General features: G+C 43.7%; 49 protein-coding genes and 1 pseudogene (1 of these 50 running past the window's edge). 20 read left to right on the top strand and 30 right to left on the bottom strand.

The genetic code is table 11. From position 1 onward, the window contains the following. From cysS to F6K51_RS38315, 3 genes are all read right to left on the bottom strand, one after another. Window positions 1-1,066: the 5' portion of a cysteine--tRNA ligase gene (cysS, locus tag F6K51_RS05810; protein ID WP_293018826.1), read on the bottom strand. It extends 410 nt beyond the left edge of the window; the window shows 1,066 of its 1,476 coding nt (coding positions 1-1,066); its start codon is at window positions 1,064-1,066; its stop codon lies beyond the left edge, outside the window. Window positions 1,067-1,351: 285 nt separating this feature from the next. Next, window positions 1,352-1,693, bottom strand: coding sequence for a transposase (locus tag F6K51_RS38320; protein WP_365939911.1), 342 nt, complete (start codon window positions 1,691-1,693; stop codon window positions 1,352-1,354). Continuing rightward, window positions 1,668-1,871 carry a helix-turn-helix domain-containing protein gene (locus F6K51_RS38315; protein ID WP_365939912.1) on the bottom strand — a complete coding sequence of 68 codons (204 nt, stop codon included), beginning with the start codon at window positions 1,869-1,871 and terminating at the stop codon, window positions 1,668-1,670. Before F6K51_RS38315 ends, F6K51_RS38320 begins: the two co-directional genes overlap by 26 nt. 328 nt (window positions 1,872-2,199) lie before the next feature. Here F6K51_RS38315 and F6K51_RS05800 point away from each other — a divergent pair, with 328 nt between their 5' ends. The 3 genes from F6K51_RS05800 to F6K51_RS05790 all read left to right on the top strand — a co-directional run bounded on the left by F6K51_RS05800 (window position 2,200) and on the right by F6K51_RS05790 (window position 4,698). After that, window positions 2,200-3,348, top strand: coding sequence for a GTP-binding protein (locus tag F6K51_RS05800; protein ID WP_293018825.1), 1,149 nt, complete (start codon window positions 2,200-2,202; stop codon window positions 3,346-3,348). A gap of 518 nt (window positions 3,349-3,866) precedes the next feature. Next, window positions 3,867-4,250: a DUF2887 domain-containing protein gene (locus tag F6K51_RS05795; RefSeq protein WP_293018824.1), complete on the top strand. Its 384-nt coding sequence runs from the start codon at window positions 3,867-3,869 to the stop codon at window positions 4,248-4,250. Then, the gene (locus tag F6K51_RS05790; protein ID WP_293018823.1) at window positions 4,204-4,698 is read left to right on the top strand and encodes a DUF4351 domain-containing protein; all 495 of its coding nucleotides are present in this window, start codon (window positions 4,204-4,206) and stop codon (window positions 4,696-4,698) included. The genes F6K51_RS05795 and F6K51_RS05790 overlap by 47 nt, the downstream gene beginning before the upstream one ends. Before the next feature lie 318 nt (window positions 4,699-5,016). Here the strand turns inward: F6K51_RS05790 and tsf are convergent, their stop codons facing one another. The 3 genes from tsf to alr all read right to left on the bottom strand — a co-directional run bounded on the left by tsf (window position 5,017) and on the right by alr (window position 8,294). Continuing rightward, window positions 5,017-5,673 carry a translation elongation factor Ts gene (gene tsf, locus F6K51_RS05785; protein WP_293018822.1) on the bottom strand — a complete coding sequence of 219 codons (657 nt, stop codon included), beginning with the start codon at window positions 5,671-5,673 and terminating at the stop codon, window positions 5,017-5,019. A 158-nt stretch (window positions 5,674-5,831) separates the two neighbouring features. Then, the gene (gene rpsB, locus F6K51_RS05780) at window positions 5,832-6,662 is read right to left on the bottom strand and encodes a 30S ribosomal protein S2 (protein ID WP_293018820.1); all 831 of its coding nucleotides are present in this window, start codon (window positions 6,660-6,662) and stop codon (window positions 5,832-5,834) included. A gap of 405 nt (window positions 6,663-7,067) precedes the next feature. Then, complete coding sequence (gene alr / locus F6K51_RS05775) at window positions 7,068-8,294, bottom strand: alanine racemase (protein WP_293018818.1); 1,227 nt, start codon at window positions 8,292-8,294, stop codon at window positions 7,068-7,070. Window positions 8,295-8,589: 295 nt separating this feature from the next. On the opposite strand from alr, the gene F6K51_RS05770 reads away from it, so the two are divergent. After that, on the top strand, window positions 8,590-9,102 hold the full coding sequence (locus tag F6K51_RS05770; protein WP_293018816.1) for an inorganic diphosphatase: 513 nt from the start codon (window positions 8,590-8,592) through the stop codon (window positions 9,100-9,102). Window positions 9,103-9,249: 147 nt separating this feature from the next. Here F6K51_RS05770 and F6K51_RS05765 read toward each other — a convergent pair whose 3' ends face one another. Further along, complete coding sequence (locus tag F6K51_RS05765; protein ID WP_293018815.1) at window positions 9,250-9,393, bottom strand: hypothetical protein; 144 nt, start codon at window positions 9,391-9,393, stop codon at window positions 9,250-9,252. Window positions 9,394-10,410: 1,017 nt separating this feature from the next. Between F6K51_RS05765 and F6K51_RS05760 the strand changes: the two genes are divergently transcribed. From F6K51_RS05760 to F6K51_RS05750, 3 genes are all read left to right on the top strand, one after another. Further along, window positions 10,411-11,313, top strand: a complete 903-nt coding sequence (locus F6K51_RS05760) for an MBL fold metallo-hydrolase (RefSeq protein WP_293018813.1) — start codon at window positions 10,411-10,413, stop codon at window positions 11,311-11,313. Between the two features lie 834 nt (window positions 11,314-12,147). Next, window positions 12,148-12,294 carry a hypothetical protein gene (locus F6K51_RS05755; protein WP_293018810.1) on the top strand — a complete coding sequence of 49 codons (147 nt, stop codon included), beginning with the start codon at window positions 12,148-12,150 and terminating at the stop codon, window positions 12,292-12,294. A gap of 230 nt (window positions 12,295-12,524) precedes the next feature. After that, window positions 12,525-12,803, top strand: a complete 279-nt coding sequence (locus F6K51_RS05750) for a hypothetical protein (protein ID WP_293018809.1) — start codon at window positions 12,525-12,527, stop codon at window positions 12,801-12,803. Window positions 12,804-12,975: 172 nt separating this feature from the next. On the opposite strand, the gene F6K51_RS05745 is transcribed toward F6K51_RS05750, so the two are convergent. After that, complete coding sequence (locus tag F6K51_RS05745; RefSeq protein ID WP_293018808.1) at window positions 12,976-14,019, bottom strand: hemolysin family protein; 1,044 nt, start codon at window positions 14,017-14,019, stop codon at window positions 12,976-12,978. Between the two features lie 96 nt (window positions 14,020-14,115). Continuing rightward, window positions 14,116-14,712, bottom strand: a complete 597-nt coding sequence (locus F6K51_RS05740; protein WP_293018807.1) for a glyoxalase-like domain protein — start codon at window positions 14,710-14,712, stop codon at window positions 14,116-14,118. A 345-nt stretch (window positions 14,713-15,057) separates the two neighbouring features. Here F6K51_RS05740 and F6K51_RS05735 point away from each other — a divergent pair, with 345 nt between their 5' ends. Both F6K51_RS05735 and F6K51_RS05730 read left to right on the top strand, forming a co-directional pair. Beyond that, the gene (locus tag F6K51_RS05735; protein ID WP_293018805.1) at window positions 15,058-15,723 is read left to right on the top strand and encodes a sigma-70 family RNA polymerase sigma factor; all 666 of its coding nucleotides are present in this window, start codon (window positions 15,058-15,060) and stop codon (window positions 15,721-15,723) included. An 87-nt stretch (window positions 15,724-15,810) separates the two neighbouring features. Further along, window positions 15,811-16,866 carry a tetratricopeptide repeat protein gene (locus tag F6K51_RS05730; protein WP_293018804.1) on the top strand — a complete coding sequence of 352 codons (1,056 nt, stop codon included), beginning with the start codon at window positions 15,811-15,813 and terminating at the stop codon, window positions 16,864-16,866. On the opposite strand, the gene F6K51_RS05725 is transcribed toward F6K51_RS05730, so the two are convergent. Continuing rightward, on the bottom strand, window positions 16,863-17,384 hold the full coding sequence (locus F6K51_RS05725) for a 2TM domain-containing protein (RefSeq protein WP_365939910.1): 522 nt from the start codon (window positions 17,382-17,384) through the stop codon (window positions 16,863-16,865). The two genes, F6K51_RS05730 and F6K51_RS05725, sit on opposite strands and share 4 nt — an antisense overlap. A 31-nt stretch (window positions 17,385-17,415) precedes the next feature. Here F6K51_RS05725 and F6K51_RS05720 point away from each other — a divergent pair, with 31 nt between their 5' ends. Both F6K51_RS05720 and F6K51_RS05715 read left to right on the top strand, forming a co-directional pair. Further along, window positions 17,416-17,556, top strand: coding sequence for a hypothetical protein (locus F6K51_RS05720; protein ID WP_293018802.1), 141 nt, complete (start codon window positions 17,416-17,418; stop codon window positions 17,554-17,556). A gap of 281 nt (window positions 17,557-17,837) precedes the next feature. Continuing rightward, window positions 17,838-18,965, top strand: a complete 1,128-nt coding sequence (locus F6K51_RS05715) for a site-2 protease family protein (protein ID WP_293018800.1) — start codon at window positions 17,838-17,840, stop codon at window positions 18,963-18,965. An 81-nt stretch (window positions 18,966-19,046) separates the two neighbouring features. Here the strand turns inward: F6K51_RS05715 and F6K51_RS05710 are convergent, their stop codons facing one another. Together F6K51_RS05710 and F6K51_RS05705 are read right to left on the bottom strand one after the other, a co-directional pair. Beyond that, window positions 19,047-20,483 (bottom strand): URC4/urg3 family protein, encoded by a 1,437-nt coding sequence (locus F6K51_RS05710; RefSeq protein WP_293018861.1) that lies wholly within the window; start codon window positions 20,481-20,483, stop codon window positions 19,047-19,049. 64 nt (window positions 20,484-20,547) lie between these two features. Continuing rightward, window positions 20,548-21,816, bottom strand: a complete 1,269-nt coding sequence (locus tag F6K51_RS05705; RefSeq protein ID WP_293018798.1) for a GTP cyclohydrolase II — start codon at window positions 21,814-21,816, stop codon at window positions 20,548-20,550. Window positions 21,817-22,009: 193 nt separating this feature from the next. Between F6K51_RS05705 and F6K51_RS05700 the strand changes: the two genes are divergently transcribed. Further along, window positions 22,010-23,575 carry a PQQ-dependent sugar dehydrogenase gene (locus F6K51_RS05700; protein ID WP_293018795.1) on the top strand — a complete coding sequence of 522 codons (1,566 nt, stop codon included), beginning with the start codon at window positions 22,010-22,012 and terminating at the stop codon, window positions 23,573-23,575. Window positions 23,576-23,753: 178 nt separating this feature from the next. On the opposite strand, the gene F6K51_RS05695 is transcribed toward F6K51_RS05700, so the two are convergent. Continuing rightward, complete coding sequence (locus F6K51_RS05695) at window positions 23,754-25,760, bottom strand: galactose-1-epimerase (RefSeq protein ID WP_293018793.1); 2,007 nt, start codon at window positions 25,758-25,760, stop codon at window positions 23,754-23,756. 461 nt (window positions 25,761-26,221) lie between these two features. Between F6K51_RS05695 and F6K51_RS05690 the strand changes: the two genes are divergently transcribed. Both F6K51_RS05690 and F6K51_RS05685 read left to right on the top strand, forming a co-directional pair. Continuing rightward, window positions 26,222-26,347, top strand: coding sequence for a hypothetical protein (locus F6K51_RS05690; RefSeq protein ID WP_293018791.1), 126 nt, complete (start codon window positions 26,222-26,224; stop codon window positions 26,345-26,347). Window positions 26,348-26,357: 10 nt separating this feature from the next. Beyond that, window positions 26,358-27,713: pseudogene (locus F6K51_RS05685) on the top strand (TldD/PmbA family protein); the annotation flags it as partial. A 174-nt stretch (window positions 27,714-27,887) separates the two neighbouring features. On the opposite strand, the gene F6K51_RS05680 reads toward F6K51_RS05685, so the two are convergent. Then, complete coding sequence (locus F6K51_RS05680; RefSeq protein WP_293018790.1) at window positions 27,888-28,229, bottom strand: XisI protein; 342 nt, start codon at window positions 28,227-28,229, stop codon at window positions 27,888-27,890. Continuing rightward, window positions 28,217-28,633 carry a XisH family protein gene (locus tag F6K51_RS05675; protein ID WP_293018789.1) on the bottom strand — a complete coding sequence of 139 codons (417 nt, stop codon included), beginning with the start codon at window positions 28,631-28,633 and terminating at the stop codon, window positions 28,217-28,219. Before F6K51_RS05675 ends, F6K51_RS05680 begins: the two co-directional genes overlap by 13 nt. A 333-nt stretch (window positions 28,634-28,966) precedes the next feature. Here F6K51_RS05675 and F6K51_RS05670 point away from each other — a divergent pair, with 333 nt between their 5' ends. Both F6K51_RS05670 and F6K51_RS05665 read left to right on the top strand, forming a co-directional pair. Then, window positions 28,967-30,712 carry a hypothetical protein gene (locus tag F6K51_RS05670; RefSeq protein WP_293018787.1) on the top strand — a complete coding sequence of 582 codons (1,746 nt, stop codon included), beginning with the start codon at window positions 28,967-28,969 and terminating at the stop codon, window positions 30,710-30,712. 143 nt (window positions 30,713-30,855) lie between these two features. Further along, window positions 30,856-31,224 (top strand): translation initiation factor, encoded by a 369-nt coding sequence (locus tag F6K51_RS05665; protein ID WP_293018785.1) that lies wholly within the window; start codon window positions 30,856-30,858, stop codon window positions 31,222-31,224. Between the two features lie 94 nt (window positions 31,225-31,318). Here the strand turns inward: F6K51_RS05665 and F6K51_RS05660 are convergent, their stop codons facing one another. From F6K51_RS05660 to F6K51_RS05610, 11 genes are all read right to left on the bottom strand, one after another. Beyond that, complete coding sequence (locus F6K51_RS05660; protein WP_075897741.1) at window positions 31,319-31,825, bottom strand: hypothetical protein; 507 nt, start codon at window positions 31,823-31,825, stop codon at window positions 31,319-31,321. A gap of 185 nt (window positions 31,826-32,010) precedes the next feature. Continuing rightward, window positions 32,011-32,664 carry a nucleotidyltransferase family protein gene (locus F6K51_RS05655; protein WP_293018782.1) on the bottom strand — a complete coding sequence of 218 codons (654 nt, stop codon included), beginning with the start codon at window positions 32,662-32,664 and terminating at the stop codon, window positions 32,011-32,013. A 40-nt stretch (window positions 32,665-32,704) separates the two neighbouring features. After that, window positions 32,705-33,862 (bottom strand): XdhC/CoxI family protein, encoded by a 1,158-nt coding sequence (locus F6K51_RS05650; RefSeq protein WP_293018780.1) that lies wholly within the window; start codon window positions 33,860-33,862, stop codon window positions 32,705-32,707. 274 nt (window positions 33,863-34,136) lie between these two features. Further along, a complete protein-coding gene (locus F6K51_RS05645; protein ID WP_293018778.1) occupies window positions 34,137-34,811 on the bottom strand; it encodes a transaldolase family protein in 675 nt (224 codons plus the stop codon). 290 nt (window positions 34,812-35,101) lie between these two features. Further along, entirely contained in the window at window positions 35,102-36,286 is a 1,185-nt protein-coding gene (locus F6K51_RS05640; RefSeq protein ID WP_293018776.1) for a nuclear transport factor 2 family protein, read from the bottom strand. Between the two features lie 455 nt (window positions 36,287-36,741). After that, window positions 36,742-38,871, bottom strand: coding sequence for a xanthine dehydrogenase family protein molybdopterin-binding subunit (locus F6K51_RS05635; protein ID WP_293018774.1), 2,130 nt, complete (start codon window positions 38,869-38,871; stop codon window positions 36,742-36,744). Further along, a complete protein-coding gene (locus tag F6K51_RS05630) occupies window positions 38,868-39,863 on the bottom strand; it encodes a xanthine dehydrogenase family protein subunit M (RefSeq protein ID WP_293018768.1) in 996 nt (331 codons plus the stop codon). Before F6K51_RS05630 ends, F6K51_RS05635 begins: the two co-directional genes overlap by 4 nt. Then, window positions 39,860-40,429, bottom strand: coding sequence for a 2Fe-2S iron-sulfur cluster-binding protein (locus tag F6K51_RS05625; RefSeq protein WP_075898750.1), 570 nt, complete (start codon window positions 40,427-40,429; stop codon window positions 39,860-39,862). Before F6K51_RS05625 ends, F6K51_RS05630 begins: the two co-directional genes overlap by 4 nt. Window positions 40,430-40,845: 416 nt before the next feature. Next, the gene (locus F6K51_RS05620) at window positions 40,846-42,459 is read right to left on the bottom strand and encodes an NAD(P)H-quinone oxidoreductase subunit 4 (RefSeq protein ID WP_293018761.1); all 1,614 of its coding nucleotides are present in this window, start codon (window positions 42,457-42,459) and stop codon (window positions 40,846-40,848) included. 255 nt (window positions 42,460-42,714) lie between these two features. Beyond that, a complete protein-coding gene (thrB, locus tag F6K51_RS05615) occupies window positions 42,715-43,701 on the bottom strand; it encodes a homoserine kinase (protein ID WP_293018760.1) in 987 nt (328 codons plus the stop codon). 761 nt (window positions 43,702-44,462) lie between these two features. Then, window positions 44,463-46,259: a serine/threonine-protein kinase gene (locus F6K51_RS05610; RefSeq protein WP_293018759.1), complete on the bottom strand. Its 1,797-nt coding sequence runs from the start codon at window positions 46,257-46,259 to the stop codon at window positions 44,463-44,465. A gap of 192 nt (window positions 46,260-46,451) precedes the next feature. Here F6K51_RS05610 and F6K51_RS05605 point away from each other — a divergent pair, with 192 nt between their 5' ends. From F6K51_RS05605 to F6K51_RS05595, 3 genes are all read left to right on the top strand, one after another. Then, window positions 46,452-49,634, top strand: a complete 3,183-nt coding sequence (locus tag F6K51_RS05605) for a WGR domain-containing protein (RefSeq protein ID WP_293018757.1) — start codon at window positions 46,452-46,454, stop codon at window positions 49,632-49,634. Window positions 49,635-49,985: 351 nt separating this feature from the next. Next, window positions 49,986-51,626, top strand: coding sequence for an SWIM zinc finger family protein (locus tag F6K51_RS05600; RefSeq protein WP_293018755.1), 1,641 nt, complete (start codon window positions 49,986-49,988; stop codon window positions 51,624-51,626). Window positions 51,627-52,069: 443 nt separating this feature from the next. Then, window positions 52,070-53,482 carry a reverse transcriptase domain-containing protein gene (locus tag F6K51_RS05595; protein ID WP_293018753.1) on the top strand — a complete coding sequence of 471 codons (1,413 nt, stop codon included), beginning with the start codon at window positions 52,070-52,072 and terminating at the stop codon, window positions 53,480-53,482. A gap of 180 nt (window positions 53,483-53,662) precedes the next feature. Here the strand turns inward: F6K51_RS05595 and F6K51_RS05590 are convergent, their stop codons facing one another. The 4 genes from F6K51_RS05590 to F6K51_RS05575 all read right to left on the bottom strand — a co-directional run bounded on the left by F6K51_RS05590 (window position 53,663) and on the right by F6K51_RS05575 (window position 56,682). Continuing rightward, entirely contained in the window at window positions 53,663-54,379 is a 717-nt protein-coding gene (locus F6K51_RS05590) for a hypothetical protein (RefSeq protein WP_293018751.1), read from the bottom strand. A 91-nt stretch (window positions 54,380-54,470) separates the two neighbouring features. Beyond that, window positions 54,471-54,800 (bottom strand): hypothetical protein, encoded by a 330-nt coding sequence (locus tag F6K51_RS05585; protein ID WP_293018749.1) that lies wholly within the window; start codon window positions 54,798-54,800, stop codon window positions 54,471-54,473. Between the two features lie 9 nt (window positions 54,801-54,809). Next, window positions 54,810-55,490, bottom strand: coding sequence for an actin-binding WH2 domain-containing protein (locus tag F6K51_RS05580; protein WP_075897757.1), 681 nt, complete (start codon window positions 55,488-55,490; stop codon window positions 54,810-54,812). A 328-nt stretch (window positions 55,491-55,818) separates the two neighbouring features. Beyond that, window positions 55,819-56,682 (bottom strand): methyltransferase domain-containing protein, encoded by an 864-nt coding sequence (locus F6K51_RS05575; RefSeq protein WP_293018860.1) that lies wholly within the window; start codon window positions 56,680-56,682, stop codon window positions 55,819-55,821. 180 nt (window positions 56,683-56,862) lie between these two features. On the opposite strand from F6K51_RS05575, the gene F6K51_RS05570 reads away from it, so the two are divergent. Further along, the coding region (locus tag F6K51_RS05570; RefSeq protein WP_293018746.1) for a potassium transporter TrkG at window positions 56,863-57,671 on the top strand (809 nt) is incomplete at its 3' end.

The raw sequence follows: 57,671 nt of genomic DNA, 5'->3' as shown, positions 1-57,671 counted from the left end.
GTAGGGGGTTTGAGGGTGTGGGTGTGGGGGACTGGTTATCCCACCCTAATTGCTTACCATAGTTATGTCCAAAAAGCAAGCCCTCTTTGAGAGTTTGCCAGCCATTGGTAGCAGATGCGATCGCATCATCCGTAAAATCTACTGGCTTACGGTATTGCGCCATTAACACAAATAAGCGCACTGCCATCGGGTCAACGGGACGGTCGAGTAAGTCTCGGATAGTAGTAAAGTTGCCTAGAGACTTAGACATTTTCTCTCCATCCACCTTAACCATACCATTGTGTAACCAATAACGGGCTAGGCTTTTACCAGTTACAGCTTCCGATTGAGCAATTTCATTTTCGTGGTGGGGGAAAACTAAGTCAGAGCCACCAGTATGAATATCAATGGTTTCCCCGAGCATATCTCGCACCATCGCCGAGCATTCAATATGCCAACCTGGACGACCTGCTCCCCAAGGGGATTCCCAGGAGGGTTCCTCTGGCTTAGCGCTTTTCCAAAGCGCAAAATCAAAGGGGTCTTTCTTCTTAGGCTCAGTGGAGTCTGCTACATCTACCCGTCCACTGGCTCCTGCTTGCAAATCCTCTAACTTGCGCCCAGAGAGTTTGCCGTAGTCATCAAACCGACGCACTGAATAGTACACATCCCCATCCGCTTCGTAAGCATAGCCCTTTTGTTCCAACTCACACACCAGTCGCTTGATTCCATCTAAGGTATGAGTCGCGCGGGGGTAAGCATTAGCCTCTTGGACATTCAGCCTTGCCATATCTTCAAAATAGGCATCAATGAAGCGTTCAGATACTGCCTCCATAGAGGTGCCTTCCCTTCGCGCTCGGTTCAGGATTTTATCATCAATATCTGTAAAATTTTGGACATAATTCACATCATAGCCCCGCCATTGTAAGTAGCGACGAGCAGTATCCCAGACAATACAAGTTCTAGCATGACCCAAGTGGCAAAAGTCATACGCCGTAATGCCGCAGCAGTACATCCGGACTTTACCAGTTTCCAATGGCTCAAAGGATTCCTTGCGGCGGGTTAAGGTATTGTAAAGGTGTAGGGTCATGACAAAGAAAAGATAAAATCACCAACAGTGGGCTATAGATATACTATTGACATCCTCCCTGGTTATATCAAAGATTATAACCAGGGATTCCTAAGACTCACGACTTAGGTTTCTGTTTCCTTCTCCCCTTGGGGGAGTTTTTCGCACCAGCCTTCCGAGATTTACTCTCTTTCGCCGTAGGCGACGCTACGCGAACGGGTCTTACGGTCGCGTAGCAGACTGACACGGCAAGTCCTGCCGCCAAAATGTTAATTGATGCATTTATATCACGATTAGCCCGAAGGGCTACGCTACGCGAACGTGGTGAGCATTGCAGGATGGGCAATCCCATTCCCGAATATTCAAAGGTAAACACTCAAAACGATTTAGGCACACAGAACACAGTTTGCTACTAGGAAACCACTTATCAATGGCAATGGCTTCTCGATTATACCATTGAGACTTGTACTTAATCTGACGAATTATTTCCGCCCAGTTGGCCTCACTGATAACTTGAGCTAGTTTGTGATTTTTGACCAGATTTTTCACAGCCAAATCTTCAAACGCAATCAATTGGTTTTCTCTGACCAGTTGAGTAGTTAGCTTGTGGGGAAAATCTCGTCTAGCGTCTTTGATTTGTGCATGCACCCTGGCAACCTTTAAGAGGAACAGAACTAACGTCATTCAAAAAGAACAAGTCATCCTTTTTTTTCCATTCTGTCAACATTAAGGAAGTTTCCTTGTAGCTTATCCGTCGGGAGCGTTTGTACCAACCTGAAGTCCTAGCATCTAAAGCTTTGTTGTAAACAAGTCTTACACATCCTATAGTTCTCCTCAGCAGAGTTTACTGTTCAGGGGTTGGATAGAAACGCTAACGGTAAGCTTTTTCGACCATTATTTACTCTTTAATATACATTCACATTTTAATCTATTCTGTGTAAATTGTCAAGTGGAGGTGCGACCCGTGGCGAATTTAATTACGGGTCAAGCGCACCTAGCAATTCATGAGGGGCTGTGTGGGTCACCTGCGTCCGCACTTTACACGCCCCGTCTCCCGTTATACCCGTAGGGTTAGCGGGAGATGAATTGCTGTTTCAGATAAAATACGATATCTTGGTAGATCTTGATTCTGAACTGTTTTCACAAGTTGCCTTATGCAAACTTTACCGACTGATTCCCCATCTGGTCAAGGGATGGAAGCTCCGAAACAAGGCTTACCCGTTACCATTATTACCGGTTTCCTGGGTAGCGGGAAAACCACCCTCCTTAACCATATCTTAAGTAATCAAGAAGGCGTCAAAACAGCAGTCCTTGTTAATGAGTTTGGTGAAATTGGTATTGATAATGAGCTGATTATCAATACTGATGATAATATGATCGCCCTGAATAATGGCTGTATCTGCTGCACCATTAATGATGATTTAATTGAAGCAGTTTACAACGTATTGGAGCATCCAGAAAAGCTGGATTATTTAGTGGTGGAAACCACCGGATTAGCTGACCCCTTACCAGTGGCGCTAAGCTTTTTGGGCACAGAATTGCGAGATATGACTCGTCTTGATTCTATTGTCACTATGGTAGATTCAGAAAACTTTAGTATCGATCTATTTAATAGTGACGTTGCAACTAATCAGATTGTTTATGGGGATATTATTATCCTCAACAAGACTGACTTGGTAGATCAAGCCAATGTAGACCAATTGGAAAGCAGGCTCAGAGATATGAAAACTGATGCTAGGATTTTGAAAACTACTAAAGCCCAAGTGCCAATTCCTTTAATTCTCAGTGTTGGTCTCTTTGAGTCCGATAAGTATTTCGACAGCAAAAGATCAGATCATGATCATCACCACCATGATCATGACCATCATCACCACCATGACCATGATTGTTGTGATGATGATCATGATCATGACCATCATCACCACCATGATCATGACCATGACCATGACCATGATCACGCTCATCACCATCACTCCGATCACCTAGAAATTGACGGATTCACGTCTCTTTCTTTCGAGAGTGACAAGCCCCTAGGGCTTCGGAAGTTTCAGGATTTCCTAGACAATAAGTTACCCTCTAATGTGTTCCGCGCTAAGGGAATTCTCTGGTTTGATCAAAGTCCTCACCGTCACAATCCCATCAACGACGAGCCAAGAGCCTATTTCGTTTGGGATTTGATTATCTGCGCTCAATTTTCACCAATCTTGACCACCAGTTCCCAGCTTTTCTTAACTCTCTCCATTTTTTGTCCTGTACTTAGCTCCTGTCCCAGCTTTCCCAGCTTGGCAACTTTTTGTAAATAATTCTTGTATTTTTTTTGCTGTTCTGCTATTGCTCCGATCAGTACAGAATTACGTCGCAAATCCAAGGGCGGCAAGTAGTTGAATTTCTCTAAAAACTTTTGTCACGCCCACTCTGGCGGCTGTTCTTTCTGGAAAGCTACCTTAAGTAATCTGGTTAACAGATACTTGTCAACGTTTAGACTGTACCCAAGAAGAGATAGAAAAAGCTGTCTGGGAGAGAAGACAATATCAGGCACAAGTTAAGCGTCTAGAACTGAGGCGATCGCAGAGCTCGTAGGGTGGGCAAGGGGAAACTTTACCAATAGATTCATCAAATACCCCCTTTTCCCTTTGCCCACCAAATTACTCCGCAAGACTTACTGATAGTTCAACTGCTGAGGCGGACTCGATATCAGAAGAGCACTTTATATATGGGCGCACACCTTTGCCATTATAAAAAAATAATATCAAAAAATAACACCAACCGATGATAATATTGGCCAGATAACCCAAATACCAGTTCCTTCCAATGCTAACCAATGCGCACTGACAGCCTATTTTATAAAGTGTTCCAAACCCTCCCTGGTACTTTCTTTGAACTCCTGGAAGAAAACTCTCAACTAGCACAAAACTATAATTTTAAGGCCGTCGAACTCAAAGAACTCGCCAAACGCACCGACGGCGTATTTCTCCCCAAACGGGACGGTGACCCTATTTATTTCGTAGAAGTCCAATTTCAGAAAGATGAGGACTTGTACTACCGCCTCATGCAAGAAGTGTTTGTCTACTTAGGACAAAATCGCTGGCAGCATGGTTGGCAAGCGGTAGTATTTTGGGCTAAGCGCAGCTTGGATACAGGGATTCCGAGATGTTACGATGGCGAAGTCCAAACAGGATATCTGCGCTCACAAAACCCTCGATGAAACTCCAGACACCTCAGACTCAATCGGATTGGGACTGATACGCCTGGTAGTGGAACCAGAGACCAATGTCCAACACAGAGTACAGCAACTAGAAAGATGTGCGAGGGCTCTACCAGTAGCACAGCAGAGAAATGCGATAGAATTAGTAGAACAAGCCTTAGTGTATAAATTTCCTGAACGTCCTTGGAGGGAATTAGAAGCGATGTTTGGACTTACTGAATGGAAACAGACCAGATTTTATCAGGAAGTGAATGCTGAAGGTCGCATCACTGAGGCACAGATTTTGGTCATGCGTCTGCTGAAAAAACGATTCCCAGAAATGACCGAGGAAATAAACAACTTAGTTCAAGGTTTGTCTCTGTCAAATTTGGAAGGGTTAACAGATATTATTTTTGAGTTGAATAGTTGGGAAGATTTCTTGAGTTGGTTGTCACGGGTAGACCAATAATGCTCACATGGAGTTGATACCACTCATACTCTAGAAATGCTGTGAAAAAAAATCCCAACTTTACAATGCCTTGAACACCTGGTTAGGTCAACTCTGCCCTTGGAGCCATCAGGGCCATCTGACGACTTGCCTGTGAAAGCGTTGTGATTGGTTCCATACGGGGGCATTGAACCCCCGGGTGGAACCGCGCATTCCTCTCACACCAAATCAAAGATTATGGTGTGAGGCTCCTGCTAAACTAGCTGATCTTCCCTATCTCCGAAATAAGTGAAGCGTGTTGATCAAGCTCAAGGGTGAAGCTCAAAGGTAAGCTTCGGTTTAAGAACCCATTTGGGCAGCAACTTCTTCAGCAAAGTTGCTTTCTTCCTTTTCTATACCTTCACCCAAGACATAGCGAGTGAAGCGACGCACTTGGATGTTTTCACCCAACTGGGCAACACATTGCTTGACTAATTCTTCCACTGTGATGCTTTGATCACGAATGTAAGGTTGATCCATCAACGAGAGTTCTTTAAGGCGTTTTTCAATCCTACCCTGAACAATTTTCTCTTTGATGTTTTCTGGCTTTTTGCCTAGGTCATCCCTACCCATTTCAATGTCTTTTTCTTTTTGAACAATCTCTTGAGGGATGTCATCGACCTTCACGTATTCAACGTTAGGGCAAGCTGCTACTTGCATGGCGACGTTCTTGACTAGGGCTTGGAACTCGTCGCGGCGGGCAACAAAATCGGTCTCGCAGTTAATTTCTACGAGTACACCGACTCGACCACCAGTGTGGATGTAGCTGCCGATAATTCCTTCTGCTGCCACACGACCGGATTTTTTCTCAGCTGAGGTAATGCCTTTTTTACGCAGCCATTCTATAGCTTTGGTCATGTCTCCGTCGCTTTCTACGAGAGCTTTTTTGCAATCCATCATGCCAGCGCCGGTTTTTTCCCGTAGCTCTTTGACCAGTTTTGCTGTAATTTCCGCCATGTTGTTTTTGTTCCTACTGTTAGTGAAACTGATTACACCGTGATATCTTCCCACACTACTCGATCCGTGAGTATGGGCTTACCAGCCCACGCTGAAAGCTAGTTGATTTTTATCAAAGGATAAATTCAGGGTGGGGCTTCAAGTTCGAAGATAACTAACTATTCTTCCTCAGTCTCCTGGTTATCTCCTTGATCTACGGATTCAATTTGCTCACTTTGTTCAGTCTCTTGAATTTCTTCCTCGTCTGGGAACTCCTCTAATCCCTCTTCAAATTCTTCGTATTCGTATTCCTCTGCGGTGTCTAGCTCACCATGACGGCCTTCGTAAATGGCATCAGCCAGTTTACCTATGATTAGCTTAATCGACCGGATCGCATCGTCATTAGCTGGAATCGGAATATCGGCTAAATCAGGGTCGCAGTTTGTATCTAATAGTGATACTATCGGTAGACTTAGCTTTTCACATTCCAAAATAGCGTTGTACTCACGCTTTTGGTCTATGATTATGACAATGTCGGGAACCTTACGCATCATTTTGATGCCACCTAGATACTTCTGAAGCTTGCCTAGTTCCCGACGCAGCATAGAGCCTTCTTTTTTTGGCAGTAAGTCAAGGGCACCACTGGTTTCCCGACGCTCTAAATCTTTCAGTCGCTCCACCCTGGTCTTAATTGTTTCCCAGTTGGTGAGCATACCACCTAGCCAGCGCTGGTTAACATAGTAGGCACCACAACGGCTTGCCTCTTGGGCAATAATTCCAGCAGCTTGGCGCTTAGTACCGACAAACAGAAATCTCTTGCCCTGCTCTGATGAGGTCCGGATATAGTGATAAGCGTCCTCCATCAGCTGAGCTGTCTGTACCAAGTCAATGATGTGGACACCATTGCGAGCAGTGTAAATGTAAGGATCCATCTTGGGGTTCCATCGGCGAGTCTGGTGACCAAAGTGAACCCCTGACTCTAGCATTTCAGCTAAAGAAACTACAGGCATAATTTTTTAACTCCTAATTCGGGTTTAACCTCCATCCAGGTGGATTTCCCTTTAGAAACACCCGAAACCCTGGATGTGCGATCTTTATAAAACCCTTTTAGGGTAACACATTCTGAATCCCTAATGGCAAAGGGATTAGATGGATGAATTTTCTTACAAAAACATTAAAACTGTTAATTGGTAAGCTATCAGCTATCAGCTATCAGCTATCAGCTATCAGCTATCAGCTATCAGCTATCAGCTATCAGCTTACGCGCACGCTACACCGAACAGCGATCAGCCATTGGCCGTAGGCCAGGCTACTTGAGGTGCTTTTGAATAAAATAAGCACCTCAAGCAGCGTGAGCTTTAGCTCACGGCTGTTCCCTTAGCGTGGCCAACGGCTGACCGCTGACCGCTGACCGCTTACCCTACTACTACACGGGGTAGTCGGTGCTTAAAACCACAAATAATTTCCCAGGAAATGGTGCCTAAAGCCATAGCCCAGTGATCTGCTGAGATTTGCTCTTCCCCATCCTGTCCAATTAAGGTAACAATTTCCCCAACTTGTATATTAGGAATATCACTAACATCGAGCATGAGCTGATCCATTGTAATTGCGCCAATCTGAGGAACTTGCTGCCCTTGGATGATGACATTGATGCGATTGGAAAGATTTCGGGGAACACCGTCAGCATAGCCAATACCGACTACTGCTAGACGCATCTGTCGATTTGAAATAAATTGATGGCCATAGCTGATACCAGTTCCAGGCGGAATAGTTTTAATTTGGGTGATCCGGGCTTTTACCTGCATCACTGGCTTGAGGTGAATAACATTTTGAAGATGCTCTGCTGGGTAGAGACCATAGACGGCTAATCCTACACGCACCCAATCGTAGTGCAATGCTGAGTCGGTTAAGGTAGCAGCGGAATTGGCCAAGTGTAATCGGGGTGGAGTTATGCCACCAGCCTTTAATTGTGCGATCGCGTTTTTAAACCTTTCATGCTGCTGTCTCATCACTGTGGGGTCAGGACTATCAGCAGTAGCTAGATGGGAATAGACACTAGCTATTTCCAAGTTAGGTAATTGTTGGACTAAGCGTACAAACTCGATAGCATCTTGCCAAGGCATTCCCAACCGGGACATTCCTGTATCTAGTTTCAGATGCACTGGCAGGGTTTGGTTTAGACCACTCAAGGTTTCCGAAAACACTAACGCTTGTTGAGGATTACACAAAGTTGGTTCCAATTGCCAGTGAGCGATCGCTTTGACTTGTTCTGGGGTATTAGTCGCTCCCAACAAGAGTATAGTGGCCTTAATTCCCCCTTGCCTGAGTTGAATGCCCTCTGAGACAGTAGCAACACATAACCCCCCAGCACCAGCCTCTATCGCTGTGCGGGCAACGGTTAGAGCACCATGGCCATAGGCATCGGCTTTGACCACTGCCATTAGTTGGGTAGGATGGCGCAAAAGCTGCTGTATTTGCCGTAAATTGTGATGAAGAGCAACTTTATCAATTTCGGCCCAGGCTCGTTGGCGTAATCCAGGATAAAACGGGTCAGTTAGGCAGTCAGTATCATCCCCTAGGATTTGTGTGACAGATTCCGACTGTAATGGTGTTATACCAATCCTCTGCTGAAGCTCTCCCATCGGAATTCACTCCTCAATTACTCACACATTACACACACATTACACACTATAGGCCGAATGGCGCTTTGAAAAGTTGCGGTGAGATGTCACAATGTTGCACGGGGCTAGTAGTTCAATATAGTTGGCATTGAACGGCACCCTGCTCAGGATAATCTGATCGGTTGGCTATTCTACCTACCTAAAAAATCCTGAACTATGGGATTTATTTAGGTAAGTATTAAAGCAGCTATTAAGATGTCTTAAGCACTAAAGATGAGATAACCCACATCTGCTGTTTTTTTGAAACATATAGTTCATGGATTTATCAAAGATTCCTGCTCAACCTAAACCAGGTCTGATCAACGTTTTAATTGAAATTCCCGCAGGTAGTAAAAATAAGTATGAGTTTGACAAGGATCTAGAAGCCTTTGCCCTTGACCGGGTACTTTATGCATCCGTACAGTACCCCTATGACTACGGCTTTGTCCCTAACACTCTAGCAGATGATGGTGATCCTCTTGATGGTATGGTGATAATGGATCAACCTACCTTCCCTGGTTGTGTGATTACCGCTAGACCAATCGGGATGCTGGAAATGCTCGATGGAGGTGATCGGGATGAAAAAATTCTGTGTGTTCCTGACAAGGATCCTCGCTACGCTGAAGTAAAAACTCTCCAAGATATAGCGCCCCATCGGTTGGAAGAAATTGCTGAATTTTTCAGGACATACAAAAATCTGGAAAAGAAAGTCACTAAAATTTTAGGATGGAAAGATCTTGATCAGGTAATGCCTTTGGTGGAAGAGTCGATCAAAAACTATAAGCAGTAGGGACTGATCAAGTGGGGACTCATCTGAGCGATGAGTTCCACTATAATTAATTTTTTTTTCTTAGGCTAATGGTTGATGCTAGAAAGCTGGCAAAGCGATTAGCCATTCTCTGTTTTAAGGGCAAGCATAACAAAAAATACCCCAACCCTAATCAAGTAGGGTCAGGGAGTGATACCAACAGAAGGTGACATACTCCCACACTGACTCTTTGAGTTCAGTGTGGGCTTCTTGCCAACTCCACCCAACGGTTAGGATACTTGGCCAAAGGCCACGCGGGGCGCGTAAGGCCAAAGGCCACGCGGGGCGCGTTCGGCAAGCTTTATTAACGACACGGTCAGAAGTTACCGCAAGAATAGGGTTTGAAGTTACCGTAAGACAGGGTCGCCTTTATGGTCGGCAGGCTATGGGTAAAAGGGTTAAGGCTATTGTTATAAGGCGACCCTGTCTAAGGCGCGCGTCTCTGGCCTTTATGGTTAGTCGGTTATGCGTAAAGGGTTAAAACTTTATGATTAAGGCTGCCCTATTCTAAGGTTTCGTCTCCGGGATGCCCCGACCCGCCGGAACATACAATGAGTTTGAGTTTTTTCTTAGGCACGTAGGTGGCGGTTAGCTCTTCATTTGTCTTCCCTACTAGATTTAGTATACACGGTCTTCGATCCTGTCCGCAATTGATCTGACACTCATGGCGTAGCATTGAGATGTGAGATCAATTGCGGATGAAGCTAAAAGATATTACCTTTTTAGGTGAGGAGATAATCAGGTCAGGATGGGATGGGGTGAGCAGTTATACTTGGTATGGGCATACACTGAGCGTTTGGTTTAGCTGTCGAGGTTAAGCTATAAGTAAATGGGCTGACTTCCGATAGCTGAACGCGCACGCGTGCGCGTAGCGCATAAGCTGACCACTCAAAGGATAACTGATGCTTTACCAGTTCCCATTCTGATTGATTGATTGAATTAATTTGATGGGTTTGTGACATAGGTCACAAACTGTTTGTTCCTAAATCCGTTAAAATTAACCAACACTTAATATACAGTTAAGAGACAGCATAACTGTATTTTAACTTGTTTCGGGGGGCTGAACGGTTCCAAATTAGAGATATGACTAAATTACTGGGGCTGTTGTGGTTGCTTTACCCCATCTAATTACTCTTGATGTATGCAATTTGATGTATGCAATCCACCCACTTTAACAAAAATTAGTGGTTAACCACAGATGGTTACTTAATATTAACCGAGTATCCTCTAGTGGGAATCTACCAATGGGAATAATTCCTAACTTAGGCTCACTTAATTCATAGATTCAAGATGCAAAATCTAGTAGCACCCACACTAGGCAACTATAAGGCTACACCCAGCCTAAACAATGGCACTGGAAGGGATATGAGCGTCCGATTTTGGGGCGTTAGGGGTCAAATTTCTGCTCCTGGGACAGATACCATGCGCTATGGTGGCAATACATCTTGTGTAGAGATGCGTGTTGGTAGAAAACGCTTAATTTTTGATGGTGGCAGTGGTTTACGGGTGCTGGGAAATCATTGGCTTAAGCAAATGCCCATAGAAGCTCACATTTTTTTTTCCCATAGCAATTGGGACAGCATTCAAGGGTTTCCCTTTTTTACTCCTGCGTTTATTCCTGGTAACTGTTTTCATATCTATGGAGCAGCAGCACCTGATGGGGCATCCATCGAACAGTGTCTAGGTCAGCAAATGATTGCTCCAAATTTTCCAGTGCCCCTTCAGGTCATGCAGTCAGATCTGAAATTTCACGGGCTGAGGTCAGGTCATACAGTAACCCTAGATGATGTAACAGTGGAGGCTGTCCTTCTTAATGACTCACATCAAGCAATGGGCTATCGGGTAAACTGGCAAGGATATGCTGTTGTGTACGCCACTACTCACTCCCATGGTTGGGGTGGCATTGATGAAAATCTACGATACCTATGCCGTCAGGCAGATTTGCTAATTTTGGATGCTCCCTTTCCCCTCACAGGAGATGATCTGCCTAATTATTCACCTTTGATTTGGCAAGATCAGCGTTGGCAAACTGGGATAGCAACGGCAAAGGTGGCAGGTGTTAAGCACATAGTTATGTCTCGTTATCATCCTGACTATAATGATGATTATCTCGACACACTAGAAAAGCAACTCCAGTCTTTCTATCCTAATCACTTACTGGCTCGCGAGGGGATGGTTTTGTCTGTGTGTTGAAGGGTAATGGTTATTAGGTATGACTATAGTGCTGGAATTTTAGCGGAATTTATGGAATTATATTGCTAACTATAAGGTTTTTGCCTTAACAGCTGTTGGGAAAACATGAGCAAATTGGTCCCAATAGAAGTAGATAGTGTTGATATTCCCCAGAGTGTGTTCCCGTAGCGGCTGTTCGGTGAGCATCCCGTTTATCCCACTGGCGAGGCGCGATGAAGCGAACGCGCCCCGCGTGGCCTACGGCCTCAGCTTCCGCTAAAAGCGAACGCACTCTGGGGAATGCTGTTGGTTATTACTCCCTTTCGGGGTAATGATACTGAACGCAATGGTTCACCCTGGTGGTTGTTGGTTACTGGAAATCCGTCTAGTTAAGTTTTCTATTAGATTAGCGCAATAGTTTAATATATATCGCTATAGTTTAGCAGTCGTCCTGTCAGGTAAATATATTTCGCAATAATTTTAAAGTATTTTTTAAAGATGTCAATTTCATCAGCTTCATCAGCTGGCTTGGGCTAAGTGATTGGGGAAAACGCTACCCCTGTCAGGCAATCCCTATGCCCAAAAAAAAAGAGAGCCACGTTTTTGACTCTCTCGATCATCAGGGTGCATCTACTAATTAAAATTTATCACAAATGGTGAGGGGTGTGACCCCTCATCGCAAATATCAGCCAAATGGCTGATACCAATGGACTAAATACCTGTGGGATATTACCTGTCCCATATTACCTGTCCCATATACAGTATCTTGCCCTTTTGGCTTATTTTTGGCTCAATTCCACCGGATCAGCCCAAAACTGGTGTCATAAGGGCCATTCGATCGGACAGAAATCCAGATTGCTAATAATTCAAGGTAATGTGGCATTTGTCAAGGGGATGGAGAGCAAATTGACAGGAGCGATCGCGCGGGTAGCAGAGATGATCTCAAGCTTGTGCCAGTGGGAAGATAACCAAAAACTGAGGTCGATAGTGATCGGTCAGTAGGGGCGCACAACCGTGGATCTTTATAGTGGATCTGTATAGTAGTAAGCAGCAGGAGACTCTGTTGACTCAACTGATACTCTAGAAAAGACTTGAAATCCTAGGTACTTGAGTTGTGGAATCGTTCATTCGCGAAGCGTGGCCCACGGCCAAGGTTTTGATAAAATTTCCTGAAACTTTAGATTTCCATCAGTAGTGGGTATTAGACTTAACTTAAGTTACACCCTTGTCTGATGAAATTTGCTACTATTGCCCAAGCTAAGAGAATCATAATCTTTATACTAACGTTTTGCTTAAGTGGGTGTTTTCCTCAACTTGATCAAATATTCAGAAATCCATCTTGTAGGAAAGCTGAGGAAGTTGTCAAAACAGCCCAAAATAAATTCAATAGTATAGTTTTTAATGTTACCCAAGAAAGTCCCGATAAAGAAAGCATTGAAAAGCTATACTCACAATTAAAAACTCTTGAAGAATCAGAAGAACAAGCTTATAAAATATGTCAAAAAATATAGTTTGTTAATTTATATAGCTTGGTTGAAAGGGAACAGGGAACAGGGAACAGGGAACAGGGAACAGGGAACAATGAACAGTAAACAGGTAAAGGATAGCAGCGATTAATCGCTTTTTTTTCAATCCTATGTTTACATATAAAATCCCAATTATCTATTTATTATTGTCACGAAACTAATCCTGATCAAGACCATAAGATTTCAACATTTTTTCTCGCCGTTTACGAGCAATTGCTTGGAGATCAATGTTGCGATCGGTCTCATCAACAATTTCACCGGTTAGCACCTCCAGTACATCTTCCAGGGTGACTACACCAGAAACACCCCCATATTCATCCAGTACAACCATCAGATGTTCACGGGTTTGCTGAAAGGTTTTCAGTAGCTTATCAGCGCGAACAGTTTCAGGGACAAAGCGGACTTGACGAATCAGAGAAGCAAGGGGTTGGTTATGTTTGTCTTCAATGATTGCTGTGAGTAACTCATCTTTGAGAGCAATTCCAATTACTTGATCAATAGAGTCTTCAACCACAGGCATCCGGGTGTGAGGCGAAGCAATAATGCTTGGTTTAGCCTCAGCCAAAGTGGTATTACCATGCAAATAGGTGGTAATAATTCGCGGAGTCATTAAATCAGATGCAGTCAAATCATTTAACTGAAATACTCGTTGGATCATTTCTGCTTCATCATCTTCAATCACCCCTTCTTGATACCCAACCTTCGCTAAAAATCGGATTTCCGCCTCATTGGTGGTAGGAAGTTTTTGACCTTTAGTAAACGGAGCAGTAATTTTTTCCATCAACCACACCAGAGGCGTGAACACAACGGTTAAGAACCGAACTGGTAGAGCCACGAGTAGGGCGATGTTTTGGGCGTAGATCTGACCAAGGGTTTTCGGGACAATTTCCCCAAATACAATAATTAGAAAGGTAAATAGACCTGAAAAAACCCCCAACCAAGCCTCTCCTAAGACCCTAGCAGCAAGGGAACCAATTACGATGCTGCCAACAATGTTGAAGGTGTTGTTGAGAATAACAATGGTAGCTATGGGTCGGTTCATGTTTTTGCGAATCGCCAGTAGTGCTAACACTGCAGGCTGGTTTGACTGCGCTAACTGTCGGACTTTAACGATAGGCACTGAAAACAAAGCCGTTTCTGCCATAGCACAGATGGCTGAACCCAACAGAACAATCAGTACTGTGATAATTACTTCAAACATGGTAAATGTGATTAGGCATGAAACCAATGGCTGGTGCGCTACGCGCAATTGTTACCCGCCTAATCCCTGATTAACTCACCATTATTGATTTAACCGCTAATTAGAAACTTCTGCCAGTTCAATTACACGATCGTCGAGATCCTTGACCAAAAAGTTAAGGGGCTTGAGGGTGCGCACTTTGTATTTTAGGCGTCTCATCTGCACCAGCATCAAAACTTGATCCAAGCACTGATGATCAAAGCACACGTGACGTTGTTGGTTTTTATTGCCCAAGCTAGCTCCGGAAATCACGTGGAGCTGGGTATTCTTCTTTAACTGGTACCATAGCCCATCAGCACCACTGAACTGGGTAGCTTGGGTGGTTCCCAAATTGGTTGACATATATAGGGGGTCAATGCTGGTACTCCCCATGGTCTGCTCGTAATTATAGTAGTAATGTAGGGGGACTTCTGCTGCGGATAACTCTAGCAAGCCTTCATAAAACTGTCGCGCTATTGCCAAATCAGACACCATGATGGTGTGAACTTTTGGAGCGCTGGTCAAAAACATCCACATGGCAAAGGCATAGGCACCTAGGAGCATTACCATGATGCCTTGAGTGGAAAACAGGCTATCTAAAGGCAAAGAGGGTAAAAATGCGCCAAGAGGCAGGGGCGAAGTTAGCCGGGAAATAATATCAACTGATAGAATCATAAACTTAAACAGAGTTAGCAACTGAATAAATTAGTTTAAAGGTCCTTATGAACTTTTTCTCCAATCGTAGGTAATATTATTACCATCAGACATTAGCGTACGCTTTTTCTCAATTTTAGCTTCAACTGAAGGAGCATCGGAGCACCAAAGGTTGTAGACTTGGTATCGGCATCCATCTCCTTCATCTTGAGGTCTAGTGCAGACCTAGGATATTAGGTCCCGACATTGATCTACTCCAATGCCAGTTAACCATCGGCATTTCCCCTTTCTCAACATGAGGGGGTTGTGGTGAGATCAGGATGCATCTAGTCTAATTCTCCTAATTACAGCTTTTATTGAAAGATTGTGCAAATCCCCCATTTTCCTGAATCTAAGCATCCACTTATTAAATCACTGTTTCATCATAGTGATCAGGAATTGCTGACTTTGTTTCAGCGTCATCGGTCTGAAGGGAAGTACTTTACAGCAATTTTCTGTCGCTACAGTCCTATTGTCTATACATTAGTGCGGCACTCAGCGCGATCGCCTGTGCAGGCGGAATATCTATTTGCTCTGACTTGGCGTCACATCTATCACGAACTGGGTGGCATGGATTTGCGGGAGGATTATGGACTAGAGTCAACGTCCTTCCAAAACCAGATCATAAACCTAACGGCGGTTTGTATTAACCAGGCAGACTTGCCACCAGTGGAATCTATTCACTATAACCTTAAGGTAGCACCACCACCCTTGTGGTGTTATCTGGAGATGGCATTGGAACAGCTACCACCAGCGGTGCGGTTGATGGTAATCATGGCTGGGACCTTTCACTGGAGTGAAACGCGAATTGCGGCTTATCTGCAAGCGGAGGGAGAAATGATTACTCCAGCTCAAGTGAGAACCGAACTTCAAGAAGGCTATGAACTGTTGGAAGCTGCTTTACCCGATGATATTCGGGTGGTCTATCTGGGGGTCGAAGCCAAGAATCGAGAAGAATCTGATCTGTTTGCAGTACCGGTTTTGAGTGAATAAAGGGCGGTTAGTTTGCACCCTTGATCGGGGTACTTTGATCATAACTTCCATAATAGCAGAAATGTTGATCAAACGGAGTCTTTTGGTATGGCGAATCGTAGCAGGTTGCTGACTAGTCTTTCCGGAATAATAGCGCTAGCCTTTACCCCATTGGTAATGTTGGCTAGCCCGATGGCTTGGGGTCAGACTCGGAGCATCGACCAACAACTGGCAATCCCTTTAGACAATCTTCGTGACCGCAAAGCAAGAAATCGGGCAGATTTTTTCCTGGAGCAGTCAGAGCTGGCTAAACAGAGTGGTAACTTGAACGAAGCGATCGCGTATTTGTCCCAAGCGGGAGAAATTTATCAGCAAATTGGTGACTTTGAGGGATTGGGTAAAACTTACAATTCCCTAGGTCAGACTTACGCCAAGTTGGGACGCTATCAGGAGGCAGAGCGAGCCTTGCGCCGAGGCTTGGGTGCTGCCCGTTCTCAACAAAGTTTTCAGCCACAGATTTATAGTATAAATAATATTGGAATATTATTGCTGCAAACGAGAAACCTGAAAGCAGCCCAAGAAGCTTTTATGGAAGCACTGACCATTTCCCGTACTATTAAGGATGATGACGGTGAAGGGTTGAGTCTGAATAATCTAGGCTTAGTGGCAGCTCAAGGGGGAAATTATCCCGAGGCGATTAAGTGGTATGAAGCTGCCCTAGTTTTACGGCGTCGCTCTCGGGATAAGTTAGGTGAGACGAATATTCGGAATAATTTGGGAGATGCCTATCTCGCCGCTAGACGGGAAAAAGATGCTTTGTATTCTTACCGCATTGCCCAGATACTGGCTGAAAAAGTTGACAATGTTTTCAATCAGATTCGTGCTATTAAGGGTATAGCTTTAACCCATATCGCTACAGGTAAGAATCGGCAAGCGGTGAAAGCACTGAAGGAATATCTGGCTTTGGCACAAGAACAAAACAATCGCCGTGAAGAGCTAGTTGCTCTAAAGTTGTTTGCCCAGTTATATCAAGACACTGGTAATTTGTTGGAAGCTCGGAGTTTTTATGAAAAAGCGATCGCAGTGGCTCATGCTTTAGGAGATATTCAGGAAGAAACATTGTTGATCAGCGATTTAGCTGAAATTATTTATGTTAGGCATTAGTCCTTAGTCATTAGTCCTTGGTCTTGAATCCAGTTTTTGAGACTAGTATAAGTTGATTGGGCTATCTGTTTTACCTGGTTTTGAACTTTCCATTTTTGGAAAGCTCTTTCATAGTCTTCGCCCTGTATTTGATAAGTATTCCACGCCCTGAGTGCTATCCACAAACCCCAGAACAATAAAATATATAAAGACCAAGACAGGTAACCAACGTTAATTAGATTGATCGCCACTAAAAAACTATTAACGATTACAAACTTTCCAAAACTTTTTTTAAATTGGCTACGTCGGTAACTATTGAATTCATTACGTTTTTGCTGTTCTTGTTGCTGGGCTAGCCATTCTCGTTCTGCTTCTAAGAGAGTGTGGATTGAAATCCCTAATTCAGCAGCAATTTCGACCAACTGTTCACGGGAAAATTCTTCAACCATTTCCTGACGTGCCAGGGCTAGATTGAGGATTTGCTGGATGTCTTGTTGGTTGTAAGAGTGGGTGATTTTGGTTTCAAAGACGGACATCATTTAGTCAGTTTCACTAGTAGGAAGGGGGGTAGTGCTTAAAGAAGATGTTGCTCTAAACACGCTTGAGCGTATAGCGGTGCTTAATTTTATTATGCCGATGGAAACAGAAAGGGGTCAAACCACCTGCATTCCTAAAACCGCACTAAGCGTGGACGGATTTTACGGCATTTGAGCAATCGGCAAATCTTTTACATTTCGTTACGATAGAACCATGAAAGACGAAACTACTATCGAGTTGCCTTAAGGTAGGTTAATTGTTCATTGCTCTTGGTTGATTGTTGATTGGCAAAAGCGATAAACCCTTTACTGCCAAGGATAACTGGCAATCGTATCATGATCTATTTTTCATGAACTATTTTTTATGAAATGTTAATCATGAACCATACCCTATCTACTACCTTAGAAGCCAACTTGGTATAAAAAAACGTCTTAGGAGAGTTTGAGGTAGTCTGCATGAACGGCAGTATTCGTGTTGGGAATTTATTTGGGATTCCCTTTTATGTGAATCCAAGCTGGTTTCTAGTCTTAGCTTTAGTCACCTTTGATTTCGGAGGTGACTTAGCAAATTTTTCAGGATTGAGCGGTGTTTTGCCATGGTTTTTAGGATTTGTGACTGCACTTTTGTTATTTGCCTCTGTGTTAGCTCATGAACTAGGACACAGCTTTGTGGCGATCCAGCAGGGAATTGAGGTTAAATCTATCACTCTCTTTCTATTTGGTGGTCTAGCTAGCCTGGAGAAAGAATCAAAAAGTCCACTAGAGGCGTTCTTAGTTGCGATTGCTGGTCCAGCTGTTAGTTTGCTACTATTTGCTCTACTATATGCCGTTCAGGCCAATGCCAATCTAGCTAGTTCATTAGCAGCAATTGTTGGACTCCTCGCCTCCATCAACTTGGCTTTAGCATTGTTCAACTTAATTCCTGGCTTACCCCTAGATGGGGGTAACATCCTGAAGGCACTGGTTTGGCAAGTTACGGACAACCCACACAAAGGTGTGTTATTTGCTAGCCGTGTTGGTCAGTTCTTTGGTTGGGGAGGAATTATTTATGGAGTGCTTCCAATCCTACTGTATGGTAACTTTAATGGCATCTGGTTTGCCTTAATAGGTTTGTTCTTGCTGCAAAATGCTGGCATGTCTGCCCAATCTGCTATGGTTCAAGACCAGCTAGAGGGGTTGACAGCAGAAGATGCGGTCATTCCCAACAGCCCAATTGTATTGGCTGATTTGTCTCTAAGGGAGTTTGTCAACGAGTACATTATCGGTAAAAATCAGTGGCGCAAGTTTCTAGTAACCGATGAAGCCAGTCAACTGCTAGGAGTTGTGGTAGTGGATGATCTCAAAACTGTTCCTACCTCTAATTGGCCGGTGACTCCAGTAAGAGCACTGATGAAGTCTGTTAAGACTTTTAGAACTGTTCAATCGGATCATTCCCTGTTAGAGGTTGTCAAAATTCTGGAGAAAGAGCAGCTAGATCAGCTACCTGTGGTTAGTGACAAGGGTGTAGTTCTGGGAATTCTGGATACAGCTTCCATTCGCAGTATCCTCGAAGAACGAAAAAAGGCTATTGACGGTAAAAGGTAAAAGGTCATGGGTAATGGGTAACTGACCGAACAAGATCAGCCAACGAGATTACCCAACTAGATTTGAGTCACCAAAGGATAGTCAAAAGACTGTGCCATCACTTTCTATCTGAATCGGGGAAGAGCCTCCTGGTCTCAATTGAGCAGCAATTCTACGTCCTGCTGTCCAAGTTCCTCCTTGTAAGACTTTTACTAGTGGCAATTCAGTAGCACTCAGGTTCAGTTGTTGACGAATAGTTGCTGCTATTTGATCTAGCAAACTAACGGTGAGTGCTCGCCACTCAATAATCACTTCGGAGCTGGGTAAGTGAGACTGTTGTAAAATAGCGCTATGCTTTACCTCTAGTAATCCTAGATCTAAACATAAGCCTCCATTGCGATATTCTGCTAGGCCGGTCAACTGATCAAGTTCAGTAATCTCTAAACCCAGTTCCTGCAATGGCTCTAATAGGGAGTAAGTTAACCACTGGGAGAGCTTGTGAAATGGTACATACTCGGAACCATAGTTATCCCCTTTGAGAGCAGAATGTTGCCACACATCCCCTAAATTGACCCCGGCTATGGATTCTCGTTTTGGCCAAATATCCGCTAATCCCTCCAGGACGGTGCTGAATAGGTTAGTGGCACTCAGAAGGTTGACAGGTTGACAGGTTGCAGGTTGTAGGTTGGCAGGTTGTAGGTTAGCTGGTTGACAAGTTGCAGGTTGCTCTTGGACCGGTTGTGAATCTGTAAGTGGCTTTACCCAGCTTTGGTTGTCTTGGCAACTTTCAAGGTTTAAGTTGCTATCGTGTAATCCCTTGGTAACCTGCAACTTATCTAGCAATTGGTAATTTACCAAGTAATTTACCAAGTAATTTACTAAGTTGCCAGGACGAGGATTGACTTTGCCAAACATCTGTGGTAATTCAACCAGTGCTTTACCTAAGCGCTGTAGTAAGACTAGCCTACCCTCTATGCCTATTAGTGGATTGGCTTGACTGACCTGGAATCCCTGGGCTAAGTGGTGGGCACTCAAGGATTGAAGTCCTTTGGCATCGACTTGCCAAGGTAGGTCTGGGTCGCTGGAGAAATATCCCTGACAGAACATGCGGAAACTAGCAACGGCTAATCCTTCGGAACGGCGAAACACTAGTCCGGTTTCTGCTTCATGATACTGCCAATTGCTGCCAGCCCCAGCATCGAGTAGGACGCTAATGATGACTAAGTCGAATTTGGTTTGGGCTTTTTGGAGTGGAGTGAATCCTGCCAATTTCTGGTCTAGTTCCTGAAGACGAGGGACATTTCCTACCTCAAAATGCCGCCAGCGACTATGAAATGGAATCTGGAAATCGGGGTAGTGCTGGTGCATTACCTCGATGACATAGTTAGCTACTTGCTCTAGCTTGGTTAAATTGCAGCGAAAGTACTGCAACTGGTCAGCAGTAGCTAAGGTGAAAATGCGATCGCATCTCTCCCGAATTGCCCATGGGCTTCTTAAGTAAGCGATTAACTGCTGTTGTGCATTATCCACAGGTGACATAGGCAACAGAGAATATAGGAAGGCATAGAGAATAAGCAATTCGGGAGTGACTAAGGACTCTTGACTAATCTGCTAAACCACGTCCTTGAATTTCAGCCAATGCGATCGCATCTAGTTCAGTTGTATGTTCAGTGTAATAACCAGCAGCTTTTTTGGCAGCGATTTCTACTTGGGCATCAGCGGGAATCAAGTGTTCTGGAATGGGAATGCGCTGAATAATCTCAATACCGGATTGAACGATAGCGTTATATTTCATATCGCTCATGGAGACAAAACGGTCAATTCGTTTAATTCCCAGCCAATGGAGCACATCAGGCATTAGTTCTTGGAAGCGGATATCTTGAACCCCAGCCACACACTCTGTACGGTTGAAGTAGGCATTAGCGCTATCACCTCCTTCCTGACGTTTCCGCGCATTGTACACTAGAAACTTAGTTACTTCACCTAAGGCGCGACCTTCTTTACGGAAATAAACAATGACACCTGTACCTCCACCTTGGGCTGTCTGGACACAGACTTCTAGACCATGGACTAGATAGGGACGACAGGTGCAGATGTCGGAACCGAAGACATCGGAACCATTACATTCATCATGAACTCGTACAGCAAGCAGTCGATTGGGTTCAGTAATGGCTGCTACATCACCAATTAAATAGACAGTGATGCCACCAATGGGGGGTAAGAATACCTTTAAATCAGGGCGGGTGATCAGTTCCGGGAACATGCCACCGGTTTGCTGAAATAGAGCACGGCGCAGGTAACTTTCTTGAATGTTCAATCGCTGGGCAATTCCCGGTAGATACCAAACCGGGTCAATTGCTACTTTAGTGACTACTAAACTACCATCGTTTTTAATAATTTTGCCATCAATTGCTAAACGCTTTTTTTCTACAGCATCCTGTAGTTCTGGCATATTGATATGAGCTTTGGTGATAGCAATTGTGGGTCTAATGTCGTATCCCTGCTGATATAAATCGCTATAAACTTCACCTACCATCGCCCCAAAGGGGTCGAGAGAAACAATCAAATTAGGGTCAGTCCAACTGGGATGAGGACCAATTGGGACAATGGGCGCAGTGTTGGTGAGATCCGGGCGGTGATTAGGCTGGAGTGTACCACTGGCTACGGCTAAAGCTCGATACACTGAATAGGAGCCTGAGTGAGTACCAATAACATTCCGATGAGCTGAGTTAACTAAGGTACCGACAATGGGTCCTCGTTTGAGGGGGTCACTTTCTCCCCAGTTAATTGCTGGAGAATTTAATCTAGAAGAGCTAGGATGGGAGGTTAAAACAATATGCTTGGGTTTGCTGATAGTTGTTAAATCTTCCATTAGAGTTACTCTGTAGAATGCACCAACAAGTGTCTAGGTCTTAGATGCTAAGACTTAGTTAATAGGGATAAACTACTATAGTAACAATTTCTAACAGAAGTATAAGTATTTTCTATTGATCTTGCTCTTGTGGGGAAGAATTGCGGAACCAGTGCCTTGAGCTGTAACATACAAAAAACTAAATTACGCCACCATGACTCCAAGCTCAGGGGTTTCGTATTTTTGGATTTCTCAGATTTTTAGCGTCCGCGCCCTTACCTTAGCAGCATTCATATTATGTATGAAGAAATTTCGCATTCTCTGTTTTCTCTTGTCGCTCTTCTTGGTCATCTTTGCTGTTGCCAGGATTTCTTCTGCCCAGATAACCGATCCCATTCCCGAACCAATTAAAAAGTCAGAACTCTCTGTCGGATTGGAAGAGGTTGTTCAAATTCCCAACAGTGGAACTGGAAGAAATAAAGCTGCTCGCTTGAACCTGCTTACCCATGCAGGAGATGGGACCCGACGATTATTTGTTAACGATATGCGTGGCAAGTTGTATGTCATTGTTGACGGCACTGCTACTGTTTATATGAATCTGAAAAAACTAATTTGTGCAGACTTTACTTATGAAACTCCTCAACAGGGCTTCGCTTATTTTGCTTTTCATCCAGAATTTGCTAACAATGGAATTTTTTATACTGTAACTAGCGAAGTTAAAACTGGCGGTACTCCTGACTTACCCGTTACCAAACCAATTATTGACAATAACAAGAACATTATCGAAAGTGCCCACCACGATGTAATTCGCGAATGGAAGGCAACAAACCCTTCTAGCAATACTTTTGTCGGAACATCCCGTGAGATTTTGCGCATTGAAGAGCCTTACCCAGATCATAATGTTGGACAATTGGGCTTTAATCCCAATGCTAAACGAGGGGATGATGATTATGGTTTACTCTACATTGCAGTAGCTGATGGCGGTAGTGATGGCTACCCTGTTAGCGATACCGATCCCTTGGATAATGGACAGGATCTGGGAACACCGCTGGGCAAAATTCTCAGAATCGATCCCTTTGGCAAAAATAGTGTTAATGGTCAATATGGTATTCCTCGTGATAATCCTTTTGTTACAGATGAAGAGCCTAAAACCTTGGGTGAAATCTGGGCTTATGGACTGCGTAATCCCCATCGTTTTAGCTGGGATACTGGTGGCGAAGGCAAAATGTTGATTGCTGATACTGGTCAGGCTTTTATTGAAGAAGTTAATCTTGGTATCAAAGGAGCTAACTATGGTTGGGGCGAGCGGGAAGGTACTTGGGTTATAAAGGAAAATAATGAAAATGTTTTGTTTGCATTACCCAAAAACGATCGCTCCTATGGCTATACTTATCCCGTTGCCCAATATGACCATGACATCCCCCCCGACATAAAAGGCTTCTATGGAATTGCGATCGCTGGTGGTTATGTTTATCGGGGCAAAGCAATTCCTGAATTAATCGGTCAATACATTTTTGCTGATTTCGCTCATGATGCAAGATTTTTCCACGTTCCTGTAGATGAACTTGTCAATGGCAAACAGGCAAAAATAAAAGAACTCAGACTCTTTGACGGAGAGCAAGAAGCTTCTTTTCTCGAAATCATTGGTAAAAAACGCTCTGATGTGCGATTCGGGGTGGACGAAGAAGGAGAAATCTATGTGACATCAAAACAAGATGGTAAAGTTAGGAAACTCGTTCGTTCACCAAAATCCCCTATTGACCAGAATAGTTTGGAATAATGATGGTTATGGAATTCACCTTATTGTAGGTTAGGTTGAAGGATAAAACCGAACAGGAGCCAGAGAGCGATAGGTTTTGGTATCGCTCTACCCATCCTACAAATTATTATTAATCTGAATTATGAATTCTATACTCCTACTAAGTCTCTGATGAATGCAGGAGAATAGGTATGACTTTCTAGGGCATCCCTTTAATCTTAAGACGGATACGATAAAGACTGTTTCTTGCTGTAATGTAAAGGGTTTGGTAGTCACTGTCGCCCCATGCTAAATTAGCAGGCGCTTCTGGTGTTTCAATAATGCCAAGTAGATCCCCTTGTGGTGAGAAAATCCAAACTCCTCCTGGTCCAGTGCTGTAAACATTTCCTTGGATGTCTACCTTCATACCATCTGCTGCCCCCTCCTGACTAGGAGGTTTCAGTTCGGCAAAAAGTTTTCCATTCTCTAACATCCCGTCTGGCTTGACATCAAAAACCCGAATATGACCTCTTTGTGAATCATTCACATATAATTTAGTTTCATCTGGGGAAAATACAATACCATTAGGGCGAACAAAGTCATCAACTAGCAGGGTTAGTGTGCCATCTGGTGCTAGGCGATAAACACCATAAAAGCCTAATTCTTCTTGTTCGGATTTGATGCCATAGGGAGGATCAGTAAAATAGATGCTACCATCTGATTTGACTGCTAGATCGTTGGGACTATTCAGCCGCTTCCCTTGGTAGTGACTAGCTAGAGTTACGATTTTTCCATCTTTTTGTGTTAGGGATAGACGACGATTACTATGTTCAGCAGTAACTAAACGCCCTGAGCGGTCTAACGTATTACCATTAGCATTGCCAGAAGGTTGACGAAAAATCTCGGTTTTTTGCTCTGGTTGCCATTTATAAATAGTATTAGCTGGAATATCACTAAATAGCAGAAAGCCGTCGGGATGCCAAACAGGTCCTTCAGTAAACTTAAAACCTCCTGCTACCTTTTCAACTTGAGTATTGGGAGCAATAATTTTTACTAGATTATTTTGTTTGGTGTAAAATTTATAAACCATTAGGTGTCGGTAAGTTTCACCTGGATTCAAGATAATCGAAGGAAAGTTAGGCTGATTGACTGAGTCAGGAAAATGTTGTGTCTCTAGGCACAAACCTTGATGATTTGTATAAACAACATCTCCTTTACCCACAGTTCTAAGCTTAGGAAGATTTCCAGAAAAAAACTGTATTCCTGGCTGATTAGTGTGAAGCTCCATCACCCGACCAGATTTTGGTTCATATACAGTAGCTGCCAGTTTGATTTTTTCTGATTCTCCATTCAAGACATAATTGAGGTCGTAGCCTTCTGGATAGTTTGGCTTTAGGGTATTTCTAAGCTGATTAATGCCATCTCCAATCAACTGAGGCTGAGTAAAGTCGTAGGGTGTATCTTTAACTGATTTAATCTCTCCTGTAGGGATTCGCTGTTCGTTGTTAGGCGTATATCTATCGGCATTGATCGTTAAATATTGTCCTAGAATATTTCCAGAAGCATGACCAGCCAAGTTCCAATATGAATGATTCACCAAGTTGACAGGAGTAGGTTTGTTAGTCCTAGCGGTCATTTCCAGCTTTAACTCATTATCGTTAGTCAGAGTGTAAATGGCTGTCACTGTCAAATCACCTGGATATCCTTCTTCTGAGTCAGCACTCAGATAAGTTAGTTTTAGTGCCTGTCCTTGGCTACTGTTAATTGGTTCAGCTTTCCAAACCACTTTGTCAAAACCCTTGTTACCACCATGTATGTGGTGGGGAGGGGCATTAGTAGCTAGATCATACTTTTGACCATTGAGAGTGAACTGAGCATCTTTAATCCGATTAGCGACGCGACCAACAATTGCACCATAATATAGGTAGCGCTTAGCCGCCAAATAATCTTCTAGACTATCAAATCCCAGCACTACATCGTCTAGCTCACCGCTGTTGTCAGGCAAGTGTAATTCAGTAAGAGTCGCACCATAGTTGGTTATCTTCGCTACTAAACCATTGGTATTGGTTAAAGTATAGAGATAAACGTTTTGACCATCTTTAGTCTGGCCAAATTCAATCTTCGTTACACTGTTGTTTTCTTTGTTCTGGTAGTTATTTGCTGTGGCGTAAGATTGCTCAGGGTTAAATCTCTTGTATAAATCGGATTTTACTAAAAGTACAGTCATTACCATTGCGGTAAAGACTGTGATTATTTTTAGTAACATTGAGCTAGTAAGCATAGTTGATTTTTTAGTAATTAATTGTCATCTATTATAACTATTTTTTTTAAAGTAATATAAGAGAGGGAAAAGTTTGTAATAATTTAGCTATCAGTTATCAGCTTAAGCGCTACGCGCACGCGTGCGCGTTCAGCTATCAGCTATCAGCTATCAGTTATCAGCTATCAGTTATCAGTTATCAGCTATCAGTTATCAGTTATCAGCTTATAGGCTATGGGCAGGGCTATTTCATTCTAGATGGTAAGATAAGATGCTTTGGCACAAGAGGGAGCATGTCACTTATGCAGAACATTTGTACTAAATCTCTAGCCCCCTCATGGGTTTAAGCTTGCTCTGATGGTACATAGTTAATTTATTCTGCAACGCAAGACCTGCTCCCGGCACAAAGGCGCAGAGAATCAACATCGATGGGTCAAATTGCTATTTTAGAAGCCTTTTCTGATTTACCAGATGCTCGATTAGGGCAGCGGATGTTGACACGAGCGGGCTATATGTCTGGCTATCTTTACCCTAGCAGTCGCTGTAGGGAATAAAGGATTAAAGCGCGATCGCTCCCTTAGCCAACTCTGTGATAATGTTAGTTCTGGCTTTGGGGTAAGAGTGTTACTCAATGGCGCTTGGGGCTTTGCAGCTAGTCCCTATAAAACTCCAGAGGAAGTGGAACGAATGGTGGCTTTAGCTGTGGAGATTGCTAAAGGTAGCCGCCTTTGTCAGCAAACACAGGTAAGATTAGCCCCAGTAGAAGCCTATCGCGATACCTATATTACTCCAATCGAAATTGACCCGTTTACTATACCGATTACTGAGAAAGCCGATTTACTATTGCGTATCAATGATCAATTGCTTAGCTATAGCGATCGCGGAATTAAGAAGGCTTACTCTTTCCTGCGTTTTACTCGTGAAGACAAGATTTTTGCGTCTACTGTTGATTCCCTAATTGAACAGACTATATACCGTAGCTATCCAGGTCTGGGTTGTACAGCAGTTGCTAATGGGGATGCTCAAAACCGTAGCTATGAACGTCCACCTTTAAATATCGGTTACGAGCATATTCAACCCCCAGACCTTTTGAATCAGGTAGAACGGGTAGCAGAAGAAGCGATAGAGAAGGTTCATGCTCCCAAGGGACCTTCTGGTATTCGCAGCACTCTGATTCTGAAGCCTAGTCATCTCCACCTAACGATTCATGAATCGGTGGGACACCCTACGGAACTGGATCGGGTGTACGGCTATGAGTCGAATTTTGCTGGTACTAGCTTTGCGACTACTGATAAATTGGGCAAGCTGCAATATGCTGCTCCTTGGGTGAATTTTAAATGCGATCGCACTCAATCGGGGGGACGTAGTACTTTAGGCTATGACGATGAGGGGGTACCAGCACAAGATTGGTATGTTGTCAAGGATGGCATTTTAGTAGACTACCTCACTGACCGGGAAACGGCTTATCGACTAGGTAATGCCAGTAGTAACGGTTGCGCTTACGCCGATAGTTGGTCAAGTGTTCCGATGGTGCGGATTCCTAATTTAGGGTTAGAACCGGGAGCAGAGGGAGGAAGTCACTCTGCCACACTATCAGAAATGATTGCTGAGACTGAGGAAGGGATTTTAATTGATGGTAGAGGTAGTTTCTCCATTGACCAGCAGCGACGTAATTTTCAGTTTGGTGGAGATGCTTTCTGGAAGGTGGAGAAAGGTAAAGTAGTGGGCATGCTGAAGGATGTTACCTATCATTCTATGAGTACTGATTTCTGGAATAGTGTTGATGCCATTGGAGTGGCTTCGGAACAGGAGCAGTTTGGTACCCATATGTGTGGTAAAGGGGAACCGATACAAATTGCTCAAATGACCCATGCTTGTGTGCCGGTGCGGGTGCGCAATATTCAGATTGGGGGAGCATGAATCGTTAATGGTTAAGGCTCTCCCGGCTTTGGGGTGATAAGGCAAGCTTATATCACGTAATTCCGCCAGTTCCAGCCACGTTGATTGTCTATTTTGTGCCTTTTGATACGTTTTCAACCACAGATCCGGGAGAGCCTAATAAAGTCGCAAACCTCTAAATAGGGTATCATAGTTTTAACCAACTGCATAACGGGTAAATTGGCGCTTAAAAGCGGAATGAAAACCTAAAACGATATCAGAAGTGGGTACACCCATTTCCACCAACCTCTCAGCAACCGAGTCTTCAGTCCCGTTATATTGAATCCAAATTTTGCCATCAATAATATCAAAGTGCATCACAGGACCAAATATCCGCTTATCTCCTTGCCAACCCACATAAGCCAATTGATAATGGTCGTGTTCCCTATCAAATATTAGCTCGGCTTTGACCGTATCCCTATCAGTAGGGGTTGCTATTTGGGAGTGTTCAGTTAAAATCTGCTTGACAAATTGCCGATATTGCTCTATTTTATCCATTGCCTAATCTCCTCCAATTTCGGATCGTAAATCATCAACTTGACTTGGTAACGTCTCAGAGCGCGTTGGATGAAAGAAAGCTGAAAAAAATCTTGATAAGTTTCATAAGGAATAGCTAAATAAACAATTCGCTCTGGTTCAAGTTCTTCAAGAGCCTGACAATAGTTAAGATATTGCCCTAACGCCGTATGAAATGTGCTGATATCTGAGTCGCCAATAAAGCTTTTAATTTCTACAGCAATTTTTTCGGCATCTCGTTCAGCTGCGATTGCGATTTCTGCCGCTAAATCAATTTGTAATTTGACTGCCTCGCCAATCCGAATCGTGAGAGGATCGTGAGTGATATTCCATCCGTCTTTGATCAAAGCATTTTTAACCTGTTGATGGAAAACGTCTTTTGCCATTTTGGATGTTTTTCATCCCTTATCTAATTTATTTAATTCTATCATCTACGGCATTGTCATAAGCTGTTGCGCATTTAAATTGGATATTATTCAGTTTCTTGATGCAAAGCGTGAGTGGTTTTGGGCTGGTTGACTGACTTTAGTTGAGGGCCATTTCACGAACCCCTCCAAACATGGGCAGGAATATGGCAATTGAAGCTCCTCAATTGCCGGATAGTTGGTCAGGGAATTTTAAATTAAAAATTTATAATTGACAAACAAAACTGATGGTCTAGAGATGAATCAGCAGCTAAGATCGATGAATTAACATTTCAGATGTGATAGGAGATGACAATGTCTGTACCTACCCGTACTCCTTTACCAATTATCCTAATTCGTGGGTTTGGTGGTCTCAATATTCAAGAGGAACAGCGCTTAACCTATCAGGGGTTTAACCAAGGCACTGTCTATGAACACAAAAAGGGAACAAACGAGATTTATGAAGGATTAATCCTGAGTTTCCTCAAGTCAGACTGGCAATACCATGATGCTACTAACGTCGTGACTTTTGGTAGTCGGGAGATTGAAGATGAAGCAACCCTGCCTCGGAAACTAAAGTCTTTGCAGCAAATGCTCCAGGATGGCAAACCCCTGCCATCATCACTGGAGTGGTTAAAGGATAATGGTATTTTCGATAAATTTAAGCGCCTCAAAGAAGAAACCTATACTCTAAACTATCCAGACAAAACAGAAGAAAAAAGATATTTTTCCGGGGATAAAGTGGTCATAAACCCAGAGAGGGCAGAATCCTTTTTGGAGTCTACCAAAGATCCCTGGCGCTCCATTTGGGTATTTCGCTACTATGACCTGAAAGAGCGTAAATTTGAAACCTATGGTAATGCCTTGGTGCGTCTAATCTACTTAATTCGTGAACTAACGGCGAATCAAGCAGGTGTTAAACCTAAGGTTAACATCATTGCCCATTCTATGGGTGGGTTAATCGCTCGCGAAGCAGTTCAAGTCATCTATCCCAGCCTTGGTCTTAAGGCTGAAGACTACATCAATAAAATTATCACTTTGGGAACTCCTCACCAAGGCATTACCTTCCAAATCTTAGAAGATTGGCTGGGGTTTGGGGGAGAGCTAGGAGCTCAAGAAGAATTAGAGCGCTTTAATCTCAAAAATCAAAGTAAGCTCAACAACCCCTATTCATTCCAAAATTTTGAGAAACACTTTCCATTAGAACGACTTTTAACTATTGTTGGTACCAACTATAAGTCTTACAATTTGCGACAAGCCTCCTTTCTCAACCGCGTTTTCTCCCCGAGATATGAGTTTGGTTCTAACTATAACCGTAGTGATGGCTTAGTTAAGCAATTCTCTGCCCAAATTCCTGGGGCACCCCGTACCTTTATCCACAAATCCCACGGTGGTTTCGACTCCGTGATTACTTCCCGGGAAGCATTTGAAGTAGCAACGCGCTTTTTCTTTGGGGATGTGCGATCGCGTTTACGTTTTGTCAACGCCCAAATCACTCGGGGTAAGGATTGGTTTGGCAAGAGTGAGTTCTTTCTGGGAGTATCGATTAAACCCCGTCGGGTGGACTTTGAACTGTTTCACCAGAGTGAGGGGGCGGAAAACTGCTATGGTCCGTTTATTAAAGAGGATTTGACGGACGAAAACCTAGCATTTCCTTGGGCAGATGGCAAAAATCTGATCTGGGAAGGCTACCTGAATACCATATCAATTCTAGAGGATGAGAGCATCCCAGCACAAGAGAAAGACATGGTCTTACGGCTGGACTTTTACGTCGGTGAACGGGATTTGTTAGGTCTTGGTTTCTCTGACAATGTCATCTTCCGCAAACAATACTATATCCGGGTTCTGATTGCCAAGACACCCATAGAACTCTACCTCCATACCGATGAAAAATTTGCTCAGCCAGATTTTACCCCCAATCCCGCTGATAAGATGAAAGAAGTGGATGGTGCCTGGGAATTTCAAGTGCAAGACACTGGATTTGAAGGGACCTTCCAGATCGAAATCGATTGTGTTCCTGAACAGGGACATCCAGAACCGTTTCTTTCCGGGATAGGATAATGGGTAATGGGTAATAGGTAATGGGTAATGGGTAATTGGTAGTTGATGATTACCGATTACCCATTATCCTGACCCAAAAATCGAACTACTATTTGGTAAGTGATTAACCGGACTTGTAAATAGATTGATACTATATTGAACTAATGGCTTCATCAAAATCAAAACGCAATGCTGCTGACTCCAAAACCTCTGGCAATCGAATTGCTTACCAGGAATTTGGCACTAGCAATGACGCTGCAGTTGAACGACCAATTCAAGAACTTCCGCCAAATCAGCAAGATTTGCGCGTACAGGCATCACGGAAGGGACGTAAGGGAAAAACCGTTACAGTAATTAGTGGATTTCAATCATCACCAGAAACCTTAACCAAGTTACTTAAACAGCTGAAAGGCCAATGTGGTAGTGGTGGTACAGTTAAAGATAATACTATTGAAATTCAAGGGAATCATACTGATAAACTAGTGCAAATAATGATTAAACTGGGCTACAAAGCTAAAGTTAGTGGGGGGTAATGGTAAACTAGATAAACCTGGATGTTTAAACACGGATAAACGGATAACCTAAGATTAGTTTATCCGTTTTAATTACTAATTTAAATTACTAGATTTAAATGACTAGTTTGGTAATCCTCAAAACATCGTGATCGGAACGAAGGTAGGGAACTGAGGTACTTCTGAATCCAGTAACAAAGGGTCGATGATACAACTTCCAATAAATGGGACTCAGGTCATGAGCGATCGCTTTTAGGGCTTTGAGTTCTTCTGCTAGTTCCGCTGCCAGTTCATTAATCCGTTCAGCGTGGTCATAAGCTTGTTGTGTGGCTTGTTCTATTTGGTCTTCTAGGGTTAGGGGTTGACTGATAGTAAGTGCTGGCTGTAACTGCTGCTGTTTTTGTTGCAACTGGGCTTCTAAGGCTGCGATCGCATTATCGATTCCTAGTATCTCTACCGATCGTTGGGCGTTTTCACTGGCTTGACGACGGTAGGCTTGAGCGATCGCTTCTGGGGACTGGTCTTCTAGGATGATTTCCTGGCGGGTTAGGGTATCACGTTCAGCACGTAGTGCGGCAATGCTCTGGCGAATTGCGTCAATTTCTGAGTGTATTTGCTCCATTTTTGCCTTTAGCTATGAGTTTTATACTCTTTTTATATTGAACAGTCAACAGCCTCATCCACAAGGGGATCGGGCTTGTAACTAACAGGACTTACGCCATAACTATACCAGTAAGGTGCGTTATTAACGCACTCTACTATAGGGTTTGTATTTGAGATGTAAACCTAGGAGGTCTTGTTTTTTTGTCAAATAAAACTCCGGAGCTCTTGCCCCTCTTGGTTTTTCTCTAACTTCTGGTAATCTCTTGGTGTATCAATGTCAATTACACCTAATGGAAAAGAAATACTAAATACTTCGTTGTAGTATTTGTTAATTATTTTTTTTGCCCCCACGGTCTCATCTAAGGTTGCTAGTTCAGAGAAAAATCTATGTTTAAACAAAACAGGTACACCTAATGTATCTGCATATTGACAAGCAACAATGGGTTTTCCCGTAGCATGATAGGCTGCCACTAAAGAATTAATAATTTCAGTAGAAATAAACGGCTGGTCACAAACAGTAATAACTGCTGCGTCTATGGTTTCATAACAACTTCCAAGGGATAGAATTCCCCTACGAATTGAGGAACCCATTCCCAAATTCCAATCTGGGTTTTCAACTACCGTTACAGAAGGTTGGTTAACTTCAGAATATATCTGTTGGGCATTTGCTCCTAAAACCACCACTACAGGCTTGCACACTGAAGCCATTGCTTTCTCTAGGGTATGGCGAAGTAAGCTGGATCCCTGATAGGGTAAGAGTTGTTTAGGTTTACCCATGCGGGTTGATGCACCTGCTGCTAGGATAATAATAGCAATATTTGATTCAGTTTGTTTTAGCTGTGAATGGGTTATTTTCATTTCATAATTCAAAGAATCAAGAGTCAAACTTCCACAAATTTTATAGTTTATCAATTGGGATTTCCTTGACTTGATTTCGTTCGTGAATTGGTTCCATGCGGTGTTTTAAAAAGCCACCACCACGGTTTGCTAACACGGCTTGAATCTCAGCAATGATGGATAATGCGATCGCTTCTGGTGTATCTGCACCAATATCAATACCAACAGGAGTATATAACTTTTCTAGCTGTATGGGTGTACATTCTACTCCTGCTGTACGTAAATCTTGCAGTAACCTGGCAGTGCGTTGCTTGGAGCCCAAACAACCCAGATAGCTGATTGCAGCAGGGATTAGCACTTTCAAAATTTCTAAATCATCGAGGTAGTTATGAGTCATTACCACAGCAATGGTGTCATCATCAATAGATATTTGCTTGTCTAAAATTTCCCTGCGGGTGAGAATCACCTGATCAGCCATGACAAAACGCTCTTGAGTTACCTCACTCCCTCGACAATCAACTATAGTGACTCGCCAACCTAAGGCTTTAGCAAACTCTGCTACAGGTAGACTATCACGACCTGCACCAAAAATTATTAGGTGTGGCGGGGGTTTAATAAACTCGATAAAAATATCTACTTTACCGACTGCTAATTGGTATTGATGGAAACTTGAATGTTGATTTTCCAGAGCAGCTTGAGCATCTTTGAGCAAAGCAGCAGTCAAATACTCTTCTTGAATATCAGTATTTACACGATTATTTGATTGCAGGATTAAACGCGCCCCAACCTGAACATTAACCGTACCTTCCACAGCAACAACAGTGGCAATAATACCTTGCTGCTGGTTATAGAAACATTGATGAATAAAAGATAAGGGATTAAGGGGATTATCTTGATTTAGAGGCTCAATCAAGACGTTTACCACACCGTTACAACCCAGCCCAAATCCCCAGATAATGTCCTCATCAGCAGTGGTATCATAAGTGACGACTATGGGTTTTCCGTGTGGCATGGAGACGCGAGTATGCTCAAATACATCATTTTCCAAGCAACCACCGCTAATGGTTCCTACCATTTTACCAGTTGATGTGATCAGCATCCGCGCACCAGGTTGGCGATAGGTAGAGCCTTGAACATTGACAACAGTAGCAAGAAATACTTGTTGATCGTTGTGTTGACTATCTCCGAATGCTGCTAGAATAGAATTTAGCTCTTTCATCTTGACTACTGGATAATCCTACTTATTATAGCAGAGCTCAAAATCGCCTTTTACCAATTTTTTATCAACAATTAGCCCAATCTCAATACTTATTAGGCAATGAAACATGGACAGCAGCAGATATAGCAGCGTTATGTTCCGTGGGTTACTACAGCCTTTGGAGCAGGTACAAATTATTGGCTTTTAGGTACCTCATAACTGCGCTAAAATCTATATGTATGTTTATTTATGGTCTCTATATCTGCCTATTTTATTATCCAAAACTCAGGTCACATTAAGTTTCAAAAGATAATTTATCACCAAAGACTTGTTGCCAATCAGTATTAAATTGTTCAACGGCCAAAGGTATAGCCGGATGTGAAACCATTTGTCCCATTATACCTACAGGCAAAGTAATTGCACCAACCCCTGCTTGTAATACCTCTAAAACTTGACGCGGATTTTTAAAACTAGCAGGTAATAAACAACAACTTAGCTGTTGTTGTTGGATAAGTTGTTGAAGTTGCTCCACAACTGTGACACCATTTCCCCCAAAAACATCAATTCGATTTACATAAGGAGCTAAATAATCTGCACCTGCTAGTGCAGCTAAAAAACCTTGTTGAACTGTATAAATTGCCGTAGCTAATAGAGGTATCTGCTTCTGATGTAACTGTTTTATTGCCACCAGACCTATTTCCGTGGCCGGAATTTTAACCACTATATCATAGGGTAAAGCTGTTATTTTATCAGCTTCAACGATAATTTCATCTACAGATTGACTAATAACTTGAATGTGGAAACGTGCCTCATTCCCTAGTATAGTAGTTACTTCTTTAAGTAGTTGATTAACACCTATGTTAGCTTGAGCCAAAATACTGGGGTTCGTTGTTATTCCTTTAATTGGTAAGCAAGAGTGAAAACGTGCTATTTGTTCAACATCGGCACTGTCTAAATATAGTTCTAACATGATTAAATCATGATTAACCTTTACTGAATAAAAATGCTCCGCAGCACAGTCATCTGAGCGTTAGGATAAACTTGTTGATATTGAACACGAGATGATTCCAAAACTACATATAGCGTTTATTGCATTTATGAGGTACACTTTTCAACCTCAAAGTCCCCCTTTTTAAGGGGGATTTAGGGGGATCCCTTTGTACCTCATGGGAAAGAGAATTGCTATAGTTATGATTTGATAAGAAAAGTCTTTTGGGCAGCAAATTGCGTCCGCTCTTGCTGAGCCAACCTCCAAGCAACTCATAGAATGAGCCATAGCGCAAGTCCCCAGAAAGGAATAAATCGAAACCAGCCAATCCTACTGTTAACTGCCGCCAAAAGTAAAGCCTGAACAATGGAAAAAAGTACTAAATCTACACAGAAAGCTAATGTAAGTCGGTTCGTCATCAATTGCTCGCCAAAATAGTTCATTCTCTCGACCAAATCTCCAAACTCTGGTCGGCAAAGTACCCCCCAAAATAAGGCAATTATCCCCACTATCATTCCTGTCCAACCAAATACACGAGCTAATATTCCCTTGTTCGTTTCCTCCTTTACTGGAGGAATTGGTGTATTATAGCGCAGTGCCATATAAGGGGTAAGAACAGCATTGGTTCCGAACATCGCCAGACTCCAAATCAGAATCTTGGGGAGATGAGTTGTCCTTCTATCGACGAGGAGTAGAGGTAAAAACATGAAAATCCAAGCTTCGGCAAAGTTGAAGAGTGCTTCTAAGGTAGGATGAACCACTGGTGCTTCTAAATAATTAATGCCTACTCGGTTAAAAAGGGGTAAAATAAAGAAAAAATTCAGAGATTCATTTACTATTTCCTCTATAGTTTCTGGTTGAATAGCCCAAGCGGGTTCCCCTGGAATAAGTTGCCCTGGTGGAGATAGCAACAGAATGTAAATATAGGCGATCGCTATTAACCCAAATACTAGAGGAAGAAAGCGTTGACTTTTTGGAATCCCTTGGCCTAAGGGAGAGATTTCCATGGTACTTTTATCTTGCCGATCTTTCAGCAGTATCCGTATCAGCGGAGATACTAGTCGGATGATAAAGAATGCCGCCTTCCCTGGTTTTATGGGGGGTTCAACCAGATCACGGGCTAAAACTAACTTGCCAGTTACCTCAGAACAACGATAAAAGCTAACACCTCGTCCGTTGGGAAAGGGAATGCCGTCTAACTCAACGTGCCATAGTATTCCTACTGCCAGGGGATCGCCTGTGGTGATATCATCAATTACAAACTTTAACTCATCCGGGATACCTTGACAGGATTCTTCCAGAAGTTGTCTGACAGCTTCCTTTCCTTTGAATGGTTGGGAAAAGTTGAGATCCTCGTAAATACACTGGTCGTCTATCCACTCCATCGCAGCGTTAACATCCCTACGATTGATGGCTTCATAGATGGACTGGATGACATTATGGGCAGGTGTGGTCATGAGATTTGAAATTTTAGATTTTAGGTAAGGATTTAGTGGAAAACCTGCATGGCAGGGATTAACATAAGCACCTTTCCAATAATTAAGTGATCAGCAATTCTATGATCGCTCTCCGAAGACATACAAAGCATTGCCCTAGTTGTCGGCAATCTCTAGTGTTGATAGATAAATTCTAAAGATTATTGTCTAAATTTTACCGCAGTCTTGGCAATATTAGTCTTGTTACTAATACTAATTAATCTGAATATAAGACTAGTTTTGGTACCAGCTATGTTGGGAATATTGAGTTTAATTTTCTCCTATAAACTAGGCTGAATTCGGTAAAGATTTATCAGCAGCATTCCCAAAAAAGGTTTACCCGTGGTTGACTTATATGAAAATTAACATCATCACAACATAAACATCATCACATAACAGAAGAGGCGTTGAATGGAACGCCTCTTCTGTTATGTGTGTCACAACAACTTATCCGGTGTAATTGGTAAATCACGGATACGTTTACCTGTAGCATGGTAAATAGCATTAGCGATCGCAGCCGATACTCCTGTAATCCCAATTTCACCCAAACCCCGCACCCCTGCGGGATTAAAGTTATAGTCGGGTTCCCCTACAAATGTCACCTGAATCCGGGGAATATCTGCATGACTGGGATAATGATAGGTGGCCAGGTCGTAAACCACAGGATAGCCAATATTGGGGTCAAAATCACAGGCTTCCATCAAGGCGTGCCCAATACCCATAATTACACCACCCCGTATCTGAGACGCTGCAGTTTTGGCATTCATTACTCGCCCAATATTCATCACAGACACCCAACGGTTGACGCGCAAGCGGGCAATGTCTTCATCTACGCTGACTTCACAAAAATGTGCCCCCCAGGATTGGAATGCCCATTTCTTCCCCTCTTCACCGGCTGCAGAAGAGGCTGTCGCTTCAAACGCAGCTTGTCCCGACTGATGCAGGGTGGCAAAGGCTTCTTGGGCTGTTGCGGCATGAGCCGTCTTGAGAACTGCCTCACAAGCCGCCATCACTGCTGGTACAAGGGTTGCTGTCATTTGGGAACCACCCGCCATCCCACCATTTGGCAGTAAGGAGTCTCCCATCTCCACCCGTACCTGTTCGACGGCTAGCCCCAATACCTCGGCTGCTGTACCTGCAACAATGGTATATGCACCAGTACCCATGTCATTAGCACTAGTGAGGATATGGGCAGTACCATCGGCTAACAACCGTACTGTGACTGTGGCTGAACTCCGTAAAGCGGGGAAGGTTGATGCCGCCATGCCCCAACCAATTAGCTTACCATCACGGGTGAGGGAGCGCACCTGTTTTGGTCGATCTTGCCACCCAAATTGTTGCGCACCCAGCCGCAAACATTCTGCGAAATCCTTGGCAGAGAACGGTAAACCCTGGCGCTGGTGTTCCTTAGTTTCATTTTTTAACCGCAGTTCCACTGGGTCGATTTTTAACTCCCACGCCAATTCATCCATTGCTGATTCTAGTGCCCATAACCCCGGATTTTCCCCTGGGGCACGCATGAATGCGGGTGTCCCAACGTTCATGACCGCCAATTCCTGACGGGTTCGCAGATTGGGTGCAGCGTACATAACTGGTGTGATGCCTGTACAAGGTTCAGTAAAAATCTCAACTGGTGAGGTACAGGATTTAACCCCATGGTCTATGGCCATCAAGCTACCATCAGCATTTGCCCCTAAACGAATCGTTTGTTCCGTTTCAGACCGGTGTCCGGTGTTGGCGGTCATTTGCCGACGGCTGAGAACAACTTTCAGGGGACGTTGCAGTTGACGGGCTGCTGCTGCACCAAGAATGGCATGGGGCCAAGGGAAGGCTTTAGAACCAAAGGCTCCACCAATAAAAGGTGTGATAATACGGACTTTTTCTGGGGCAAGTCCAAACAGGTCTGCATAGGTACGCTGACTACCGATTACCCACTGAGATGGTTCGTAAACAGTCAGGGTGTCTGCATCTTGCCAGTGAGCAATGATAGCATGGGGTTCCATCGCTGCGTGTAGTTCAGTGGAAGTTGTGTATGTTGCTGTAATCTCGGCTCCTACACCTGCCATGGCACTGGCAAAGTACCCAGCAGCAACATTCCCCTTCTCAAAGGTCATCTGTTGCCCAAGCATGGGTGGAGCTTCGTTAAAGGTAGCTTTGCTGGTTTCTACAATTGGTTCTTGGGTGACGTATTCTACCTTAACTAAATGAGCAGCGTGACGTGCCCGTTCAAAGGTATCTGCGACTACCAAACCAATAATCTGTCCTGCGTAGTAAATTTGGTCATCTGATAACGGTAGTCGTGCTTCGTAGATTTTCGAGGTTAAAAAATCGTTAGCTGGTTTAGATACAGTCGGCGGGTTTTTATGGGTGAAAACTGCAATTACCCCTGGTGCTGTTGCTGCTGCTTGGGTATCAATACTTTTAATCTGCCCATGAGCAATATTAGCAGTCACCAGATAACCATGAACTAAACCGGGAATTTGATGTTCAGCAGCGTAGGTTGCTGTCCCTGTAACCTTTGCTCGTCCATCCTTGCGGTTAATACTAGTACTAGTTACTTGATTCATGCTACCCCTCCTCCTTGAGCAGAAACCATGAGGGCGCGACGAATCGCCCGTTTTGCCAGTTCGACTTTATAACCGTTGTGAGTTAAAGGTTTGGCTAAGTCCAAGGCAATTTCTGCAGCCTCGGTAAATGTTGCTACATCCGCCGACTTACCAATCAAAAACTCTTCTGCTGCTGTTGCTCGCCAAGGCTTGTGTGCTACCCCACCCATTGCCAAGCGTGCAGCTTGGATTTGCTCCCCTTGCAAGTTTACCGCCGCCGCCACAGAAATTAAAGCAAAGGAATAGGAAGCGCGATCGCGTATTTTCAAATAAACCCCAGATTTCCCAAAGGATAAGGTCGGCAGAATCACAGCGGTAATTAACTCCCCTGGTTCTAAATTAGTGTCTTGCTCGGGTCTATTTCCCGGTAGACGGTGGAAATCTGTAAACGGTATCTGCCTTTGCCCTTGGGCACTTGCTACTTCCACCACCGCATCCAATGCAGCTAGGGCAACACACATATCTGACGGGTGGACTGCTACACACTGCTCGCTGGCACCAAGGATGGCATGAGTACGGTTAATTCCCGTGATTGCGGGGCAGCCTGTCCCTGGTTGCCGTTTATTACAAGGAAAGGCGGTATCGTAATAATAGGGACAACGGGTACGTTGCAGCAGGTTTCCCCCCACTGTAGCCATGTTGCGAATTTGCTGAGATGCGCCAGATATAATTGCCCTAGCTAACATGGGATAGTTGCGGCGAATATCACTATTGTCTGCCACTGCGGTATTACTAACTAGCGCTCCCAGACGCAGACTACCATCAGCCATCGGTTCAATGTTATGCATCTGTAACCGAGAGATATCAATCAGTTGCGATGGCTGATCTAAGAATACTTTCAGACGGTCAACTAAATTCGTTCCACCAGCAATAAACATGGAGTGTTGGTCAGCAACTGCCTGGTTCACGGCATCTGACAAGGAAGTGGCACGGGTATAGGTGAAGTTATTCATGATCCTTTGTTATTTCCATATTCACTGACCATCACCGCTGCCACAGGAGAAGGTGGTTTTTGTCCAATTACCTGCTGTACGGCTGCCACAATACCATTGTAAGCACTGCATCGGCAGAGATTCCCACTCAGTCGTTCCTTAATTTCCGCCTCGGAGAGTTCAGCTAGTTGTGGAGGACTATGCAAATCTGGTGTCACCGCGCTAACACAACCCCGTTTAACTTCCTCCACAAGAGCCACAGAAGCGCAAATTTGCCCTGGGGTACAATAGCCGCATTGGAAGCCATCATTGTCAATAAATGCCTCCTGCACCGGATGGAGAGTATCCCCTGTTGCCAAACCTTCAACGGTAACAATTTCCTTACCTTCTTGCATGACTGCCAAAGTGAGACAGGAATAAACTCGCTGACCATCAATTAAAACAGTACAGGCTCCACATTGTCCATGATCGCACCCCTTTTTACTCCCGACTAATCCCAAATATTCACGCAGAGCATCTAGGAGTGTTACACGGGGTTCAATGGTGAGGGTGTGCTGTTTACCATTTACGGTAAGAGTCACATTCATTTTGGCTTGGCTTCCTTGTACAGTAGTCTGACAGAGTCCCTACAGGAACGCAATTATATTATCATTACTTCCCAAATCTTACAGAAAAATCCCATAGGGGGACTTAAACAGAAATCAAGATATAAATCCAGTATAATATCGCTACCTTTGGGCATTTTGGCGCGAATTTATTCATAATTTCGAAAGGGATACAGCAATAGAACAGGGGGTTTTATCCCCTCGCGCTTTTCATAAAAACAGTGAGATGCACCCGGTTTGTTGGGAGCATCTCATTTTGGCAAATATATCGTTTTATGTGGGCGGTAGAATCACCATGATACAGCTATTTGCGGTATGTTTCTTCCAAAGTGAGATGCTCCTACTTTGTTTGGGGCGTTCTTTTTGTTTAACTCCCGCTAATTGGAAACAGCAAGTACTCAGTACTTGGTAACACCAAGAATAGCTTGAGGATTGGTATTAGGTAACTGTGGCGGTGTGAAGGTACCAGAGTATAGAGGTGATTCCTCTTGAACAATCACTGGTAAGGATTGGCGCATTTGAGCAGCAACCGCTACAGTTTTCACATCATAGGTTTGAGTGACTAGCTTCGGATAAAGACCGATGCCAATAATAGGGATTAACAGACAAGCGGTAACGAAAATTTCGCGAGGCTTGGCATCCCCTAGGTATTTCTCAATAATTATTCCAGAGTTATATTTACCGAAAAATACCTGTCTGAGCAGTGAAAGCAGATAAATCGGAGTTAGGATTAATCCCACTGCGGCTAATAGAACGATGACGACTTTGAAAGATGAGCTGTAAACACTGCTAGTGGTGACTCCAAGAAAGACTGACAACTCACCAACAAAACCACTCATTCCTGGTAAGGCTAGGGATGCCATGGAACCAGCAGTGAAAAGGGCAAATACTTTGGGCATGTCTTGTGCCATTCCTCCCATTTTCGCCATCGCTAGCGTATGAGTACGTTCGTAGGTGACACCAGATAGGAAGAATAAGGCAGCAGCGATTAACCCATGGGAAAGCATCTGTAAGATAGCTCCATTCATTCCTAATTCAGTGAACGAAGCAATGCCAATCAACACAAAACCCATGTGGGAAATTGATGAGTAAGCTAGTCGTCGTTTGAGATTGTCTTGGCTAAAAGCAAGCAAAGCACCGTAGATAATATTGACCACACCTAATACTGCTAGCACTGGTGCGAAGTAAGTATGGGCATGAGGAAGCATTTCTAGATTCATGCGCATCAGTCCATACCCACCCATTTTCAATAAGACCCCAGCTAATATCATCGAGACTGGAGCAGAAGCTTGGCTGTGTGCATCTGGTAACCAAGTATGTAGCGGAAAAATCGGCAACTTGACACCATAGGCAATTAAGAAACCCGCATAAGCTACTAGTTCCAAAGCTATCGGGTAATTCCGATTCCCTAGGGTTTGCATGTCAAAGGTGACTGTATCTCCAGCAAACGCCATCATTAGCGCGGCGACCAGGATAAAAACTGAACCTGCTGCTGTGTAAAGAATAAACTTGGTTGCGGCGTAGAAGCGTTGTTTTCCTCCCCATATAGAAATGAGCAAGTACACTGGCAGCAACTCTAATTCCCACATTAGGAAAAACAACACTAAATCTTGAGCTGCAAACACCCCGATCTGGGCGCTATACATGAACAGCATCAAGCAGTAAAACAAACGCGGTTTATGGTTAATCTTCCAAGCCGCAACAATAGCTAAGGTAGTGACTAAGCCACTTAACACAATCAGAGGCATCGATAAGCCATCGACTGCTACAGACCAACTAATGCCAAGCTGGGGTATCCACGTATAACTTTCCCTGAGCTGAAATTCGGAGTTTCGGAAATCGTAATGATGCCAAAACCCATACATGATTAGGACAAAATCCAGAAGGGCTACACCTAGGGCATACCAACGAATCATCCTCAGCCACTTGCTGGGAATGATCGGAATCACCAGAGATGCCACTAGGGGCAGCAGAATTATCGTCGTTATCCAAGGGAAATTCGCGGGGACCATAGCTAAGAATAAATACCTATTGCCACATGATTTCAGTATATTAAGTAAAGTAAAGATTTGCAAAGGGTATTTACCAAAAAAACACAAAAAAAATTTTTCAGTAGCCATTGCTACCAAAAAATTAAAGAATTGTTAAAAATTTAGGTTAAGGTGGGTCACCCCCAGAACCCTTCTGCTAAGGGGTAAGAGATTTTGGGTAATCAGCTAGCAATTACCAACTATAACCAGCAGGGGGTCATACTATCGGATGTGGTATTAGCTAATCAATTCCAGAGCAATCTTGGTGCCGTGGGAATCTAGAGAAAGCGATCGCACTTGAGCCTGAATCCCGGCATCGGTCCAAGCTACCGCCATTGCCTCCTGAACCGCTGGTGCTTGGGACTCACTCACCAAGGCCAACAAAGTAGGACCAGCCCCACTAATCACCATGCCATAGGCTCCAGCATCCAAAGCTGCCGCCTCCACAGCGTCATAACCAGGAATCAGCTTTTGGCGATAAGGCTGATGTATCCTGTCTTGCAAACCGACCCGTATCCAATCCCCCTTACCAGACTCCAAACCCCGCAACAACAACCCCAAACTGGCCACATTCAACACTGCATCAGCACGGCTGTAGCTATCAGGCAACACCTGCCGTGCCTCCTGTGTTGAAAGCTCGAAATCTGGAATTGCCACCACCGGAACCAGATCAGAAGACCAAGCAACATCACAAACTACCCAATCCTGTTCTTTTGCTTCGGGTCTTTGGGGTCTTTGGGGTTTCATCGCCAAACCTCGACCGGTCAAACGACATCCCCCCAAAAGCGCTGGAACCACATTATCAGGATGCCCCTCAATTGCGATCGCTAACTCCATTACCTCCTGATGAGAAAGAGGTTTACCCGCTAACTGATTTGCAGCAATCAATCCTCCAACAATCGCTGTGGCCGAACTCCCCAATCCTCGTGCCAAAGGCACCCCCAAATCAATCTCTAGGTGTACCGGAGGCGGAGTTTTTCCCAGACGCTCATATAAGGTCACAAACGCTCGATAGACAAGATTACTCTCATCTCTACTCACCTTGTTGGCTTCCACACCAGTAACATCAATCTTAAGCTTGACTGATCCAGAATTTACCGACTCCAGGCGAGTGACTTTAAACTGGTTATACACAGTTAGCGCTGCGCCTATGCAATCGAAACCTGGTCCTAGATTAGCGGTAGTACCGGGCACAATAACCCTGACCGTAGAAACAACAGACATTTGACAATATTCTGAACTAAATAATCTTGCCCTAAAAATTGCTCTCCTGTCTACCGGGTTTAGTATATTTATTTACAGTTGGTTGCACGTAAGTGATTTTCAATTGAATAAACGACACCCAGACAGAAGTGAGAACGATTAATTATCTATGGTAATCATGAATCAGTGTATTCTCAGCCTGTGAAAAATTCGATAAGTCCTGACTGCAGAGCGTGCTGATACAGCATGTTTGAAATCATCAAAGGCCGATCAGCTGCTAGGGGAGTTCTACATTAATAAAACCTGTTACTCCAAAGCCAAACTATTAAACACCTATAAAATTACAAAATTTTATAAGATACCAAGTTTTGTTAATCACGAACTCAATATAGCGCTTTTCAATTGGGTGAGGTGCATTTGTTTAGGGAGCAGGGAGCAGGGAGCAGGGAGCAGGGAGCAGGGAACAGGGAACAGGGAACAGGGAACAGGGAACAGGGAACAGGGAATAGGCAAAAAATAATGTGTTCCTCATTAGTATGGAAAACGCTATATAGCTGAGCGCTTTTTGATAATGGGTAATAGGGAATAATAAATTACCTAATTAAATATCAAAAAATATAATAGCGGCTTGGGTGGTTAACTATTAATTGTTAAACATTGTTAAACGTTGTAGGTAAACCATAGACCCACAAATAAAAGGGAGTCGAGATCTATTATTTTGTTGCGGTCACAAAAAACTGAGTGCAGGCAGTAGCGCGATCGCTCGTCCAAATAAATACCTTCTAAGGCTTGATCAAATTTCTCTCTAATTTCCGATAGGTTTTGACTTGCCGCAGACGCTCTAATGGCGGATAGAGAATCATCACACCTAAGGGAACTGCTGTCACTAAAATGGCGATCAGTACCAACACATTTAAAAATCCCAGCTTTAAACCGATACCTAAACTAATGCCCAAGGCTACCGATAACACAGGCACTCCCAGGGCTAAGATTTTACTAAACCCACGCTTTCGGCAGCTTTGAGCGACTCCTTCCCCTTCAAAGGCTGCCATAAACACTACCGCATCCACTGCTGCAAAGGTAGCAATCGCGCTATCGGTAGCGCGAAACTTGGCACCAAATCCAGCTACCAACAGGGCTGCTACTCCAGCAAAAAACACTGCTGCTACGGTATCCATAGCCTTTAACGGAATACTAAACCTGGCTCTGAGTCTTGCGACCAGTTTCGAAATCACCCCAGATGTCACAGCCGCAGTCAATCCCAGCATTGCCACCAAGACTGAAACAAAAGTAGCGATCGCAATCCCGATTGTCCCACTGTTACTCACAATTCCCTCCCAAGCCGTAGTTTCAACCCACGTAGCTGTAGTAGCTAAGCCAATCAATAGCGCTAGGGATAGATAGGGAAGTTTTTTCGTGGCAATTGGTACCGGAGCAGTATGGATTTTCAGGGGTAAAACCTGAGTTGACTGTTCAGCATTAGTGTGAATTAATACCTCTCGCTCATAGGTTTGGTCTGCCATCAGCTTACTGGTATCTATAGTAATTTGGCACAACCCTTGATTACCATTAACATCAGCTGTGTCCAATCGAATCCAGTCATGGAAGTAGGGAGTGTGGGGTGGGTCACTCACATGGGGAGCAATTTGCCAGCGGCTTTCTAAGGCTGTGTCTGGAACTGTATTACAAATGGTGATAGTTTTTGTCAGTTTTTCCCCTAATTTTTTAGCCCTCAATTCTAGATACGATTGGGATAGTTTTGCCTCTGGAATCCGGATAACGTAGATTGGCTTAAGAGCTTCTAAAGCCGTTTCAGCATCAGGAAAACGGTCCTTAGGTTTGAGTTCTACCATCCTTTGCAGCCACTGCAGCCAACCCAAACTTACTTGAGGTAGACGATGCTGAAAATTGAGACAATAGTCTTCATCAATTAAGGTATTAATAGTAGTCGATCGAGTACCAGTCAGTAAACAAATCAAGGTCGCTCCTAACCCATATAAGTCTGACGCTTTACTTAGGGCTTTATCAAATAACTGTTCCGGAGCCATAAACCCGATAGTGCCTTTGGCTACAGTACTCACCGCTAGTTCACTATCACCAATCCGAGCCAACCCGAAGTCTACCAAAAAAACATTGATCGTCTCATCTACTAAGATATTTTCTGGTTTGATATCTCGATGAATGATCGGAGGAATCCGATGTTGTAGGTAAACCAGAATGTTGAGTAACCCAACCGCGATTTGCTTAATCTCCTCCGGGTCAAAACTACGAAGTACAGCCAGGGAAGGAGCATGTTTGTATTCCTGTACCAAACAACAGCCCCTAGTGGTTTGAAATGACCCTAAGTAACGGGGAATACCGGGATGATTCAGTCCCCTCAACACTTGAATTTCCCCTTCTATGGTCTCATAGTCTGACCAGTTACTGTTGCGTTGAGCAAACTGAAACTGCTTGATCACTACCAATTGGTGATTGACCTGGTTTCGGGCTAGGTAGGTCACTCTCCCACCAGCGCGATTATGACCCAATTCCCTGATCACTTTGAAATGGTGACTGGATAAGTCTGGAAAATTGCTCATTAATCTATCGGGTACATCAGAATCAAGCTACGCAGCAATGGGCAAGTCTTAATCCTTTCGGTTAGGCTGGGCTTACCGTGCTTCTATTTACGATAGCTTTAGGATTGGGGAACGAGAGCGACTAGATAATTTTTTTAATATCGTGGTAATGACAGGCGTTTCTACTTCTAACTGGGTTTTCCCTGATGTCTTATGAAACTGATCAAACGCACTACGCTCCATTATCAAGCTGATAACTCAGATAAAATCTACGAAGTCGATCTGTGTGATCTCGGTAACGATCAGTATATCGTTAACTTCCGCTATGGACGCCGTGGCAAGACCTTGAAAGAAAGTTCAAAAACTGCTCAGCCGGTAGCTTTGGCTAAAGCACAACAAGTGTTTGATCAGTTAGTGGGCTCAAAACTCAAGAAAGGCTATCAAGATGTAACTGAGCCATCAAATAGTGAGACTCAAGAAGAGGTTAATGACTTAAATAGCAGTAACGTAGTTAGCAACGACCCACGCCATCAAGCCATTCTCAACGCAATTGCAAATCCAGATAATAGTAAAGGCTCTAGTAAATGGTCCCAAACCCGAGCGATCTGGCGGGCTGGAGAACTTAAAATTCCTGAAGCTACGCCCTTAATTATCCCTCTGATTGGGACTGATCAACCCTTAAAAGACTACTGCATTGCTTGGGCTTTGGGATGGTGTGGTGATGAGCATGTAATTCCTCACCTCCAACGCTTGTATGAAACCCCTTCAACTCCAGACTTTGTCAAGGGGATTGCTTGGGAAGCCTGGATGAAACTCTGTGATCAATCAACTCAAGAACGGTTGCGCTCTCAACAGATAGAGCAATTGCCTGCCGAATTGCAATCCCATATCGAAACCGATAATCCTGCTGACTTCTCTAATGCCCTAGTTACCTATCTAGACAGTAACGACTATACTCGTTTTGGTGTCCTCGATACCCTATATCAAATTAATAATGCTCAAGTGCGTCCAGCACTACTAAACATCTTACGCACTGCTCCCCTACGCCCCAACTACTTCAAAGCCATTCGCCACATATTCAAGATTGCCGAATATCGGCAAGATGCGGAAGTATTTGGCATTATCGCCTACCGCCTAGACACCGAGCCACCAATGTTTCGTCAGTCTTATTGGCATCGATATTACTGGGACAGAAATAGTCGCAAATATATTCCCCGTGCCAATTACCTCGGTAGTCCTGATGCTAAACGCGCTTACAGCAACGTAACTCGTGACTATCTACGGCGGCGGGTATGGCGGACTCTCAGGAAATTGGGTGAAGAATGCGATTGCCTTTGGCACGGCAAAGCCGAACGCAATTACATAAATCTAGCCCTAGAGATATTACTCCAATATTCTGATTCTGATGGGGTGCCCGCCAGAACATCAACCTTCTATCGCTGGAACTACTCGAACTGGAGTCGCACCAGCTACACTCGCAACTGGGACAGCTATGCTGGTTACTTAACCTTTAACCATATTCTCTATACCAATAGTCCCCGTTACCAATTAATGCCCAACAGCCAGGCATGGCGTTGTCGAGACAACTACAAACCCGGTGATCCAGAACCAGATGTGCGAGAAGAAGCCTTTCCTAAACTTTGGGAGCAACATCCAGAGGCACTGCTACAGTTACTATTAGAAAGCCATTGTCATCAAGTTCATGAGTTTGCCGCCAAAGCCTTAAGGGTATGTCAGTCATTCTGTAATCAAATCGATACAGAGACTGTAATCAGACTAGTTAACAAACCCTACCAAGTAACCGCTCAACTCGGCTTTGAACTAGCAACACAAAAATATAATTCCGATAATCCCGACAATCCTAACCTAGACTTATTACTTGCCTTAGCCAACTGCCAGTTTCCACCAGCTCGTACTCAAGCCCATCAGTGGATACAAGCAATACCAACTCACTTGATTACCGGCAGCCAGCTGATCATCCCTTTAGTGATCAGTCAACACTCCGATACCCGTACCTTTGCCCGTCAGTTACTGACTCAATCAATAGTAAGTGAAGCAACAGCTAAAGTATTAATCGGGCGAATTATTGCAACAGTACTCGCACTAGAACCAACTCAAACCGATATCGCCAAAGACACTGCTCAAACCCTGCTTCTAGGTTTTACCCCCCAACTCAGGACATTGGGTATGGGAGTAATACTAGATCTGCTCCAACACCCCATGCCAGAAATCCAGGAATTGGGAGCAAGAATCCTATTCAATCACGAAACTCCTGCCGCTGACTTACCACCCAAATTAATTGAATCACTCCTCAACGCTCCCCATCAGTCAGTGCAAGGGATTGGGGTTCAGATTTTCGGTCAACTTCCCGATCAACGGTTGCTACAAGACTACGACTTAGTATTAGCGATCGCAACCAATCAACAAGCACACTTGCGTCAAGGTATTCGTCCAGTAATTCAGCGCTTAGGACAATTATATCCAGAATTTGTAACTCAGCTAGCCACAGAAATTATTACCCTATTGCAGCTACCAGAAAGACATCAAGGTGTTCACCAAGATTTAGTCCAACTGCTACGAGAAGACTTACCCAGCTGGATGACTAGGATTACCAAAGACAACGCGATGGAACTTCTCCAAGCCAAATCATCAGCCGCTCAAGAATTAGTAGGATTAGTACTCCAAGCTAACTATACCACTTGGGGATTAGAATTAAAAATTCCTGACATTGTTAAACTAGCCAATCATGAAATCCTATCCGTCCGTCAAGCCGCTTGGGCAATGATTGAGCAAATCATCAACCGTATCCGTAGCAATTCTCAAGACATGTTAGCGGCAGTGCGATTACTAGAAGCAAAATGGCAGGATTCCCGAGAATTTGCTACACAACTGTTTAGCCAACAAATTACCGAACAAGACTGGACACCTGAAGTCATGGTCAGTATTTGTGACAGTACTCGGGATGATGTTCGTCAATTTGGGCGGGATTTAGTCTTACGTACCTTTCAGCAGAGTTATGGTCAAGATTATCTGCTCAAATTTAGTGAACATCCCAGTCAAGACATGCAGCTATTTGCCACTAACTATATAGAACAGTATGCCCTAGATAATCCCGACCGTTTGCAAGACTTAATTCCTTACTTTATCAGTATTTTGTCTCGGGTTAATCGCGGACGAATTGCTAAACAGCGCGTGTTTGCATTTCTAGAAGCTGAAGCCCAAAAAAGCCAAGCAGCTGCTAAAATAGTAGCAGAAATATTAACACGACAATCCATCACAATGGCTATTGGTGATAAAGCCCGTTCAATTCAGATAATGCTTAAAATTCACCAAAACTATCCTAATCTTCCTCTTCCCATCAACGTTAAACCAGTCTCCGAAGTAAGAGGAGTGTAGGGATTTATAATTTGTTGATTTTAGGGAACAGGGAGTCGGGAGTCGGGAGTCGGGAGTCGGGAGTCGGGAGTCGGGATTACCTATAGTAGGAGAAACCCTATAGCATTTTCAACTATATCCTGATAGCTCATCAAACAAAATACTGATTCAGTCTAACACCAAAAACTATTATTATCTATTTCCATTATCTATTTCCTAATTTTTCCGATTCCCAATTACCGATTCTAACTTCTGACTTCTGACTTCTAACTTCTAACTTCCCGATTCCCGATTCCCGATTCCCGATTCCCGATTCCCGATTCCCGATTCCCTCCTTAACAATTAAAAAAATACTTCAATTCCCTAAAAACCATGGAATTTAACTACGCCTATAAAAATAATACAGCAGTTAGCGATCGCGGCAGCAGCACCCAAATGTCCTTCTCCCCAGACACCAAGCGTCCTCCCACCTACTTCATTGGTGAATTAGGGAAAAATGTAGCCTTTCGAGAAGCCATCAGCGCCCTACATGACGTAGTAGTTTCCGATTTACGCTTCAAACCCAAAGACAGAACTGAGTATAAACAATGGCGTGCCAACCAAGACCAACAAGACTGGCAAATCATAGCCGCACAACGCCAAGACCTCGCCAATAAAATTCAACCCTTACAAGCAGAACTAACTCAATTAAATCAGAACCGATATCAACGATTATCCACCTTTTATAAAGCCAGACAGCAGTACTACAATTACCTTTATGAGAAAGACCGTGATGCCTGGTTTGTCCTCGATCCAGTAATTACCGTTCATCCCGATGAAGTCTTCTTTGAATGTTTCAGCCAAGATGAATCCAGTTATGGCCGACTAGGAGCCAGCTACGAAGTCTTTAAAACTATCAGCGAATTCGCCTGCGGTACAACAAACATAGACTACTCCGCCGCCCTATACAACGAATTTCAAAAAATCCGCAGTTACAAGACAACCCAATTTGAAATTGACCCCTCCGGTTTTGAAGTAAAAACCACCCATGAAGCAGCATTTAAAGAAGTCAAAATTGACCTACCAGACAGTTGGGTAAGAGGATTTCTACAAGTCAGTTCCGCCATGGCCTTACCCGCCACCACCTTTGACTTGCAGCCCATGGATATTCACAATATCTGTTTTGTGTTGCGTCGCCACAAAGAAAAAACTGGCCCACGGGGAATGCGTTACCATCTCAAACCAGGAGAACCCGTGCGAATAGTATTTGAGCCTTGGAACATCGAAGTAGTCTGTTCGCGATCGCCCTATCAAGGTTCATCAGAACAGATCATCCGAGTGTGGGGACGCCGCCGCCTCCACATCCTAGAACGTCTGATTCCCATTGCCAACAAATTTACCATTCACCTACTCGGAACCGGCATGCCATCCTTTTATGTAGCTGACCTAGGGGATATGTCCTTTACCCTCGGTTTATCAGGATGGACAGCTAACGATTGGTCCCAAGCTGGGAACTTTGACTTAATGGCACCCCGTGCAGATGTAGATCAGTGGACTCAACAACTCATTTTTGACGCACTCAGAGAAAACTGGGTAGAAAGTCCCGATAGTCTCGCCCAGCGGTTAGACCTAAGTCCTACTGCTGTCCTAGGTGCCTTAGGAGCTTACACCCAAGCCGGACGAGCCATTTACGACTTAAACAAGCAAGTATATCGAGTCCGGGAACTCTCCCGAGAGCCCTTACCCATGGAACGGTTACGGTTTGCCAATCAGCGAGAAGAAACAGCAACCCGCTTCTTAAGTAACAATGCCGTACAAGTAACCTCAGTAAAAGACGCTGGAGGTACACTCCAGCTACAGGGAAATGTCACAGATAAAAGCAAAACCTATAATCCCGTTTTGACAATTGATCGTGATGAACGTATAATAGCAGCAGAGTGTACCTGTAATTGGTATCAGCAAAATAAGCTGTACAAAGGTCCTTGTGAACACATTCTGGCGTTGCGGATGCAGCACGCTCGTCAGTATCAATAAATCACGTCCATTCCACCAGTTGGTAAACAGCCTTGCAATCTGGGCGGTGGATCGCCGTCCCTGCGATAAGTTCAACCACGCATCACTAGCCTGCTCGTGACTGTGCGGGCTGTCGGGTGCTATCGCTATTACGGTTTCGTTTTCTTAAAACTAATTAGCGATAGCACCCGAGCCCGCTTGAGTTGAGCAGTCTAGTCCGAGGGAGTTTACGAAGGGGTAACCAACGGAGTAGGCGTGATTTTTTTGTATAGAGCTAATCATTAATGGTATCACAAATAACCTTCAACTAACCTTAAAAACTATAGCCTTTTTCCTAGCTATGAGGTACACAGGATTTTTTCCATCTTCCGACTTCCCTCTTCTTTCTTACCTACTCCCTGCTCCCTGCTCCCTAAAACCCAAGAATTTGTACCTTACCCAATTGCAAACTGCTATAAAAACCCATGTCAGACCAACCCCGTACCCGTCAGGAACTCTACGATCGCATCCGCCAAATAGGTAAAGAAGAATTCGTGCTCGAAGAAATGATTCGCTACGGATTTTGGCCAGCACAAGGTGAAATGCCAGAAGATCCAGCTGATGAAATTCGACGGCGGGGAGAACTCCAGCGAGAACTAGCCCAACTGCGTCAAGAAAGTAAGAAACTACAAAACGAACAAGCACTGCGTAAGCGCTTGCTAAAAGAACGGTTAGCAGAGTCCAGGCGTAAGCGTCAGGAAACCAAAGAAAGACGGGAACAACAACGGCTCGAACGTGCCCAAGCGTGGGCTATACGCCAGCAAAAGGAAATACTATATCTCGGTGAGGAAGTATCTCCAGGTCTAAACCATACCGAAAGCGATCGCATACGATTAGAAACCTATAAATTACCCCTGCTTAGCACAGCCCAAGACATTGCTCAAGCCATGGGGATTACCCTAGGACAGCTACGCTTTCTCGCATTTAATCGCAAAACCGCCACCATATCTCACTACATTCGTTTCAAGATTCCCAAAAAAACCGGTGGAGAGCGATTAATTTCCGCACCCAAACCAAAACTAAAACAAGCACAACACTGGATTCTCAGCAACATACTAGAAAAACTAGAACTAGACAATGCCGCTCACGGCTTTCGACGCGATCGCTCCATAGTAACCAACGCCCAGCCTCATGTTGGTGCTGATGTCATTATCAACATTGACCTAAAAAATTTCTTCCCATCCATTTCCTACCCACGAGTCAAAGGACTTTTCCGGTCATTCGGTTATTCAGAAGCAGCAGCAACAGTATTTGGATTACTATGTACAGAAGCCGACATCGAAGAAGTCGAACTAGATAGCAAAACCTACTACGTAGCCACAAGCGATCGCCACCTCCCCCAAGGGTCCCCCGCTTCACCAGCCATTACCAACATATTGTGCCGTCGTTTAGACCACCGACTAACCAACCTAGCCACAGACTTAGGCTTTATTTACACCCGCTATGCCGATGATCTCACCTTCTCCGCCTCCGGTGATAGCCTCCGCTTTATCGGTAAACTCCTAAAACGCACCAGCTCCGTAGTAGCTCACGAAGGGTTTACTATCAATCAACAAAAGACCCGAATCCTACGCAAATCCCAACAACAAGAAGTAACAGGAATTGTAGTCAACCACCATCTCAATATTTCCAGAAAACAATTAAAACGCTTCCGTGCTACCCTCTATCAAATCGAAAAAGACGGTCCAGACAGCAAACACTGGGGAAACTCCAGTAATGTAATCGCAGCCATTCAAGGCTACGCCAACTTCATCGCCATGGTCAATCCCGAAAAAGCAGCCCCGTTTCAAGCACAAATCCAACGCATCAAAGAGAAATGGTTATCTAATCAGCATTAGGTCTCAGCTTACTTATTTTTGAATTAAGAATTAAGAATTAAGAATTAAGAATTAAGAATTAAGAATTAAGAATTAAGAATTAAGAATTAAGAATTGTGCATTCTACATTCTACATTCTACATTCTACATTCTTCATTCTGATAGACAACTTTGGCCAAAAGGCCACGCTACCCGAACAACTTACCGCTTACCTCGTAAATTTATCACCTCCTTATGTACACTCATACCAATCTGAAGAGACTGATTCAGTAAGCGACCATACTCACCAGTTTCCTCACTCAGATCAAAAGCCATCAAAGTAGCCAAATTATCATCAAGATTGCTTAACAATGCCTGACGACCTTCAAGTAAATTCTTATGACTTCTGATTAAATTTTCCACTTGTAAAGCATTAACTAAACTTTTTTTAGTAATAGCGAGAGATTTAATTACTTTTATCCGGCTTTCAGAGTGCTTGAACTCAGTAATTGAGCCCTCAATTGCCTCTATTCGTTCAGCTAAATCAATCGCTTTAATCACACCATTATAGTTATCAACCTGATCCATTAACCTAACCAAAGACTTAATTCGCTTTCCTTGTTTATAAAGATATACATTACCAATCACTATCCCTGAAACAAACAATCCCACCAGTATAGTAAATAGCCCAGTTATCCCAGCCTGGTCTTCAGGCAAATTGCCTGAATTTTTCATAAAAAGCAGGATTGGAGGCAAAAATAAAATTAGACTCAGACCCAATATAAATATCTCAGTTAACAGAACCGATAACATATTCTTAGGCTTCTTAAATATAAACCCCCGACAAAAATCAATAGCCACCAGCTTAGCAAAATTCAGATCTACCAGGTTTCTGATATCCTCTGACGTAATCTGTAAATTACCTAAATTTGATGACATATCATCTCGCTCCTGTTAACCATTTTATGATATCTTGTACCAATCCCAATCACTTGCGTAGGGTGCGTTAGGGGCGGACTTGCCCTTATTTTCAGCCTCGTAGCCAGGGTTGGCATAGTCCGCCCCGTAACGCACCACCCTTGGGCGAGCCCTCATTTTCCCCCTCTTCGAGCCTTGTTCGGAAAGCTCGTCCGGAAATGAAACGGGCAAGATGCCCATTCCACCAAGATGCCCATTCCACCAAGATGCCCGTTCCACCCACCGTGTCAAATAGCTTTAATGAGATGCACCCAAACCACACTGCGAAGAAATCAAGTCCTCTTACTTGCACCCAAGCAATCCCATCCGTTATCGATATAAGAAATAGCGCTGCGCGCAGCGCTATACCTGCCACAAGTGTGGCTTCAAAATAGCAAATCAATAGTAAGCCTTAACCCCAACCCAGCATTCTACCAATTAACTGCAACACATGCATATAAAAATTACTCTCTAGCTCGCGAAATAGGGCAAAAGGTTCCCCAGGAGCTCCGAAGAATGGTCTGAGGGTCCATCCCAATTGGCTACCAACAAATCCATAGAGCACTAACCAAGCTTTAAGAATCCTAGTGCGATATTTGTTTTCTTCAGCTTCTTGCTCAGTGATCAATCCCATGCATTGGTAAAACACATTGACACCAATTAACCCAGTGATGCCAAATATTACTATATTTAAGAGCTGAAAAAATGTATAATCATCAATCGAGAGACGGAAAAAGAGAGTGATAGGAGCAAAGCCAAATAGCATCACACTAATCACAGATGTCGCCGCCAAAAGCAAAGCTAGGTACTGCCCAAAACTACGTTTAGAGCCTGAGCTAATCTCAAAAAAATATAAAGTTGGTAAACAAATCAACAGTGTTAAGAGGTATAACGCCGGTAATTTGATAGCTGAAGAGATAATCTGGAGGGGGCCACTAAACGAGCCGATAATTGCACCATAAATCCCAAAAAATGCCGAGCTAGCAATCAATAAAGAGATAATCTTGATATCAATCCTAATCCCTTGGTCAACCTCCTTCAGGAATCTTTGGCGATCGCGCAAAAACTCCATAAGCACAGTAAAGTGGTTCATGACCTACTCCTAATTAAAATTTAAAGCTACAAGATACAGCCACCTAACACGTTCAGCCACCTAGGATAAAATCTAGTAATATAGCACTAATTTTTACTAGCATTAGTGCTTACCACAATAATCGATGGATTTACCATTGCCCATGCCAAATTGCCATTGGCAACTAACTCACTGTTATATATATAATTACTTCACGGGATTTGACCTCCTTTCCGTAAAATAAACTGCTAATTAACATGGGATGACCCCATAGGAATCATCAGATTTGGGTCATATACAACTGATTTTGATAACTCAAGGTATCAGCAAATGATTTCCGTTACAATCCTCACTTGCTGCCATACAACAACCCATAACGAATCAACCCCCGGCGATACCCTCGACTCATCAACCCCATCGACAGTGCCGCTTCCACAATTTTCCAATTACTTTTAAGCAACCCTAAAATCGCTTTCGGCTCAAAAGCAGAATCAATCACAATATCCCAAAACGGTTCAACCGCATCTGACCAATCCGCCGTCCGAATAGTTTGGAAATTCAAATTGCCAGCAATTTCCTCATACTCCTGCAACGAAATCACATAAGGCAAACAATAAACCCGATAAATTTCAGCCAAATGCTGCTGTTCATCTGTTGTCAATTGTCCCGTCGCCAAGGTGATCGGACGGTGACACCAAGTTGCCATTAAAAACCTTCCCCCAGGTTTAAGCACCCGATAACATTCTTGAAGAAACTGTTGCTTATCCGGCATATGTTCTCCACTCTCCATCGACCAGACAAAATCAAACGTTTCATCAGCAAAAGGCATATCCAAAGCATTAGCAACCTGAAACTGAACCCGTGTCGCCAACCCAGCCTCTTGCGCTCGTTGAGTTCCTCGTGATGCTTGAACTGGACTTAAGGTAATGCCAGTAACATTTGCTTCAAACTGTTGCGCTAGATAAAGTGAACTGCCACCAATCCCACAACCGACATCCAAAATAGTACTAGCTTGCTCCACTTCAGCCCAACAGAGCAATTCATCAATCAAGTCAATTTGTGCCTGATATCGGTTTTTCCTCTCAGTACCCGCCCAGCCATAATAGCCATGGTGCATATGTTCACCCCAAACTGCTTCCCACAAGCCAGAAGAGGCATCATAAAATTCCTGAATCTGTTTTTCAAGACTCAATTTTTCAAGACTCAATGTCATATTATGTCCAGTAGCATCGTTCCGTATCACCAACTATAGCGGTTCTCAGTTCCATAAACCATACCCAATTCGACGGGGGCAGGCCGTGGGCTGCTACTAAGGGAAAAGGGTCTTGACAGATGGTAAATCACAAATGAACAATGACAAAGACAAAGGACAAAGACAAATCACAAATGACCAATGACTATTCCCCGAACCATTTGCCTTGGATTCCTTTCCGTAATTGCCATCGGAACTGTTTTGCTAATGATGCCATTTGCTGCTAGTGATGGCACATGGACTAACCCGATGGTGGCACTATTCACCTCAACCTCTGCTGTCTGTGTTACTGGTCTAGTGGTTGTCGATACTGGCTCCTATTTTTCCTTTTGGGGACAGTTGATTGTGCTTGCCCTCTTCCAAATTGGCGGTTTGGGCTATATGACCACCACCACATTTCTCATTTTAATACTGGGGCGCAAGTTCAAATTAAAGCAGAAAATCGCCATTCAACAAGCCTTAGATCGACAAGGTTTACAAGACAGTGCAGCATTAATTCGTTCTATCATTGCCACAGCAATAATTTTTGAAATCACAGGGATTTTTCTACTTTTACTAGTGTTTATTCCCGATTATGGATTATACCAGGGACTCTGGTTAGCCATTTTTCATAGCATCAGTGCTTGGAATAATGCCGGATTTAGTCTTTTTCCAGACAGTTTAACAAGTTATCAGTCATCTCTTCTACTGAACCTAGTGATCACAGCTCTAATTATCTGCGGTGGCATTGGTCAACAGGTAATTTTTGAGTTTTATCTTTGGTTGCGCGATCGCATGCTCCGACGACGTCAGTCTCTGGAATTTTCCCTGAATTTTAAAGTAGTCACTAGCACCACTATCTTTTTGTTGATAGTGGGAGCAATCGCATTTTTATTCATCGAATTTAATAATTATAACACTCTAGGCTCTTCAACATTATTATCAGACAAATTTCTCCAAGCTTGGTTTCA

Origin of the sequence: Moorena sp. SIO3I8, assembly GCF_010692325.1 — a bacterium.
Classification (GTDB): Bacteria; Cyanobacteriota; Cyanobacteriia; order Cyanobacteriales; family Coleofasciculaceae; genus Moorena.
Note: the sequence above shows the minus strand (reverse complement) of the source record. Positions and strands in the feature narration are given on the sequence as shown.

Excerpts from the sequence above, each read along its gene's own strand:
- F6K51_RS05605 (WP_293018757.1), top strand. The coding sequence starts at position 46,452 with ATGAAACTGATCAAACGCACTACGCTCCATTATCAAGCTGATAACTCA.
- thrB (WP_293018760.1), bottom strand. The coding sequence starts at position 43,701 with ATGTCTGTTGTTTCTACGGTCAGGGTTATTGTGCCCGGTACTACCGCT.
- F6K51_RS05660 (WP_075897741.1), bottom strand. The coding sequence starts at position 31,825 with ATGGAGCAAATACACTCAGAAATTGACGCAATTCGCCAGAGCATTGCC.
- F6K51_RS05675 (WP_293018789.1), bottom strand. The coding sequence starts at position 28,633 with ATGGCAAAAGACGTTTTCCATCAACAGGTTAAAAATGCTTTGATCAAA.
- F6K51_RS05580 (WP_075897757.1), bottom strand. The coding sequence starts at position 55,490 with ATGAACCACTTTACTGTGCTTATGGAGTTTTTGCGCGATCGCCAAAGA.
- F6K51_RS05595 (WP_293018753.1), top strand. The coding sequence starts at position 52,070 with ATGTCAGACCAACCCCGTACCCGTCAGGAACTCTACGATCGCATCCGC.
- F6K51_RS05800 (WP_293018825.1), top strand. The coding sequence starts at position 2,200 with ATGCAAACTTTACCGACTGATTCCCCATCTGGTCAAGGGATGGAAGCT.
- F6K51_RS05610 (WP_293018759.1), bottom strand. The coding sequence starts at position 46,259 with ATGAGCAATTTTCCAGACTTATCCAGTCACCATTTCAAAGTGATCAGG.
- F6K51_RS05745 (WP_293018808.1), bottom strand. The coding sequence starts at position 14,019 with ATGTTTGAAGTAATTATCACAGTACTGATTGTTCTGTTGGGTTCAGCC.
- F6K51_RS05695 (WP_293018793.1), bottom strand. The coding sequence starts at position 25,760 with ATGACTGTACTTTTAGTAAAATCCGATTTATACAAGAGATTTAACCCT.
- F6K51_RS05770 (WP_293018816.1), top strand. The coding sequence starts at position 8,590 with ATGGATTTATCAAAGATTCCTGCTCAACCTAAACCAGGTCTGATCAAC.
- F6K51_RS05750 (WP_293018809.1), top strand. The coding sequence starts at position 12,525 with ATGAAATTTGCTACTATTGCCCAAGCTAAGAGAATCATAATCTTTATA.
- F6K51_RS05795 (WP_293018824.1), top strand. The coding sequence starts at position 3,867 with ATGCGCACTGACAGCCTATTTTATAAAGTGTTCCAAACCCTCCCTGGT.
- F6K51_RS05600 (WP_293018755.1), top strand. The coding sequence starts at position 49,986 with ATGGAATTTAACTACGCCTATAAAAATAATACAGCAGTTAGCGATCGC.
- F6K51_RS05730 (WP_293018804.1), top strand. The coding sequence starts at position 15,811 with ATGGCGAATCGTAGCAGGTTGCTGACTAGTCTTTCCGGAATAATAGCG.
- F6K51_RS05630 (WP_293018768.1), bottom strand. The coding sequence starts at position 39,863 with ATGAATAACTTCACCTATACCCGTGCCACTTCCTTGTCAGATGCCGTG.
- F6K51_RS05740 (WP_293018807.1), bottom strand. The coding sequence starts at position 14,712 with ATGATTCTATCAGTTGATATTATTTCCCGGCTAACTTCGCCCCTGCCT.
- F6K51_RS05650 (WP_293018780.1), bottom strand. The coding sequence starts at position 33,862 with ATGAAAGAGCTAAATTCTATTCTAGCAGCATTCGGAGATAGTCAACAC.
- alr (WP_293018818.1), bottom strand. The coding sequence starts at position 8,294 with ATGGGAGAGCTTCAGCAGAGGATTGGTATAACACCATTACAGTCGGAA.
- F6K51_RS05700 (WP_293018795.1), top strand. The coding sequence starts at position 22,010 with ATGACTCCAAGCTCAGGGGTTTCGTATTTTTGGATTTCTCAGATTTTT.
- rpsB (WP_293018820.1), bottom strand. The coding sequence starts at position 6,662 with ATGCCTGTAGTTTCTTTAGCTGAAATGCTAGAGTCAGGGGTTCACTTT.
- F6K51_RS05705 (WP_293018798.1), bottom strand. The coding sequence starts at position 21,816 with ATGGAAGATTTAACAACTATCAGCAAACCCAAGCATATTGTTTTAACC.
- F6K51_RS05760 (WP_293018813.1), top strand. The coding sequence starts at position 10,411 with ATGCAAAATCTAGTAGCACCCACACTAGGCAACTATAAGGCTACACCC.
- F6K51_RS05625 (WP_075898750.1), bottom strand. The coding sequence starts at position 40,429 with ATGAATGTGACTCTTACCGTAAATGGTAAACAGCACACCCTCACCATT.
- F6K51_RS05715 (WP_293018800.1), top strand. The coding sequence starts at position 17,838 with ATGAACGGCAGTATTCGTGTTGGGAATTTATTTGGGATTCCCTTTTAT.
- F6K51_RS05690 (WP_293018791.1), top strand. The coding sequence starts at position 26,222 with ATGGGTCAAATTGCTATTTTAGAAGCCTTTTCTGATTTACCAGATGCT.
- tsf (WP_293018822.1), bottom strand. The coding sequence starts at position 5,673 with ATGGCGGAAATTACAGCAAAACTGGTCAAAGAGCTACGGGAAAAAACC.
- F6K51_RS05645 (WP_293018778.1), bottom strand. The coding sequence starts at position 34,811 with ATGTTAGAACTATATTTAGACAGTGCCGATGTTGAACAAATAGCACGT.
- F6K51_RS05670 (WP_293018787.1), top strand. The coding sequence starts at position 28,967 with ATGTCTGTACCTACCCGTACTCCTTTACCAATTATCCTAATTCGTGGG.
- F6K51_RS05575 (WP_293018860.1), bottom strand. The coding sequence starts at position 56,682 with ATGACATTGAGTCTTGAAAAATTGAGTCTTGAAAAACAGATTCAGGAA.
- F6K51_RS05725 (WP_365939910.1), bottom strand. The coding sequence starts at position 17,384 with ATGATGTCCGTCTTTGAAACCAAAATCACCCACTCTTACAACCAACAA.
- F6K51_RS05620 (WP_293018761.1), bottom strand. The coding sequence starts at position 42,459 with ATGGTCCCCGCGAATTTCCCTTGGATAACGACGATAATTCTGCTGCCC.
- F6K51_RS05665 (WP_293018785.1), top strand. The coding sequence starts at position 30,856 with ATGGCTTCATCAAAATCAAAACGCAATGCTGCTGACTCCAAAACCTCT.
- F6K51_RS05680 (WP_293018790.1), bottom strand. The coding sequence starts at position 28,229 with ATGGATAAAATAGAGCAATATCGGCAATTTGTCAAGCAGATTTTAACT.
- F6K51_RS05710 (WP_293018861.1), bottom strand. The coding sequence starts at position 20,483 with ATGTCACCTGTGGATAATGCACAACAGCAGTTAATCGCTTACTTAAGA.
- F6K51_RS05635 (WP_293018774.1), bottom strand. The coding sequence starts at position 38,871 with ATGAATCAAGTAACTAGTACTAGTATTAACCGCAAGGATGGACGAGCA.
- F6K51_RS05655 (WP_293018782.1), bottom strand. The coding sequence starts at position 32,664 with ATGAAAATAACCCATTCACAGCTAAAACAAACTGAATCAAATATTGCT.
- F6K51_RS05590 (WP_293018751.1), bottom strand. The coding sequence starts at position 54,379 with ATGTCATCAAATTTAGGTAATTTACAGATTACGTCAGAGGATATCAGA.
- F6K51_RS05790 (WP_293018823.1), top strand. The coding sequence starts at position 4,204 with ATGGCGAAGTCCAAACAGGATATCTGCGCTCACAAAACCCTCGATGAA.
- F6K51_RS05640 (WP_293018776.1), bottom strand. The coding sequence starts at position 36,286 with ATGACCACACCTGCCCATAATGTCATCCAGTCCATCTATGAAGCCATC.